General features: G+C 45.4%; 57 protein-coding genes, 5 tRNA genes and 1 CRISPR repeat array (1 of these 63 running past the window's edge). Of the genes, 30 read left to right on the forward strand and 32 right to left on the reverse strand.

The window, feature by feature from the left end:
• A protein-coding gene (locus MC24_RS03750) for a nitroreductase family protein (RefSeq protein WP_038052672.1) crosses the window boundary here: on the reverse strand, positions 1–427 show its 5' portion. 194 nt of this gene lie to the left of the window's left edge; only the first 427 of its 621 coding nucleotides appear in the window; its start codon is at positions 425–427; its stop codon lies off the left edge, out of view.
• Positions 428–453: 26 nt separating this feature from the next.
• Between MC24_RS03750 and MC24_RS03755 the strand changes: the two genes are divergently transcribed.
• From MC24_RS03755 to MC24_RS03805, 11 genes are all read left to right on the forward strand, one after another.
• A complete protein-coding gene (locus tag MC24_RS03755) occupies positions 454–840 on the forward strand; it encodes a hypothetical protein (RefSeq protein ID WP_038052674.1) in 387 nt (128 codons plus the stop codon).
• A 5-nt stretch (positions 841–845) separates the two neighbouring features.
• Positions 846–1,568, forward strand: coding sequence for a GGDEF domain-containing protein (locus tag MC24_RS03760; RefSeq protein WP_038052806.1), 723 nt, complete (start codon positions 846–848; stop codon positions 1,566–1,568).
• 33 nt (positions 1,569–1,601) lie between these two features.
• Positions 1,602–1,676 (forward strand) — tRNA-Val (locus tag MC24_RS03765).
• 12 nt (positions 1,677–1,688) lie between these two features.
• Positions 1,689–1,764 (forward strand) — tRNA-Phe (locus tag MC24_RS03770).
• A 188-nt stretch (positions 1,765–1,952) separates the two neighbouring features.
• A tRNA-Ala gene (locus MC24_RS03775) sits at positions 1,953–2,028 on the forward strand.
• A 6-nt stretch (positions 2,029–2,034) separates the two neighbouring features.
• Positions 2,035–2,109, forward strand: a tRNA-Arg gene (locus MC24_RS03780).
• A 21-nt stretch (positions 2,110–2,130) separates the two neighbouring features.
• A tRNA-Lys gene (locus MC24_RS03785) sits at positions 2,131–2,206 on the forward strand.
• Between the two features lie 207 nt (positions 2,207–2,413).
• The gene (gene infC / locus MC24_RS03790) at positions 2,414–2,866 is read left to right on the forward strand and encodes a translation initiation factor IF-3 (RefSeq protein ID WP_443080237.1); all 453 of its coding nucleotides are present in this window, start codon (positions 2,414–2,416) and stop codon (positions 2,864–2,866) included.
• A 14-nt stretch (positions 2,867–2,880) separates the two neighbouring features.
• On the forward strand, positions 2,881–3,078 hold the full coding sequence (rpmI, locus tag MC24_RS03795; RefSeq protein WP_038034634.1) for a 50S ribosomal protein L35: 198 nt from the start codon (positions 2,881–2,883) through the stop codon (positions 3,076–3,078).
• A gap of 13 nt (positions 3,079–3,091) precedes the next feature.
• Entirely contained in the window at positions 3,092–3,448 is a 357-nt protein-coding gene (gene rplT / locus MC24_RS03800; protein ID WP_038052677.1) for a 50S ribosomal protein L20, read from the forward strand.
• Between the two features lie 10 nt (positions 3,449–3,458).
• Positions 3,459–4,202, forward strand: a complete 744-nt coding sequence (locus MC24_RS03805) for an Mrp/NBP35 family ATP-binding protein (RefSeq protein ID WP_012311025.1) — start codon at positions 3,459–3,461, stop codon at positions 4,200–4,202.
• On the opposite strand, the gene MC24_RS03810 is transcribed toward MC24_RS03805, so the two are convergent.
• Genes MC24_RS03810 through MC24_RS03820 form a run of 3 tightly spaced genes read right to left on the reverse strand, consistent with a single transcriptional unit; the run spans position 4,168 to position 9,535 of the window.
• Entirely contained in the window at positions 4,168–7,779 is a 3,612-nt protein-coding gene (locus MC24_RS03810) for a diguanylate cyclase (protein ID WP_038052680.1), read from the reverse strand. The two genes, MC24_RS03805 and MC24_RS03810, sit on opposite strands and share 35 nt — an antisense overlap.
• Complete coding sequence (locus tag MC24_RS03815; protein ID WP_038052684.1) at positions 7,736–8,737, reverse strand: DHH family phosphoesterase; 1,002 nt, start codon at positions 8,735–8,737, stop codon at positions 7,736–7,738. Before MC24_RS03815 ends, MC24_RS03810 begins: the two co-directional genes overlap by 44 nt.
• Positions 8,738–9,535 carry a purine nucleoside phosphorylase I, inosine and guanosine-specific gene (locus MC24_RS03820; RefSeq protein WP_038052687.1) on the reverse strand — a complete coding sequence of 266 codons (798 nt, stop codon included), beginning with the start codon at positions 9,533–9,535 and terminating at the stop codon, positions 8,738–8,740.
• Positions 9,536–9,584: 49 nt separating this feature from the next.
• Here MC24_RS03820 and MC24_RS03825 point away from each other — a divergent pair, with 49 nt between their 5' ends.
• Genes MC24_RS03825 through MC24_RS03855 form a run of 7 tightly spaced genes read left to right on the forward strand, consistent with a single transcriptional unit; the run spans position 9,585 to position 15,832 of the window.
• Positions 9,585–10,649 carry a lysine racemase gene (locus tag MC24_RS03825; protein ID WP_038052689.1) on the forward strand — a complete coding sequence of 355 codons (1,065 nt, stop codon included), beginning with the start codon at positions 9,585–9,587 and terminating at the stop codon, positions 10,647–10,649.
• A gap of 32 nt (positions 10,650–10,681) precedes the next feature.
• Positions 10,682–11,251 (forward strand): RNA polymerase sigma factor, encoded by a 570-nt coding sequence (locus tag MC24_RS03830; protein ID WP_011943712.1) that lies wholly within the window; start codon positions 10,682–10,684, stop codon positions 11,249–11,251.
• A complete protein-coding gene (locus tag MC24_RS03835) occupies positions 11,232–11,594 on the forward strand; it encodes a hypothetical protein (protein ID WP_148186790.1) in 363 nt (120 codons plus the stop codon). The genes MC24_RS03830 and MC24_RS03835 overlap by 20 nt, the downstream gene beginning before the upstream one ends.
• Positions 11,584–12,366, forward strand: a complete 783-nt coding sequence (locus tag MC24_RS03840) for a hypothetical protein (protein ID WP_038052698.1) — start codon at positions 11,584–11,586, stop codon at positions 12,364–12,366. The genes MC24_RS03835 and MC24_RS03840 overlap by 11 nt, the downstream gene beginning before the upstream one ends.
• Complete coding sequence (locus MC24_RS03845; RefSeq protein ID WP_011943709.1) at positions 12,363–14,018, forward strand: radical SAM protein; 1,656 nt, start codon at positions 12,363–12,365, stop codon at positions 14,016–14,018. The genes MC24_RS03840 and MC24_RS03845 overlap by 4 nt, the downstream gene beginning before the upstream one ends.
• A 20-nt stretch (positions 14,019–14,038) precedes the next feature.
• Positions 14,039–14,560 carry a transcription repressor NadR gene (locus MC24_RS03850; RefSeq protein ID WP_008194872.1) on the forward strand — a complete coding sequence of 174 codons (522 nt, stop codon included), beginning with the start codon at positions 14,039–14,041 and terminating at the stop codon, positions 14,558–14,560.
• A 3-nt stretch (positions 14,561–14,563) separates the two neighbouring features.
• Positions 14,564–15,832, forward strand: coding sequence for an MFS transporter (locus tag MC24_RS03855; RefSeq protein ID WP_011943708.1), 1,269 nt, complete (start codon positions 14,564–14,566; stop codon positions 15,830–15,832).
• On the opposite strand, the gene pyrH is transcribed toward MC24_RS03855, so the two are convergent.
• The 21 genes from pyrH to lepA all read right to left on the reverse strand — a co-directional run bounded on the left by pyrH (position 15,829) and on the right by lepA (position 33,284).
• Entirely contained in the window at positions 15,829–16,524 is a 696-nt protein-coding gene (gene pyrH / locus MC24_RS03860) for a UMP kinase (protein WP_038052701.1), read from the reverse strand. The genes MC24_RS03855 and pyrH overlap by 4 nt on opposite strands.
• A 61-nt stretch (positions 16,525–16,585) precedes the next feature.
• Positions 16,586–17,185: a translation elongation factor Ts gene (gene tsf / locus MC24_RS03865; protein WP_038052704.1), complete on the reverse strand. Its 600-nt coding sequence runs from the start codon at positions 17,183–17,185 to the stop codon at positions 16,586–16,588.
• Position 17,186: 1 nt separating this feature from the next.
• On the reverse strand, positions 17,187–18,551 hold the full coding sequence (locus tag MC24_RS03870) for an Rne/Rng family ribonuclease (protein ID WP_038052707.1): 1,365 nt from the start codon (positions 18,549–18,551) through the stop codon (positions 17,187–17,189).
• Positions 18,552–18,620: 69 nt separating this feature from the next.
• Positions 18,621–19,157, reverse strand: a complete 537-nt coding sequence (hpf, locus tag MC24_RS03875; protein ID WP_038052708.1) for a ribosome hibernation-promoting factor, HPF/YfiA family — start codon at positions 19,155–19,157, stop codon at positions 18,621–18,623.
• 13 nt (positions 19,158–19,170) lie between these two features.
• Positions 19,171–19,989 carry a DegV family protein gene (locus MC24_RS03880; protein WP_235280299.1) on the reverse strand — a complete coding sequence of 273 codons (819 nt, stop codon included), beginning with the start codon at positions 19,987–19,989 and terminating at the stop codon, positions 19,171–19,173.
• The gene (locus tag MC24_RS03885; protein ID WP_038052711.1) at positions 19,989–20,312 is read right to left on the reverse strand and encodes a F0F1 ATP synthase subunit epsilon; all 324 of its coding nucleotides are present in this window, start codon (positions 20,310–20,312) and stop codon (positions 19,989–19,991) included. The genes MC24_RS03880 and MC24_RS03885 overlap by 1 nt, the downstream gene beginning before the upstream one ends.
• A 5-nt stretch (positions 20,313–20,317) precedes the next feature.
• On the reverse strand, positions 20,318–21,724 hold the full coding sequence (atpD, locus tag MC24_RS03890; RefSeq protein ID WP_038052715.1) for a F0F1 ATP synthase subunit beta: 1,407 nt from the start codon (positions 21,722–21,724) through the stop codon (positions 20,318–20,320).
• 11 nt (positions 21,725–21,735) lie between these two features.
• Positions 21,736–22,557 (reverse strand): ATP synthase F1 subunit gamma, encoded by an 822-nt coding sequence (gene atpG / locus MC24_RS03895; protein WP_038052725.1) that lies wholly within the window; start codon positions 22,555–22,557, stop codon positions 21,736–21,738.
• 21 nt (positions 22,558–22,578) lie between these two features.
• Positions 22,579–24,090, reverse strand: coding sequence for a F0F1 ATP synthase subunit alpha (gene atpA, locus MC24_RS03900; RefSeq protein ID WP_038052727.1), 1,512 nt, complete (start codon positions 24,088–24,090; stop codon positions 22,579–22,581).
• On the reverse strand, positions 24,087–24,638 hold the full coding sequence (locus tag MC24_RS03905; protein ID WP_038052729.1) for a F0F1 ATP synthase subunit delta: 552 nt from the start codon (positions 24,636–24,638) through the stop codon (positions 24,087–24,089). The genes atpA and MC24_RS03905 overlap by 4 nt, the downstream gene beginning before the upstream one ends.
• A complete protein-coding gene (atpF, locus tag MC24_RS03910; protein WP_038052731.1) occupies positions 24,635–25,129 on the reverse strand; it encodes a F0F1 ATP synthase subunit B in 495 nt (164 codons plus the stop codon). The genes MC24_RS03905 and atpF overlap by 4 nt, the downstream gene beginning before the upstream one ends.
• 13 nt (positions 25,130–25,142) lie before the next feature.
• A complete protein-coding gene (locus tag MC24_RS03915; RefSeq protein ID WP_004082074.1) occupies positions 25,143–25,400 on the reverse strand; it encodes a F0F1 ATP synthase subunit C in 258 nt (85 codons plus the stop codon).
• A 13-nt stretch (positions 25,401–25,413) separates the two neighbouring features.
• Positions 25,414–26,256 carry a F0F1 ATP synthase subunit A gene (atpB, locus tag MC24_RS03920; protein WP_038052733.1) on the reverse strand — a complete coding sequence of 281 codons (843 nt, stop codon included), beginning with the start codon at positions 26,254–26,256 and terminating at the stop codon, positions 25,414–25,416.
• A complete protein-coding gene (locus MC24_RS03925) occupies positions 26,253–26,603 on the reverse strand; it encodes an ATP synthase subunit I (RefSeq protein WP_038052736.1) in 351 nt (116 codons plus the stop codon). The genes atpB and MC24_RS03925 overlap by 4 nt, the downstream gene beginning before the upstream one ends.
• Complete coding sequence (locus tag MC24_RS03930) at positions 26,539–26,826, reverse strand: AtpZ/AtpI family protein (protein ID WP_038052740.1); 288 nt, start codon at positions 26,824–26,826, stop codon at positions 26,539–26,541. Before MC24_RS03930 ends, MC24_RS03925 begins: the two co-directional genes overlap by 65 nt.
• Complete coding sequence (locus MC24_RS03935) at positions 26,826–27,293, reverse strand: chemotaxis protein CheX (RefSeq protein WP_038052742.1); 468 nt, start codon at positions 27,291–27,293, stop codon at positions 26,826–26,828. Before MC24_RS03935 ends, MC24_RS03930 begins: the two co-directional genes overlap by 1 nt.
• Before the next feature lie 13 nt (positions 27,294–27,306).
• Positions 27,307–29,988: a DNA polymerase I gene (gene polA / locus MC24_RS03940; RefSeq protein ID WP_038052745.1), complete on the reverse strand. Its 2,682-nt coding sequence runs from the start codon at positions 29,986–29,988 to the stop codon at positions 27,307–27,309.
• Positions 29,966–30,331: a carboxymuconolactone decarboxylase family protein gene (locus MC24_RS03945; RefSeq protein ID WP_012896379.1), complete on the reverse strand. Its 366-nt coding sequence runs from the start codon at positions 30,329–30,331 to the stop codon at positions 29,966–29,968. The genes polA and MC24_RS03945 overlap by 23 nt, the downstream gene beginning before the upstream one ends.
• Before the next feature lie 6 nt (positions 30,332–30,337).
• Complete coding sequence (locus tag MC24_RS03950; protein WP_038052749.1) at positions 30,338–31,006, reverse strand: glycerophosphodiester phosphodiesterase family protein; 669 nt, start codon at positions 31,004–31,006, stop codon at positions 30,338–30,340.
• Entirely contained in the window at positions 31,003–31,470 is a 468-nt protein-coding gene (locus tag MC24_RS03955; RefSeq protein ID WP_038052752.1) for a DUF3242 domain-containing protein, read from the reverse strand. Before MC24_RS03955 ends, MC24_RS03950 begins: the two co-directional genes overlap by 4 nt.
• Positions 31,467–33,284, reverse strand: coding sequence for a translation elongation factor 4 (lepA, locus tag MC24_RS03960; RefSeq protein ID WP_038052754.1), 1,818 nt, complete (start codon positions 33,282–33,284; stop codon positions 31,467–31,469). The genes MC24_RS03955 and lepA overlap by 4 nt, the downstream gene beginning before the upstream one ends.
• A gap of 97 nt (positions 33,285–33,381) precedes the next feature.
• On the opposite strand from lepA, the gene MC24_RS03965 reads away from it, so the two are divergent.
• The gene (locus MC24_RS03965; RefSeq protein ID WP_038052757.1) at positions 33,382–35,739 is read left to right on the forward strand and encodes a glycoside hydrolase family 2 protein; all 2,358 of its coding nucleotides are present in this window, start codon (positions 33,382–33,384) and stop codon (positions 35,737–35,739) included.
• A gap of 22 nt (positions 35,740–35,761) precedes the next feature.
• Here the strand turns inward: MC24_RS03965 and MC24_RS03970 are convergent, their stop codons facing one another.
• From MC24_RS03970 to MC24_RS04000, 7 genes are read right to left on the reverse strand one after another with little or no spacing between them, the layout of a single operon-like run.
• The gene (locus tag MC24_RS03970; protein ID WP_011943694.1) at positions 35,762–36,163 is read right to left on the reverse strand and encodes a UvrB/UvrC motif-containing protein; all 402 of its coding nucleotides are present in this window, start codon (positions 36,161–36,163) and stop codon (positions 35,762–35,764) included.
• Positions 36,160–36,720, reverse strand: coding sequence for an aminoacyl-tRNA hydrolase (gene pth, locus MC24_RS03975; RefSeq protein WP_011943693.1), 561 nt, complete (start codon positions 36,718–36,720; stop codon positions 36,160–36,162). Before pth ends, MC24_RS03970 begins: the two co-directional genes overlap by 4 nt.
• Before the next feature lie 3 nt (positions 36,721–36,723).
• The gene (locus MC24_RS03980; RefSeq protein ID WP_038052760.1) at positions 36,724–37,368 is read right to left on the reverse strand and encodes a 50S ribosomal protein L25; all 645 of its coding nucleotides are present in this window, start codon (positions 37,366–37,368) and stop codon (positions 36,724–36,726) included.
• A gap of 30 nt (positions 37,369–37,398) precedes the next feature.
• The gene (locus tag MC24_RS03985) at positions 37,399–38,346 is read right to left on the reverse strand and encodes a ribose-phosphate pyrophosphokinase (protein ID WP_038052762.1); all 948 of its coding nucleotides are present in this window, start codon (positions 38,344–38,346) and stop codon (positions 37,399–37,401) included.
• Position 38,347: 1 nt separating this feature from the next.
• Positions 38,348–39,685, reverse strand: a complete 1,338-nt coding sequence (glmU, locus tag MC24_RS03990; RefSeq protein ID WP_038052764.1) for a bifunctional UDP-N-acetylglucosamine diphosphorylase/glucosamine-1-phosphate N-acetyltransferase GlmU — start codon at positions 39,683–39,685, stop codon at positions 38,348–38,350.
• A gap of 11 nt (positions 39,686–39,696) precedes the next feature.
• Positions 39,697–39,999 (reverse strand): hypothetical protein, encoded by a 303-nt coding sequence (locus tag MC24_RS03995; protein ID WP_038052770.1) that lies wholly within the window; start codon positions 39,997–39,999, stop codon positions 39,697–39,699.
• Positions 39,996–40,781 carry a DUF72 domain-containing protein gene (locus tag MC24_RS04000; protein ID WP_038052773.1) on the reverse strand — a complete coding sequence of 262 codons (786 nt, stop codon included), beginning with the start codon at positions 40,779–40,781 and terminating at the stop codon, positions 39,996–39,998. Before MC24_RS04000 ends, MC24_RS03995 begins: the two co-directional genes overlap by 4 nt.
• 62 nt (positions 40,782–40,843) lie before the next feature.
• Here MC24_RS04000 and tsaE point away from each other — a divergent pair, with 62 nt between their 5' ends.
• The 11 genes from tsaE to MC24_RS04055 are packed head-to-tail and all read left to right on the forward strand — an operon-like array spanning position 40,844 to position 53,314.
• Positions 40,844–41,329 (forward strand): tRNA (adenosine(37)-N6)-threonylcarbamoyltransferase complex ATPase subunit type 1 TsaE, encoded by a 486-nt coding sequence (gene tsaE, locus MC24_RS04005; RefSeq protein WP_038052811.1) that lies wholly within the window; start codon positions 40,844–40,846, stop codon positions 41,327–41,329.
• The gene (gene lon, locus MC24_RS04010; protein WP_038052776.1) at positions 41,283–43,646 is read left to right on the forward strand and encodes an endopeptidase La; all 2,364 of its coding nucleotides are present in this window, start codon (positions 41,283–41,285) and stop codon (positions 43,644–43,646) included. The genes tsaE and lon overlap by 47 nt, the downstream gene beginning before the upstream one ends.
• Complete coding sequence (locus tag MC24_RS04015; RefSeq protein ID WP_038052781.1) at positions 43,643–44,029, forward strand: TM1634 family protein; 387 nt, start codon at positions 43,643–43,645, stop codon at positions 44,027–44,029. The genes lon and MC24_RS04015 overlap by 4 nt, the downstream gene beginning before the upstream one ends.
• Positions 44,022–45,179, forward strand: a complete 1,158-nt coding sequence (gene sbcD, locus MC24_RS04020; protein ID WP_156105042.1) for a metallophosphoesterase family protein — start codon at positions 44,022–44,024, stop codon at positions 45,177–45,179. The genes MC24_RS04015 and sbcD overlap by 8 nt, the downstream gene beginning before the upstream one ends.
• Positions 45,169–47,727, forward strand: a complete 2,559-nt coding sequence (locus MC24_RS04025; RefSeq protein ID WP_038052785.1) for an AAA family ATPase — start codon at positions 45,169–45,171, stop codon at positions 47,725–47,727. The genes sbcD and MC24_RS04025 overlap by 11 nt, the downstream gene beginning before the upstream one ends.
• Positions 47,720–48,340 (forward strand): hypothetical protein, encoded by a 621-nt coding sequence (locus tag MC24_RS04030; RefSeq protein ID WP_038052787.1) that lies wholly within the window; start codon positions 47,720–47,722, stop codon positions 48,338–48,340. Before MC24_RS04025 ends, MC24_RS04030 begins: the two co-directional genes overlap by 8 nt.
• A gap of 47 nt (positions 48,341–48,387) precedes the next feature.
• Positions 48,388–48,978 (forward strand): ABC transporter ATP-binding protein, encoded by a 591-nt coding sequence (locus tag MC24_RS04035; protein WP_268745467.1) that lies wholly within the window; start codon positions 48,388–48,390, stop codon positions 48,976–48,978.
• Positions 48,962–49,795 (forward strand): sulfide/dihydroorotate dehydrogenase-like FAD/NAD-binding protein, encoded by an 834-nt coding sequence (locus MC24_RS04040; RefSeq protein WP_038052791.1) that lies wholly within the window; start codon positions 48,962–48,964, stop codon positions 49,793–49,795. Before MC24_RS04035 ends, MC24_RS04040 begins: the two co-directional genes overlap by 17 nt.
• Positions 49,792–51,198 carry an NADPH-dependent glutamate synthase gene (gltA, locus tag MC24_RS04045; protein ID WP_038052793.1) on the forward strand — a complete coding sequence of 469 codons (1,407 nt, stop codon included), beginning with the start codon at positions 49,792–49,794 and terminating at the stop codon, positions 51,196–51,198. Before MC24_RS04040 ends, gltA begins: the two co-directional genes overlap by 4 nt.
• The gene (folA, locus tag MC24_RS04050; protein WP_038052795.1) at positions 51,186–51,695 is read left to right on the forward strand and encodes a dihydrofolate reductase; all 510 of its coding nucleotides are present in this window, start codon (positions 51,186–51,188) and stop codon (positions 51,693–51,695) included. The genes gltA and folA overlap by 13 nt, the downstream gene beginning before the upstream one ends.
• A gap of 35 nt (positions 51,696–51,730) precedes the next feature.
• Positions 51,731–53,314, forward strand: coding sequence for a bifunctional aspartate carbamoyltransferase catalytic subunit/aspartate carbamoyltransferase regulatory subunit (locus MC24_RS04055; RefSeq protein ID WP_038052797.1), 1,584 nt, complete (start codon positions 51,731–51,733; stop codon positions 53,312–53,314).
• Between the two features lie 89 nt (positions 53,315–53,403).
• Positions 53,404–54,899: direct repeats of the CRISPR family, unit length 30 nt; unit sequence GTTTCCATACCTCTAAGGAAGTATTGAAAC.
• Positions 54,900–54,915: the final 16 nt, after the last annotated feature.

Below are 54,915 nucleotides of genomic sequence, written 5' to 3' on the forward strand. Positions count from 1 at the left end.
ACAATATCGTCATCTCAACGATCTTTACGACCTCGGGTGGAAGCTCTTCCAGGTCGTTTTCGAGAAAGGAGGTGATGGGTCTTCTCTTTCTGGTGAAATTTCTGGTCCTGGGGTATCCGAAGACGATGATGTAAGGAACGTCCGGATGGGGTGAGCGAGCCATCCAGCACGTTCCAAAACCCTGTGCTGTGAGAAAAAGGACTATTTGTTCTCCCTGAAAACCGTATTCGACGAGTTCGTCAAAATGTTTTTCAGCTTTTGCGTAAATGTAACTTGGAAATGAGGAAAGATTCATTTTCCAGTCCAGTTTTTTCGTGATAAACTTTACTAAAAGATTTTCAATATCATCTCTTATTCTCTCCGGCACTTTCTTTTCCAAAAAATCCCGCACTGAGTGCCTGTTTTTGATTGATTCAAAGATGTCCATCTCTACCACCTCCGGGGGTGAGCGACGTGAGAAAATCACTGGCTTTTTTGATTGTTTCTGTTCTGCTTTCAATTTCTTTTGGATCTTTCCTGTATCTTGTGCCGCTCTCGGTGGATTTTCCCGAGGAACTCTACGAGAGCACGGGAACCAGGTCGTTCCTTGTGAAATATTTTACTCTTTTCGAAGACGAATTCCAAAAGGGAATCGTTTTTTCTGGATGGATCTTTTCACCGAGCGATCAAGCCACAGCCACCGTGGAAGTGAAGCTCGAGGGTGAAAAAGAGCAGCACAGCTTCTCTGTGGAAACGAAGCGGGAGGGTTTTTACCTCGTGATCCCTCCACACCTTCTGGTGTTTCCAAAGGATTTGAAGGTCTTCATTGGAAAATACGAAGTGGGGGGTGAGCCTCGTTGATAGAGATGATCACCCATTTAACGGCTGCTGCGCTCCTTTTCTTCTTCGTCGTTATCGTGAGAAAGTACACGAGGAACTTGGGGAGTTATTTTCTGGAACTCGGAGTTTCCATCATAACAGGGGGACTTTTGTTGGCGGAGATCAACGAGACATTTGGATATAACATCATACTTGTTGGGATAGTAGTTACCTTTTTTGGTGTAACAAGAATCTTCAAGAGATTAAAAGAAATAGCCATAAAAGACCACCTCACGGGGCTTTATACGAGGTACTACTTTTTTGAAGAGTGGCTCCCGAGGGAAATGGAAAGGCAAAAAAGAAAGAATGGAAAAGGCATCTCCTTTCTCATCATCGATCTAGACGATTTCAAAACCATCAACGATAAGTATTCTCACAGAATGGGCGACAAACTTTTGAAGTACGTTGCAAATGAGATCATCAAGAACATCAGGAAAACCGATTGTGCGGTCAGATTCGGTGGAGACGAAATTCTTATTGCTTTCCCGGATACCGACAAAAAAACTGTTGAAAACATTGTGAAAAGACTTGAGAAAAAATTAATTTTCAACCCTGTGGGACTCCCGGTAGAATTTTCTTATGGAATAGAGACCTGGAAACCCGGTGAAAATGTGGAAGGAATTGTTCAAAACGCAGATCTTCAGATGTACGCTCTGAAGAACCTGAAAAAGCAAAAGCGCGTTCTGACGGAAGAGCCAGAGGTTGACTAACTCAAAATTTTAAGGTAATATATTCAATGCGGTGGGAGCGTAGCTCAGGGGGAGAGCGCCTGCCTTACAAGCAGGAGGTCGTAGGTTCAAGTCCTGCCGCTCCCACCAGAGATGTTAGGTGGCCAGGTAGCTCAGTTGGTAGAGCACTGGACTGAAAATCCAGGTGTCGGCGGTTCGATTCCGCCCCTGGCCACCAGCTCGTACCGTTGAAACCTGGATTTTCAGCTCGGTCATTTTGACTGACCGGGCTTTTTGTTTTAAAGATCCAGATTTTCTTAAAAACAGGGGTTGAACATACTTCATGCTCATGCTATAATCTTCTTCGGCGCGTCTGAACTGGTCTTTTCAAAGGAAAAGGATTGTGTTATAATATAAAGACGAGGTGGGGCCGTAGCTCAGCTGGGAGAGCGCTACCATGGCACGGTAGAGGTCGTGGGTTCAAGTCCCATCGGCTCCACCAGCGGGGGCCCCCGTAGTTCAACGGATAGAACGGCGGATTCCTAATCCGCAAATGGAGGTTCGACTCCTCCCGGGGGCACCACTCCCGGAAGGAATATGTGGTGGGCCGTTAGCTCAATAGGTAGAGCACCTGATTCTTAATCAGGGGGTTGCAGGTTCGAGTCCTGCACGGCCCACCAGATTTCATTAAAAAAGTAAGTGGAGGCCAGCCCGGCTTCCCACCCTGGGGCAGAAGGCTACCAGGGTAAATATCCCTGAAAGATTCAGCTTCGAGGGGAAGCGGGCTTTTTGCCCGCTATTTTTTATAGTGTAAGGAGGCGATAGATATCGGTGTAAACACGGATCTTCCGAGAAACGAGCAGATAAAAGTTCCAAAAGTCAAAGTGGTGGACGAAAATGGGAAGATGATAGGTGTCATGCCAACCAGAAAAGCTCTGGAACTTGCAAGGGAGAAGGGGCTTGACCTTGTTCTCGTTGCTCCCAACGAGAATCCACCTGTTGCCAAAATTATGGACTACGGAAAGTACAAGTACCAGCTCACAAAGAAACAGAAAGAAAGCAAGAAAAAAACCGTTCAGTTGAAGCAAATGAAGTTCCGTCTGAATATCGATGAGCACGACTATCAAACCAAGGTGAAGCATATAAGGAGATTCCTGGAAGATGGTCACAAAGTCAGGGTGGTTGTGATGTTTATAGGAAGAGAAATGATGTTCGCAGAAAAGGGTAAAGAAATCTTGGAAAGAGTTATCAAAGACACTGAGGATCTGGCTACGGTGGAAAGTCCTCCCAAGATGGAAGGAAGAGACATGTGGATGGTGCTGAAACCCAAAAATTCGTGAAGGAGGTCCTGGATATGCCGAAGGTGAAAACAAACAGGAGTGCCGCAAAGAGATTCAGGATAACAAAGAACGGTAAGATAATGAGAAATCACGCTTACAGAAGTCATAAAACGGGAAAGAAAAGAAGAAATGCCCTCAGGGAACTGAGGAAGAAAGACGTTGTGTCCAGCGCTGACGAATACAGAGTTCTCAGACTTCTTGGGAAAAAGTGAGGAGGGATAAATCATGCGCGTAAAAAGAGCTGTACACGCGAAAAAGAAGAGAAAGAAATATTTGAAGGCTGCCAAGGGATACAGAGGAGCTCTCAGCAGAAGGTACAAGCTCGCCAAGCAGATGTATGTAAGATCGAAATGGTACTCCTATGTTGGAAGAAAACTGAAGAAGAGAGATATGAGAAAACTCTGGATCACAAGAATCAACATCGCTGCGAGAAACGAAGGACTCAAATACAGCGAGCTCATTCACGGTTTGAAGCTTGCCGGTGTTTCCATAAACAGAAAGATGCTCTCTGAACTCGCAGTGAACGATCCTGAAGCTTTCAAAGAATACGTGAAGATAGCGAAAGAAGCTCTCGCATCCTGAGGTGTTGAGAATGGAAAAAACGAAGAAGATAGCTGTGATGAGTGGTAAAGGTGGCGTTGGAAAAACTACTGTAGCGGTGAACCTTGCTGTTGCACTGGCGGCTGAGGGTTACCAGGTTGGTCTTCTCGATCTCGACCTCCACGGACCAAACGTTCAAAGGATGCTCGGTGTTTCTCTGCCACCTTCCGAAGGTGAAAAGATCGTTCCAGCAAAGTATGGAGATTCTTTGAAAGTCTTTTCATTAGCAATGATTCTCCAGGAAGGTGCTCCCGTCATATGGAGAGGTCCTCTCAAACACAAGGCGATTGAACAGCTCACAAGAGATGTAGAATGGGGTGACCTCGACTACCTGATCTGTGACCTTCCACCGGGAACAGGGGACGAAGCGCTTTCCACCTTTCAAATAATAAAACCTGACGCTGTGATAGTCGTTTCCACTCCTCAAAAAGTGGCTGGAGACGATGTGAGAAGAGCGATAAACTTTGTCAAAAGATTGAGTGGAAAGATACTCGGACTGGTGGAAAACATGTCCTATCTGGTCTGCCCAAACTGTGGTGAGAAGATATACGTTTTTGGAAAGGGAGAGACAGAAAAACTGGCAGAAGAATTTGGTATCCCTCTTCTTGCCAGGATACCCATGGATCCAGAGGTGGTTTCCCTCTCAGACGAAGGAAGGCCTGCGGTGGTTTATAAGAGAGGAACCACAATAGAAGAAGAATTCAAGAAGATCGTCGAGAAAGTACTTTCTCTGTGACCACAGAGTTCTTTCCAAGAGTTTTTGCCAGGTAGAGGGCCTCATCGGCCCTTTTTATTGTTTCAAAGGGGTCCTCGCCGTTTTTGTATTCTGCCACTCCAAAACTCAGAGTGATGTGATAGGTGTTCTCTGGATCTTCCATAACGGCCTTTCTCAGCTTCTCTGCTACAATCTTTGCCTCTTCCAGGGAAGTTCCCGGGAGAGCTATAATGAACTCTTCCCCTCCGTATCTTCCCACAAGATCGCTCTTTCTCAAAACGGACTTCATCTTTCTTCCCAGCCAGCCGAGAGTTTTGTCACCCGCAACGTGTCCAAATTGATCGTTTATCTTTTTGAAGTCATCGGCATCGCACATAATGATGGAAAGGGGAGATTTATACCTCGAAGATTTGTACGCCTCTTCCTCAAGACGTTCCATGAAGTACCACCTGGACAGAACTCCCGTGAGAGGATCCTTCATACTTCTGTCTCTGTAGAGACGTTCTCTGAGAATGGTGGTGAGAATGTTTCCAAATTGTTCGAGCGTTTCCACCAGCTCCCAGGCTGTCTTTTCGTCACATTCAAGGTTGGTCTCGACACCAACGATCATGTCGTGCTTCATATCGAGATGGAAGGACATGACCGTTCTGAAGGGTGAAATTTCGAGGAAGTCCTTCTCCATAGGTGGAGTGATTGGAGATGTTGAATATTCTTCCATCACCTTTTTCGTTGTTCTCTCAATTATTCGAATTGAAAAAACTTCGTATGGAATTACTTCTGAAAGCCTTGCCGAAGCAAACTCCATCATATCAGAAAATTCCTTTTCTGTTTCTATGAAACCCAGCAATAGATAAAACGGTGCTTTTTTCTCTTCAATTTGAGTTTTTTCTTCCACTTCCAGCTTGACCGAAACTTCTCTCAAGCCTATCAGGTTGTAAACAAAAATCGCCCTTCTGAGATAACGCTTGGCTTTGAAGTTTTCTCCAAGGGCACTGTAGAATTTGTAAAAGGTTTCATAAACCAGAGCGAGTGTGAGATTTGAAGAGTTTTCGACGTTTTCCCTTTCAAGTTCGAGCAGAAAATCTTCGAAGCCTTCTGGATCCAATTTTGCTAACCTTTCTGTAAAAACGTAAGCGATTTCTTCGTTGAAGAATTTCTGAGGAGTTTCAAGCCTTTCTTTCCAGATTTTCAAGAGCTCTGAATCGTCTTTTGCAAGAACCAGCCTCTTGAGAAAATCGAATCCGAATCTATCGAACTCGGGTTCATCCTTTTCCAGAAGACTTTTAGCGGATTCAACGTCTCCAGAAAACAGATAGTTAATGACCAGTCCTCTGAGTGCTCTTCTTTCTATTCCGTGTCTTTCTTCCAGTTCGAGTTCTGTTCTGAAGACTTCTTCTGCTTTTTGGAAATCTTTCTTGTGGATGTAGTAGAGCCCTTCGAGAAAGTAGGTGTAAGAAAGGATGGGCATGTCTTCAAAGAGCCTTGCCTGTTTTCTCAGTCTTTCAAGCTGGACGAGGAAGTTCGTTATTTTTCCCTCGTAGAGCAAGCTCCATGTCAAATTGCTTTCGTCCACGATGGAAAGTGATGGGTCTATTTTTCTTGAAAGCTCTAAAGAGTGATGGAAGTAGTAGTTGCTCATCGCTCTCGTTCTTGAAAGAACTCCCAAAGCTCTGTAACCCATCACTTGAAGGTCGAGGAAACCTTCCGAGGTGGCAATGTTCATCATCTCTTTCAGTGCTTCCCGATCTTCAGTTGAAGAAAAGAGATCGTAGAGAAGATGAGCCTTCAGATAAAGCCTTTCTCTTGTGGAGAAGTTTTTCTCTTTGAGCTCTCTTTTGATGGTGTTGAGAATTTCCTGAGGGGCTTTCTTTCCCGCTCTTATGTGAAAACGGGAAAGAACGACGAGATTGTATAGATCATAATAAGACAGCGAGCCTTTTTGCAAGATTGAGTTGATATCTGCTTCTCCGAGAGTTTTGAACCTTCGAAAGTGGAAGTTCTCCTTTTCTGTACCCAGAGGATCTATCCTGAAAACGAGCTTCATCTTCAAGCTTTCTATGGAATAATAGGGCTTTTCGAAAAACTCTTCCAGTCTTCTCAGGTATTCAATGAGCGATCTGGTCTTTTCATAATCCCAGAAGTGCTTTCTCACGTATCTCAGCACGTAGAAAAACTTTAATTTTGGGTCTTCCAGAGATAGAGCGTGTTTTATTGCGAGGTCGTCCGGGAGATTTTCGAACAGTTTTTCGTGGAGATTTTTCTTTTTGTTCTCTGAAAGCTTGTTGTAGTAGTATTTCCAGAATTCTCTAAGTGCGAATCTGTAGAGTCCTTCTTCTGTCGTTATCACACCAGAATCATATGCGGACATCAAAGTGTCATGGTAGTCTTTTCCGGTTATCTTTTCAAGAACCCTCAATTCGCTTCCGGTGAACTTCTGTCCCAGAACGCTCAGTTCTCTGATTTCTGCGGAATCCAGCTCTCGAAGAAGAGGTTTTAAGATTCCAACGATGTTTTCTCTGAGATTGGATTTGTTGAAGAATTTCAACAATTCTACCATGTATCCCGGTAATCCCTTGCTGAGACTGTGAATCAACTTAACTTGATCCTCGCTGATTTTTCCAATCGCTCTCTCAAGAAAGATACGAGTTTCCTCAACTGTGAAAGGAGAGAGCCTGTACACCTTGTGGAAGAATTGAAAAGCCTTTGTAGAAGTTGTTAGAACGATTATTTTGGTGATAGTGGAGAGTCCGGAAAACTCCTCGAGAAACGATAACAAGTCTGAACCTTCAAACAAGTCGTCGATCAAGATCACCTTTTTTTGACCGTCGTCGAGTTTGGTGAGAAGATCGAGTTCGTCTGAAGCATCGTACCATACACGGAGATCTTCAAGAGATGAGATCTGGTGAATCATATATCCTCTTTCTCTCAATTCATCGACCAGAACAGACGCGAGTTTCGTTTTTCCCACCCTCTGTTCACCTGTGATCAGAATGAAGAGAGGAAATTTTTGGGAAGTTTCTATGTCTCTTTTTATCAGTTCTTCTTCTTTCCTGTGAATGTAGGGAATTCTGATCTCTCTGGAGTCGAACGAGGGCTCTCTGGTCTCCAGATGAGGTTCTATTCCGTGGATTTTCAAAAAACGCCTGCACACTTCTTCGGTTGCCCGGGAAGATCTCTCTGGAGAAAAAACAACGCCCTTCACATCGTCCGGAATGTTCGAGATGAGTGCAGGGATCAAAAAAACTCCGTCGTTCACCAGTATGTCGTCCATCCCGAGCGCGGGAATAGTGACGCCCACTTTCGAGAGAAAGAGAAACAGCTTGAGAAGCTGCTTTGCGACCTGATCGCTCAGATTTTCGAGAGGTGCGAGGTTGTGGTAGTAGGGATAGAACAGCAGGAACTTCCCATCAGAGATTTTCAACCTTTCAGGCAGAAGAACGTTTGGCAGCCTGAGCCGTTTCAATTTCGCGTATTCGTTGAAGAAGAAAGATCTATCCACGGAGGCTTTTACGATTTTCAAAACTTGATCTTCACCGTCATCTTCTATGAGAAATTCATCCCCCCAGTACGTCTCTCTCAGAAATTTTTTCACTCTCATTTTCCACACCTTCTCTGAACTTCTTCAAGAGATGATTTATAACCCTGGGAATCACTTCTCCTATTTTCTCCCCCTCAAAAGATACACCTGCTGCTCTTGGATGACCTCCTCCTCCAAGCTCAAAGGCAACTTCGTTGACGTTGAACCAGTCTTTTGATCTCATGCTGACATGTATTTTACCGCGTGGAAACTCCATGAAGAGCACAGCCACTTCCACGCCTCTTATGGAACGAAGCTCACCGACGAATCCCGCACTGTCTTCATCGGTGCAGTTGTGTCTGAGATAGGTGTCGTAATCGATGTAGGAATATGCGATCTTTCCATTTTCAAGCAGCTGGAGTCTTTCAAGGACTTCAGCAAACAGTTTGAACTGTTCGAATCTCTTGTTCTCCAGGATCTCTTTGGCAACGAAATGTGCATCTGCTCCCATCTTCACCAGTTTGTAAGCGTCTTCGAACACTCTGACATCTGCGTTGGAGTGCCTGAAGAACCCTGTGTCGGTTGCGATCCCAAGGTAGTTCAAAGTGGCAAGGTTCGAATCGTACTCTACACCAAGCGCCATGTTGATTCTGAATATCATCTGAGCGGTGGCTGCGAAGGACGGATCCACCCAGTTCCAGTTCCCGAAATTCGTGTTCGTTGAGTGGTGATCGATCACAACAGAAGGAACCTTATCCAGGAGATTCTGAAACTTTCCGATTCTGTCGGAAGAGGAAGCATCGACCACCACAAGAAGCTCTGGATCAAAATTCAGATTCTCTTCTATTTTATCTATGTGAGGGAATTTCTCGAATACGTAAGGAATTTTGTAATCTACAGCAGCCTTCACTTCTTTTCCTAATTTTTCCAGTCCGAGTGTGAGGCTCAGAACGGAACTCACACAATCACCATCGGGCATTATGTGTCCTACAACGAGTATTTTATCGTGTCGGGAAAGCACTTTGACGATCTCGTCCACTTAGAACACCTCCACTGTAGTGGTGAGAGCTTTTTCTATTTTACCCTGTGCCATTTTCGTTGTTCTCACCACTTCTTCGTGTGACAGTCTTCCGTGGGTGATACCGGCTGCCATGTTCGTCACACAGGAGAATACAACCACCTTGAGCCCGCAATGTTTTGCAGCGATCACTTCCGGAACGGTTGACATTCCAACAAGATCGGCTCCGAGCTTTTCAAAGGCGCGTATTTCAGCTGGCGTCTCGTAACTTGGTCCAAGAACACCGATGTAAACCCCCTCCTTCAGTCTGAGTCTTTCCTGGATTTTCCTCGCCCATTCAGGATCAGCAACCGAGGACATATCAGGAAACCTCGGACCTATCCTTTCGTCGTTTGACCCTCTGAGAGGATTTCTGAACATGAAGTTTATTATGTCTCTCACCAGAATGATTTCTCCAGGTTTGAACTCCGGGTTTATCGCACCGGCAGCGTTTGTTACGACGACACCTCTCACTCCCACGTATTTTGCCACATACACGGGAAAAGCCACCGTTGCTGGATCGTGACCCTCATAAAGGTGAAACCTTCCTGCCATGATCATAACAGGCCTGTCGCTTATTCTTCCAAAAACAAGTTTCCCGCTGTGGCCTTCCACAGTAGGTTGTGGGAAGTGAGGAATATCTTTATAATCTATAGTAACAGGGTCTTCCACTTTTTCTATGAAAGACCCAAAACCGGATCCCAGGATGATCAAAATGTCCGGTGAAAGGTTCGTTCTTTCACTTATAAACGTCCTTGCTTCTTCGATCTTTTTCATCATAACTTGTGATCACCTCCACGTAACTATTCTACTATAAAGCGAGGTGTTGATGGTGTATCCCAGGCTTCTGATAAATCTAAAAGAGATAGAAGAAAACGCAAAAAAAGTAGTCGAAATGGCCTCCAGAAGAGGTATAGAAATAGTCGGTGTTACCAAGGTAACCCTTGGTGATCCCCGTTTTGCGGAAACGCTCAGAAAAGCGGGTATCAGAATACTGGGTGAGTCCAGGATAAAGAACGTTCTCAGAATGAAAAAAGCAGGAATAGAAGGACCGTTCATGCTCCTGAGACTTCCCATGATGAGTGAACTTGTTGAAGATGTGAGGCACTTCGATTACATCATGGTCTCCGATCCTGATGTGGCAAAGAAAGTGGATGAGCTCTCCAGAGAGATAAAGAGAAACGTGAAGATCATATATATGATAGATGTGGGAGATCTCAGAGAAGGTGTTTGGTTTGAGAAGGCCGTTGAAGAAATTGCTCAATGCAAAGGAGCCAACGTTGTGGGAATAGGCACCAATTTTGGATGCTACGGTGGTATCATACCAACGAGAGAAAAGTTCGAAATCCTGCTCGATATAAAGGAAAAGCTGGAAAAAAATTACGGGTTCAACATAGAGATAGTCTCCGGTGGAAACACTCCGGCGCTCTACGCGCTGGAGAATGACGAAATTCCTGAGGGAATAAACCAGCTCAGGATAGGAGAGGCCATTGTTCTGGGAAGGGACATAACGAACAATCGAGTCATAGACTGGCTTTCTCAGGACACCTTTCTGATCGAGGCTGAAGTGATAGAGGTGAAGGAGAAACAATCCGTTCCTCTTGGAAAGAAGGGACTCGATGTCTTTGGAAGGAAGATTGAGTTCGTGGACAGGGGCATAAGGAAGAGAGCGATCTGCGCTCTTGGAGAGCAAGATATAGACAGCAGAGGTCTCATTCCCGTGGACAAAGGAGTTGAGGTACTGCACGCTTCGAGCGATCATATCGTCCTCGATGTTACGGATTTTGGAGATGTGAAAGTCGGTGACGTGTTCAGGTTCAGAATGACTTACTCCTGTCTTTTGAAGGCTATGACTTCTCCATTCGTGGAGAAGGTGTATGAACCCTCAATTTGAGGGGAAAGTCTTAATACGAGGAGGAAGCGGTTTTGAACGAAAAAAAACTCGTTGAAGCCCTCAAAAGGAAAGAAGACTGGGCATACGAGATTCTATACAGAGAATTCGCTCCAAAAATAGGAAGTATAGCAAAGAGCTTTTTGAACACCGACGATGTGGATGATGTTGTTCAGGATGTTTTTTTGAGGATTTTCAAAGGGATAAAGAAATTCAGAGGCGATTCAAAACTCTCCACGTGGATCTACAGGATAGCCGTGAATGTCTGTAAGGACTATCTTCAGAAGTACAAGAAGAGAAACGAGTTTTTGACGGATTTCCAGGAGAAAGACAACGAAGAGGAAATCTACATCCAGCCGGAAGCGAAAGAGGATGTGTTCGATGAAGTGCTTCGATCGATCACTGCTGAGAGGGTTCAAAAGGCTCTGGAAAAGCTTTCACCGGAGGACAGGTTGCTCATAAAACTGAGAGATATAGACGGGTTGAGCTATGAAGAAATAGCGTCCGTTTTGCAAAAACCTGTTGGAACTGTGAAAAGCCGTCTTCACTACGCAAGAAAGAGGCTGGGAAACTTGCTGAAAGAGGGTGGAACTGTTGAAAGATGACAGATTGAACAGGATTCTTGACGGTGAAGAACCCATAGAGGGGCTTCCTGAGGAACTCCTCAGAGATTACCGAATCTACAGAGAAGCTATCACTCTCTTCAGAATACGATGCGAGTACGTTCCAAGTGAACGTCTGATGAGGAAGATCATGAAAAAAAGGCGGAAGAAACTTGTTCTTTCAACAGTTTTCGCTGGGATCGCAGTTTCCCTGCTGCTTCTTTCTGTAGTCCTCGACATTTTCCCGGTTTCTCCGTCTCGAAAAGTTGTTCAAAAACAAAATCCTGTTGTTAAAGAGTTAATAGATTACATAAAAACAGTGGAAGTAGTGAGCGATGGATGGTGATAGTGTGAAAAAATACGTTCTGGTAGTTTTGTTTTTCCTCGCAGCCACGATTTTTGCACTACCTGAAATCGTGGAAAAATGGATGTACGCAAACTATTACGCGAAGAGGATAATGGTTGAAATTGGTTTGAAAAGCCGTTTCAGATACGAAGAGGTGTACAAGTGGGGAGCAGACAAGATGGTTCTGGTACACGAACCCGTCAGTGTGAACTGGGTGAGACTGGGTCAGAGCTGTTACATGGGATCCGGTACCACCTTGAAGAGATCTCCCATGCTCATTCTCGATCTTGAGGATCTTGCCTTCAAAGAGATTCTGCAGGGAAGAGATCTGAAAATTGAAGAAACAAACGAAGGGTACGAGATATACATTCATGACACGGGAGAATACCGCGTGCTTCTCTCATCCGATGGGTTTCCAAAAGAGATCGAAAGAAACTACATGGACACGAAGAGCAAGCTGATTTACGAAGAAGTGAAACCACTTTCTGCCGATAAGAATGAAATTTTGAAAGACTACACTCTTGTGGACTCTGGAGTGGAATTTCCAAAAGAACTGGTTGACATCCTGAGTAACTTTCGTTTCCTCATAATCAGAGAAGGAACATCGGGGCTCGAGATAGAAGGTATCTACAAAAACGGTCAGAAGGTAGAGATATTCATAGGAAACGACCTTCCAAAGGGTGGTTTGCAAATCAGCATCAACGGGCTCAAGATAGCCATCGTTGCCGATGAAAAAACTCTTGAGGAGATAAAGGTGATTCTTGGACAATGAGAGCGCTCATAGTGGACGGTTACATAGACGAACCTGCCGCTTTCGGTGTCCCACCTTATGTGAGTCCGTACATCAGGTACCTCGCAGGTGCACTTGTGGTTCATGATGTAGAAGTCGATTATGTCACCATAGACAGGATGAGAAAGGAATCACTCTGGGAAATTGCGAACGAATACGACTTTCTTTTTGTTTTTGGTGGAATCACCGTGCCAGGTCGATACAAGGGCGGAACACCTCTCACCCTTTCAGAGCTTCAGAGGATTCTCAGCATCACAAGAAGGCCCACCAAAATAGTGGGAGGCCCAATAGTTGGGGGATATTCACTCAGAGGGGGATCTGTGGCAAGACGATTTGACATACAGGCGGATTATCTGGTGAGTGGAGATATGGAGGCTTTTGTAGTCTCCTATTTTCGAGGTGTACCCGATCCAGAGGCAAAAAGCGATTATGAGCTGATCGATGCGGTGGCACCTTATGGGGCCGTTGTCCTTGAGAAACATCCGAACTTTCCGCATGTCATATGCGAAATAGAAGTCTCGAGGGGTTGTGAAAGAAGAACGTTCTGTTCTTTTTGTACAGAGCCGCTTCTCCACGGAAGGTTGAAATCTCGAGATGTACAGGCCATACTGAAAGAGATAGAGTCCCTCTACAGAGCTGGATGCAGAGCATTTCGCTTCGGAAGGGCTGCAAATATCTTGGCGTTTGGATCTGACAGAAACGGAGGGAAGCCTTCCCCAGAGATCTTGGAAGAGCTGTACTCGGGTACCAGAGAAGTAGCTCCTCATCTGGAAGTTCTCCACACAGACAACGCCAACCCATCCTACCTTGTTACATACGAAAAGGAATGTAGAAAGATAGTTGAAACCATTGTCAGATACAACACACCAGGTGATGTGTTCTCCTTTGGAGTGGAGTCCTTCGACGAAAATGTTCTGAAGAAGAACAACGTTCAGGGTTCGCCGGAAGAGTTTTTGAAAGCCATCGCTGTTGTGAATGAGATAGGTGGAGTGCGGGTAGATGGAATACCAAAACTCCTTCCCGGTGTGAATCTGATCTTCGGTCTTCCGGGGGAAACGGAAGAAACCCTCAAAAAGAATTATTCATATCTGAAGCGCATTCTCGATGAAGGTTATCTTCTGAGAAGGATAAACATCAGAAAACTTCTCGCCTATCCGGGAACTCCGGTATACGAGTATCTGAAGAATAAAAAGCACAGAATCAAAAGCCATCTTCATGAACAATGGAAAAGAAAAATAAGAGAAGAGATAGATCGTGAAATGCTGAAGAGAGTCTTCCCTGCCGGCACTGTTCTAAAAAAGGTGATAGTTGAGTACAGAGAAGGAAAAACCTCTTTTGGAAGACAGCTGGGGAGTTATCCAATACTCGTCGGCATTCCGGGAAATCACAGCGGTGTGCTGGACGTGGTTGTAGTTTCCCATGGCGAACGATCGGTGACTGCCCTGCCTTACCCTTCCTTCATAAACTCCATGTCACTGGAAGAACTCACAGCGATCCCAGGGATTGGAAGTGCCCTCGCCAGAAAGATCATCTTGAATCGTCCCTTCAGAAGCTGGGAAGATCTCAAGAAAGTAGTTCCCGCCGAGACAGTGAACTTTCTCAGAAAGCTTGGCATTTCTTTACAGCAGGTGTAAAATATACTCGGGTGAGGGATATGAAGACCGTTAGACAGGAAAGATTGAAGTCTATCGTAAGGATTCTCGAGAGATCAAAAGAACCCGTCAGTGGAGCTCAGCTGGCAGAAGAACTCAGTGTGAGTCGGCAGGTAATTGTCCAGGATATCGCCTACTTGAGAAGTCTTGGTTACAACATCGTGGCCACGCCAAGGGGATACGTGCTTGCGGGTGGAAAATCCGGAGTCTCGAGGCTTGTAGCTGTGAAGCACGCGCCAGAAGAGATAAAAGAAGAATTACTCTGTGTGGTGAGAAACGGTGGAAGAATAGTCGATGTGATTGTGGAACATCCGGTTTACGGTGAAATAAGAGGTATCATCGATGTTTCCTCCGAGGAAGAGGTCTTGAAATTTGTAAACTTGATGGAGATGGCAAAGACAGAACCTCTCTTAACTCTCTCTGGAGGAGTTCATCTTCACACCATAGAGGCACCGGATGAAGAAACAATGGAAAGAATCATGAGAGAGCTGAAGAAAAAAGGTTTCCTGATAGAGGAGGGATAAAAGATGAGAATAGACGAAATAGTTGAAAAATACGTGGACAGAAAAACTCAGAGAAGGTTTCTCATCCTCACTTCTATCGCCTGGATGTTCGACGCTGCCGGTGTTATGCTTCTTTCTTTTGTGCTTCCTTACGTGATAAAGGAATGGAATCTCACCTCTACTCAGGGAGCTACCATAGCGAGTGCTACCTTCCTTGGAATGCTTTTTGGAGCGCTTTCTGTGGGGTTCGTGGCTGACCTTCTTGGAAGGAAAGTTTCCAATCTGTTCTTTTTCATCGTAACGATCACCTTCACTTTTCTGTCCGGCTTTTCCTCATCGTTCGAAACTCTTTTAGTTCTGAGAGGCCTTTCGGGTTTTGGGTATGGAGGCTTGATGCCTTCGTTCAACGCGTATCTTGCAGAATTCACGAGTATCAGACTCAGGGGAAGGTATCTTGTGCTTCTGGAGTCGAGCTGGGCGGTTGGGAGTATACTGATAGGACTCTTCGCAGTGAATGTTCTCCCGAACTGGAGATGGGTCTTCTGGATCTTCTCCATCGGGTACCTTTTTGTTCCGGTGTTTCTTAGGATGCCCGAAACTCCAAAGTACGCGTTTTTGAAGGGTGGAAAAGAAGCGCTGGAAAGGTCTCTGGGTAAAAGAGTGGAGGAAGAGGTGGAGCTTCCAAAAAAAGAGAAAGTTCCCATCCTGGCTCTTTTGAAGAGGGAACATTTGAAAGACACAGTTGTGATCTGGATAGCGTGGTTCGTTGTGAGCTTCGTGTATTACGCTCTGTTCACCTGGGCTCCCAGGATCTTCTCCTCGCTGGGTGTGAGTGTTGTCAAATCTTCCTGGTTCACATTCTACATGATGGTGGCACAGCTTCCCGGGTACCTTTCGGCAGCCTACTTCATAGAAAAATGGGGAAGAAAGGCTTCTCTTGGTGTTTACTTCATAGGAACAGGACTTGTCGCTCTGCTGTGGGCCAACGTGAGAGGAGATGCTTCGCTTCTTGCAGCTGCTTTGGTCCTTTCTTTCTTCTGTCTTGGAGTGTGGGGACTGGTCTATGCCTACACACCGGAGCTGTATCCCACGCCGCTCAGGGGGACTGGAAACGGAGCAGCGGGAGTATGGGCAAGGATAGCGGGTATAATAGCTCCTTACTACACAGGCTTCATGATGGAGAAAGGAAAAAGCATCGCGGAAACCCTCGCATGGATCTCCGCGATGGCAATGTTTGCCGGTGTGATCGTTCTGATGTTTGGAAGAGAAACAAAGGGGAAATACGTGGATTAATCTGGAACAACGGTGCTTCCCACGTCTTCTCCCTTCAGCGCTTTCAGAAGAGTTCCTGGTTCGAAGAAATTGATCACTTTCACTGTGATCCCAAGCTTCTTACACAGTGCGAAGGCTTCGGCGTCCATGACCTTGAGCCCCATTTTCATCGCTTCTGAGAACGTGAGATGAGGGATCTTCTTAGCATCGGGAAATTTCTTTGGGTCTTTATCGTACACACCATCCACTTTTGTGGCTTTCACCACCAGTTTTGCTTTCATCTCCTGGGCTCTCAGAACGGCTGCCGTGTCCGTTGTGAAAAATGGATTGCTCGTACCTCCAGCGAAGATCAGAATGCTGTTTTCTCTTAGGGCAGATTCTATAGAATCGTAGTTCACCCTTTCCACATCCGGAAGATTCACTATCTGTGAATAAATTCGAGCTTTCAATCCGGATCTTTCGAAGATGTCTTTCAAATATATGGAATTCATCACCGTCCCGAGAAGACCGATCTGATCGGCCCTTGCCATGGTGAGATTCTTCAGCTCGACACCCCTGAAAAGATTTCCCGCTCCTACAACGATGCCTATTTTGAAACCTTCCTCGATGGCGCTTTTAATCTCTTTGACTATGTAGTCCACTCTTTCTGGATCGAAGCCTCTGCCTCCTTCTCCCGAGAGTGCTTCCCCACTCAGCTTCACCAGTACTCTCATGATCCATACCTCCAAAAAAAGGGTGAGCATTTCGCTCACCCTCTTTTATATGTATTGTTGGTCAATTTTCGTAACCTTCTCCTATTTCGTATCTTGTGAACCTCGAAACCCTGATATTCTCCCCTGTTTTCGCTATGAGTTCGTTTATGAGATCTTTTACCTTTTTTGTATCGTCGAATATGTAGGTCTGTTCGTAGAGACACACCTGTTCAAAGAATTTCTCGAGCTTTCCTTCTACGATCTTTTCCACGATGTTTTCAGGTTTATCTTTTATCTGAGCTCTGTAGATTTCTTTCTCTTTTTCTATGACTTCCGCCGGGACGTCCTCTCTTCTGACGTACAGAGGCTTCATTGCGGCAACCTGTTTTGCGAGATTGTAAGCGAGTTCCTTGAACTCATCGGTTCTGGCCACGAAGTCCGTTTCACAGTTCATTTCGAGCAGGACACCTATTCTTCCGTTGAAGTGAACGTACGCAACAATGATTCCTTCTTTGGTGATTCTTCCAGCTTTCTTTTCAGCTGTCGCGGCACCCTTTTTTCTAAGAATTTCCACCGCTTTTTCCATATCACCGTTGGATTCCTCAAGGGCTTTTTTACAGTCCAGAATACCTGCACCTGTCATTTCTCTGAGCTTCTTGATTAGGTCCATGGATATTTCCATTTCACTTTCCTCCTTTCTTAGTCTTCGCCCTGATCTCGTAAGAATTTGGATCGTGCCAGCCATAATCCAGGTTTAGTTTTACTTTGAATTCCTTTTGAAGCTTTTCTAAATCTTCCTTTTTGAAGTATCCTGACATGTTTGGGTGAACTTTCAATGTTACTTCCTCAAAATTCTTCAATTTTTTCAAATCTTCTCTGATCCTCTTGAGCAGGATCTTTTGAGAAAGCACCTTCCCTGTTCCCGAACACACAGGACACCGGGTGAAAAGAAGTGTATCCAGAGGTCTTGTCGTTCTTTTTCTTGTTATTTCCAGAAGCCCAAGGTTCGTGAATCCAAAGATTTCAATTCTTGTTCCGTCTCTTTTTGCAACCTCTTTGAATCGTGAGAGAAGCTTTTCGTAACTCTTCGGATCTTTCTGCTTTATGAAATCTATCACCACGATTCCTCCAATGTTTCTGAGTATCAACTGACGAACGATTTCTTCGATGGCTTCCATGTTCGTTTTCAAAGCGAGTTCCTCCTGGTTTTCGGCGTCTGTGTAGCTTTCCGAGTTTACATCTATGACGGTGAGCGCTTCTGTTCGATCTATGACGATGTTTCCGCCACTTTTCAGTGGAACAGTGCGAGAAAGAAGTTTTTTCAAGCGTTCGTAAACAGAAAACTTTTCAAACAGGTCGCCTTCTACGTACTCGAGTTCCGGTTTTTTCGGAAGATTTTGAAGATATTTCTGTAAGGTCTCAAGAAACGATCTGTCGTTGTAAATCAATCTGTCTATCTTCGAATTCACCTTTTCTTTGATGATCTGTTCTACAGGATCTTCTTCGTGTAGCAATTTCGGTTTTCTCGACCTTCTGAACTTTTGAAGTACCTGGTTCCATTTTTCCAATGCCCTTTCGAAATTCTTTATGATCTCCTCTTCGTCCACACCTTCCGCTGCTGTCCTCATTATTACACCGACACCGTATTTCTTCCTCAGAGAAAAAGCTGTAGTTCTCAATCTGCGTCTTTCTGAAGCATCTTCTATCTTTCTTGAGACACCTATCACCTTTTTAAAAGGAAATATGACAACGAATCTGTCGGCTATCCCTATCTGGGTTGTTACCTGAGGTCCTTTTTTCCCCGAGGCATCCTTTTTCACCTGTACGAGTATTTTCTGACCTTCTTTCACTTCTTGCCCTTTCAGAACAACTTCTTTGTAGACCTCGTTTATCTCATTGAGTTTCAAAAAGGCGTTCCTGCCCTTTCCAATCTTCACAAAAGCTGCTTCGAGTCCTGGTACGATTTTTTCGATCCTTCCAAGGTAAATTTTCCCTGCGATCGTTTCTATCTCATCGAAAAAGATCTCTTCGAGTTCTCCATCGTTCATTACAGCGTAGGACAGACTGTCTGATTGAACATTCAGAAGAAATTCTCTTATATCCTTGACACCTCCGATTTACTCTGCCATCTCAATGAGGTGGATCTCTCCATTTTCGTCCTTATAGAGAAGATTTATTTCACCAGTATTGACGTTTCTGAAAACGAGGAATCGGTGGTTCAACTCATCCATCTGCATGACTGCTTCATCGAGATCGAGGTTGAGAAGAGAAACTCTTTTTATCGAAGAAATCTTATCGGATGGAGAAAATTCACCGTGTTCTTCAAGAGGTGTTTCAGTGGGTATAGACTTTCTATGGGAGTGGTTCTTCAGCCTTTCTTTCAGTTTTTTCACCTGTTTTTCCAGAGCATCCGAGGCGAAGTCTATCGCGGTGTAAATGTCCGGATGCCTTTCTTCCACATTGATGATGTTCCCTTTCAGATTCATATTGAACTTAACCACGTATTGATTCTTTCCATCTTTTTCTATTCTCACGTCAAAGGAGACGAGTTCATCATCGTAGATCACTCTGTCAACTTTATCGAGCCTTTTTTCCAGATAGTTCTTGATGGCTTCGGAAATCTCTACACCCTTTCCCGTTATCCTGTACTCCATAAAAGCACCTCCCTTACAGTATGAATACACCTGCTCCGAACATCTTGGGACCAGAATGAACAGCGAGGGTGGGAGGCAACCTCACGATGTCCACCCTTTCGATGTGTTCGTCTTTCAGTTTTTCTTCTATTTCAAGAATGATCTCTTTCATTTCTTCTCCAGCATAGGCAAGCCCCAGCATTTTTCTTCCGTCCGTTTTCAGATCCTGAACGATTTTCTCTACAACATTCTTTAAGCCACGTTTTTTCGCCACCACTTTGAGTTCTCCATCTTCAATGCTCAGAATGGGGTGTATCTTTACGAGATTTCCGAGCATTCCTGTTATCGTCTTTACCCTTCCGCTCTTCATGAGATAATCGAATTCCAGCACTGAGAATCGGATCTTTATTCTTTCGTTTACCTCCTGAACGACTTTTTCAAGATCTTCTCTGCCGTCTTTCACTGCTTCCATGAGTTTTAAAAGAACGTACCCCGCTCCTATGGAAAGCTGCTTAGTATCAATCACTCTGAACGTCACCGACGGGAACTCTTCTTTTAGACGTTCAGTTACACTCTTCATCACATTATAAAAAGCGCTCAGCTTCGAAGATAGATGAACGCAGTATATACGGGTACAACCTTCAGAGATTATATCACGAAGCACCCTCTCCATTTCAAGCGGAGAAGGAACGGATGTTCTGAAGTTTTTTGCCTTTCCAAAGAGACTGTAAAAAATTTCTCTATCGATGTCTGCACCGTCTGTGTACTCTTTATCGTCGATGTAGACCTTTATACCGATCGTTTTTACAGGAAACGGAAGTTCCCAGTCACCAACTGTAACGGCGCTGTCTATTACGAAGACTGGAAGAATCTTCTCACCCTTTCCACTCTTTCCCTCGCTTCTATGAATCTATCAGGGGAGATGTCTTCTTCTCTTCCGGCTTCTTCCGTGATTATGATCACATCTTTTCCATCGCAGAGCAGAAAACCACCCGCAACTTTCAGGCGGTATTCATCATCACCCGATTTTATCTTTACATCGCACACAGAGAGCTGTGCTACTATGGGAGCCCTCCTGGGGAGAATTCCCATGGATCCTTCCAGCGTTCTGAAAGAAATGAAATCGCTTTCTCTGTCGTACACGATCCCATAGGGTGTAACGATTTTTACCTTCACATTTTTCAACTCCTCATTTCTTTCGCTCTTTCTTTAACTTCGTCGATATTCCCAGCCATGAGGAACGCTTGTTCAGGTATATCATCGAGTTTTCCGTCGAGAATCTCCTTGAATCCCCTAATTGTTTCTTCGATGGGTACATATCTTCCAGGACGCCCTGTGAACCTTTCTGCAACGTGGAACGGCTGGCTGAGGAACCTTTGAATTCTTCTGGCACGGTGAACCACGAGCTTGTCTTCTGGAGAGAGTTCCTCTACACCGAGTATGGCAATGATGTCCTGAAGGTCTTTGTATCTCTGAAGAACTTCCTGAACCCCTCTTGCCACTTCGTAGTGTTCTCTTCCAACGATCGCTGGATCCAGAATTTTCGAGGAGGAATCGAGAGGATCAACCGCTGGATAAAGTCCAAGTTCTGCTATTCTTCGAGATAGAACCACCGTGGCATCCAGGTGGGCGAAGGTGGTTGCCGGTGCCGGGTCGGTTATGTCGTCTGCAGGAACGTATATGGCCTGAACGGATGTGATGGAGCCTCTCCTCGTTGAAGTGATTCTCTCCTGAAGTTCTCCCATATCGGTTGCGAGTGTGGGCTGGTATCCCACAGCAGACGGCATCCTTCCAAGAAGTGCCGAGACTTCACTTCCAGCTTGGACAAACCTGAATATGTTGTCTATGAAGAGAAGAACGTCTCTTCCTTCTACGTCTCTGAAGTACTCGGCGATGGTGAGGGCAGTGAGAGCCACTCTGAACCTTGCTCCCGGGGGTTCGTTCATCTGACCGAAAACAAGCACGGTGTTTCCAAGAACTCCGCTTTCCTGCATTTCGAGCCAGAGTTCGTTACCTTCTCTTGTTCTCTCCCCGACACCTGCGAACACTGAAAATCCCTTGTGTTCTATTGCGATATTTCTGATGAGTTCCATAACGAGCACAGTCTTTCCAACACCCGCTCCTCCGAAGAAACCGATCTTTCCACCCTTTGGGAACGGAGCGAGAAGATCGATCACCTTTATACCGGTCTCGAGGATTTCTATCTCCGTGGCCTGTTCTACAAGCTCAGGGGCTGGCCTGTGAATGGGCCACCTTTCTTCGGTTTTTATTTCTCCCGCTTCGTCGACAGGTTCACCTATCACGTTCAGGATCCTTCCAAGGACTTCTTTCCCTACAGGTGCTGTTATAGGAGCTCCTGTATCCACCACTTCCAGACCTTTGGTTAAACCATCCGTTGAATCCATAGCGACCGTTCTAACAACTCCGTCGCCGATGAGCTGTTCCACCTCAAGCACTACCTTCTGTCCTGTTTGTGGATTTACAACCTCGAGGGCGTTGTATATATCCGGAAGTTCCTCTTCAGGAAATCTCACGTCCACAACAGGTCCCATAATACTCACAATGAATCCTTTTGAACCCTTTGCCATACCATATCACCTCATTTTTCTATTTCCTTCAGAGCTTCCGCTCCCGTAACGATTTCTATGAGCTCTTGGGTGATCGAAGCCTGACGTGCTTTGTTGTAGGCCAGCGTCAGCTCCCTGATCACTTCCTGGGCGTTGTCTGTAGCGTTCTTCATAGCGTTCTGTCTTGCGTAGTATTCTCCTATCTTCGTCTGGAACATGAGTTCCATGAGCGTGGCCGAAAGATAGTAATGAAAGATCAGCGGTGCAATCTGCTCCAGGTGCGGTTCGTATTCGAAGTCCTCTCTCTTCTTTTCCTCCTTTTTGATGGGAAGAAGTTCGTGCACTTCCGGCTTCTGTACAAGAACGTTTTTGAAGCGGCTGAAAATCACTCTGACCCTTGCGGGTTCTCCATCGAGGAAGCTGAGAATATCTTCCACGATCGTAGAACCGTTTCTGAAGTCGGGTATTTCGTAGAATCTGTCGTACATTTTCAACACTTTTCTGTCCTTGAAATGGTTTATGGCTTTGAGGCCCACGAGTATGAGTTGTGGATCCCTGGATTCGGAGATCACTCTTTCTGCCTCTCTCAAGATTTCACTGTTGAAGGAACCACACAGTCCCATATCGCTTGTTATCACCACGATCAGGTCTCTGTTCCCTTCTTCAAAAAAGATCGGATCGAGAGATTCTGCTGGAATAAGAGACCACAATCTTTTCACTTCATCGTAGAAGGGCTTGAATTTTTGATACTCTGCTTCTATTTTCCTCACCTTCGCGCGCGCCACCATCTCCATAGCGCGCGTGATCTTCATCAGTGATTGTGTTGCGTTTATCTTTCTTTTTATCTGTAACATTCGACCTCTACTCATTACACATCACACCCTGAAAGTGGTTTTGAATTCTTCAATGGCTTTCTTGAGTTTTTCTTCCGTTTCCGAAGTCAGTTCTTTTTTCGTCTTTATGTCGTCGAGGATATCCTGGTGCTTTTCGTGCATAAATCTGAGAAATTCCTTCTCGAATCTTCTGACTTCCTCCACTGGGAGATCATCGAGGTATCCCCTGACACCTACGAAGAGAACGACGACCTGCTCTTCAACGGGCATAGGACTGTACTGTTCCTGTTTCAGAAGTTCCATGAGCCTCTGTCCTCTTATGATCTGGGCTCTGGTAGCTGGATCCAGTTCTGTGGCAAACTGAGCGAACGTTTCGAGTTCTCTGTACTGTGCAAGATCAATTCTCAACATACCGGCGACCTGTTTCATTGCTTTGATCTGTGCAGATCCTCCAACCCTGGAAACAGACAGACCAACGTTGATAGCAGGTCTCTGACCGGCGTAGAACAATCCGGGCTCGAGGTATATCTGACCGTCAGTGATGGATATCACGTTCGTCGGAATGTAGGCGGATATATCGTTCGCCTGAGTTTCAACGATGGGTAGAGCCGTGAGGGATCCTCCACCGAGTTTGTCGTTCAGTCTGACGGCCCTCTCAAGGAGTCTGGAGTGTAGATAGAAGATGTCCCCAGGATAAGCCTCTCTTCCCGGGGGCCTTCTCATGAGAAGTGAGAGCTGTCTGTAGGCGACGGCGTGTTTCGAAAGATCGTCATAGACCACGAGGGCATCCCTTCCGGAATATGCGAAGTACTCTCCCATGGCACAGCCCGCGTACGGTGCTATGTACTGGAGAGATGCTGGATCGGAAGCGGAGGCCACAACCACCGTTGTGTACTCCATGGCTCCGTACTGTCTGAGTTTATCGATGATCCTTGCAATAGCGGACTTTTTCTGACCTATCGCCACGTAAATGCAGTACACACCCTGCCCTTTCTGGTTGATGATGGTGTCTATAGCGATGGCCGTTTTTCCCGTCTGCCTATCTCCTATGATCAGCTCTCTCTGGCCCCTTCCAATGGGGATCATGGAGTCGATCGCCTTTATCCCTGTCTGAAGAGGTGTATCGACGGGTTTCCTGTAGATGACACCGGGGGCTTTTATTTCTATCGGTCTGAAGTTCTTTGCGTTTATTGGGCCCTTTCCATCGAGCGGTTCTCCAAGAGGATTGACGACCCTACCGAGGAGCTCTTCTCCAACCGGCACTTCTATGATCCTTTTCAATCTTCTGACGGTGTGCCCTTCTTTTATATCTTTGTATTCACCGAGTATGATGATACCAACGTTGTCCTCTTCCAGGTTGAAGGCGACTCCTTTGACTCCAGTTTCGACGAATTCCACGAGCTCACTCACCATCACCTTGTTCAACCCGTACACACGGGCTATGCCGTCTCCAACCTGGATGACCTTACCTGTGTCCTCGAGATCGATCTTCTCCTCAAAACTTTTTATCTTCTCTTCGAGAACCTTCGTGATTTCACCAGGATTTATTCTCAACTCATCTCACCCCTTTTGAGGGCTTCTCGGGCGATTTTCTTCAACCTGCCCTGAACCGTCGTATCCAGTCTGAATCCTTCGAATTCAACGAGAGCACCCGCTATGAGAGATTCGTCGATGGAAATATCGAAAACAGGATCTCTGAGAACGTACTTTCTCACGAACTTTCTGAGGAGAGAAAGTTCTTCATCTTCTGGGCTGTGGGCTATCGATAGATTTGCCGGAACTTTCTGCTCCGACAGGATCTTCTCGTACTCAAACAGTTCCCTGATGTTTCTCAACAGCTTTTGCCTTTTTCTCTCAAACACGAGCGTTAAAAATCGTTCCTGAAACTCATCCATTTCCTGGCCGAAACTTTTCATTATCTCTTTTATGAGAGAAATCTTCTTTTCTGGTTTCAAGATGGGATCGTCAAACAGTTCCCTGCTTGATTCGTAAATCTGGCACACAAGATCCAGGAATCTCAGGTATTCCTCTTCTTTTTCTTTTTCTATTGCAACGTTTAAAAGTGCTCTGGCGTATCTTCCCGCCACCGCAGAGAACCTCATGACTTTTCTATCTCCTCTTTGAGGATTTTGACGAGGTACTCTCTTTTTGCTTTTTCATCCTGAAACACCTTCTGTAGGAGCTTGGTAGCGAGTATTACGGAAAGTTCTGCGGCTCTTTCCTGAATCTGTTCCAGAGCTTTCTTGTATTCAACTTCTATCTGTGCTTTTGCAGATTCCACGATGTTCTGCGCCTCTTTCTTTGCCTTCTCACGCGCTTCTTCAACGATCGCTTCGGCTTCTTTCCTGGCACTTTCTACGATTTCATCCGCTCTCTGCCTTGCTTCGGAGAGAAATCTCTCAGCATCGGATCTCATCTTCTCGGCTTCTTCTTTCAGTTGTTCGGCACTTTTGAGATCCTCTTCCACCTTTTTCCTTCTCTTCTCCGCCATCTCAATGAACGGCGTGTAGAGGAATTTGTTCAAAAAGTACACCATGAGCACAAAGAGCATCAGCATTGTTGCTGAGGTCCAGTTTATCTCCAGAAAGCCCAAAGTTCTCCCCTCCTCACACCACGAGGAGGATCATGAAGGCTATGAGAAGAGAGTATATACCTGTTGTTTCGGCAACGGCGTCAGCGAGGAGCATCCTCGTGGTGATGGTACCGACCATCTCGGGTTGTCTTGCCATGGCGTCCATCGCGTGGGCTCCTATGTTACCTTCTCCTATTCCGGGACCGATAGCTCCTATTCCCATACAGAGTCCTGCTCCGAGATATTTCCCAAGAAGCGCCAGTCCCTGAGCGAGATCTCCAAGATTTTCCATCTTTGACCCCTCCTTACGAAAGTTGTGAACTGATGTATGCAACCGCAAGCATACTGAACACGAACGCCTGAACCAGACCAACGAAGATACCGAAGAATCCCCAGAAGATTATGGGAGCGAAGAAGTACTTCGTCATGTAAGATAGGATGTAAACGAGTATTGCACCACCTCCTATGTTACCAAACAACCTCAGAGAATGGGAAATGGGTTTTGCCAGTTCACCGATGAGGTTTATTGGGAACATAACTGGATTTGGGTAGAACCAGGCTTTCAGCCATTCTTTGAATCCCTTGGACTTTATGGCAAAGATATGGCTGATGATGAGGACCATAACGGCGTAGGTGAGATCGGTGTTCAAATCTCCTGTTGGTGCCGGCCAAGTGTCGTTGAAGAGAACTATCTTCTGAACAGCTCCGGTTTCATCGGCGACCACGCTCATGCCTGGCACCGCTCCACCTATTATGTTCGAGACGGCGATGAAGAGGAACAGTGTTGTTGCTACTACAAAAGTGGGTTTCACAAATCTCTTATCCGGGATCGATTCGTCAACGATTTCGTAAAACATCTCGAGGATCGATTCAATAAAAGCCTGCTTTCTGTTTGGAATCATTTCGAACTTTCTCAATTTGTACGCGAGCACTATCAGAAAGATAGCTATAGCTGCCCCAATGATAATAGTCATGGGATTGATCCTGAAGCCGTTTATGTCCACGATCCATCTTTTGCCAAGGCCACCGAATATCTCTTCCATGGGTGTCCTTTTCAGTTGTTGGATATTCAGGATGGCGACAAGAACGTAGAGAGAAATGAAGACAGCAAGAAACACTTTTTCTTTTTTTGAGAACGTGATCTTCAATCCGTCCACCTCCACGCTATGAAAGAGACTATCTTCAAATTCATCAGACCGAAGAAAACCCCCAGGAGAGTTTCAAAAGATACAAGGCCACCCACAAGAAGAAGCGCCGCACTGAAGGTGTATCTTCCCAGGTATCCGAAGACCCAGCCTTTCGTGGTTCCCTTGGAAGCCATCTTTTCTATGTCGTTTTTCAAAGAGAAGAGATTCAATACGGCTCCAGCACTTCCAAGGAGTGGACCCCAGCTCTTTTCGAAACCGCTTATCAAGCCAAAAACGAGTGCTTCAACCATTCCCATTATCATTATCGTCACTGCCATCTTTTTTGTTAACCTTTTCACTTTTATCATACCTCTCAGTTTCTTTCAAAAGGATTTTGAAACCGTTATAGAATCCTGAAACAACTCCTAAAATTATAAAAACAAACAGTAAAATTCCGTTTTTGAAGGTCCATTTATCCAGATAGTACCCGATCAAGGCACCGACAGCGATGTTCGAAATGAGAGTCGTTATGAACATGACAACCATGTTGTACTTTCCAAAGTCCCTGAAAAGATTTCTCGAAATAGACATCACGCTCCGCTCTTCACCGAAAGGTGAAGATCGAAATCTTCTTCTGAAAATACAGAGATCGGAAGTTTCAAAACGGCGCCAAAACTCTTTATTTTGAGGTCCCTTCCACTCACCACGGTTGGCGGAGTGATATCCACATGTTTTCCAAGCTGCTCGAGTTTTACCGCCAGTTTCCCAGCTGTCATGTTTCCGAGTTCTCCTATCGCACTCAGGGCAAGTTCATCGAGTTGGTTGTACTCCATTCCACCCATCATAGCAGAAACCACTTTCAGTGCCGTCTCTGACGAGAAAGAATAGATGAGGCTACCTTCTATTCCGCCTGTTATTCCAATGACCGTCACCAACGAGTGGGGAATCTCTATGTGTGATACGACGCTGGGTTTTCCCGTTTTCGGTTCTATTCCCAGAACATCTCTGATGGTCTCATAAACCGATCTAATGAGGGAGTTCACGATTTTTGCATCCACGGACTATACCTCCTCACGACCATGTTTTGCCGATGGTTACATCCACTTCAAGCGGCACTGAAAGTTTCACCACGTTCATCATTCTGTCCTTCACCAGTTCGACGAGTGCGTCTTTTTCCTCGTCGGGTACTTCAAAAACCAGTTCATCGTGGACCTGTATGATCATTTTCGATTTCATTTTTCTTTTTTTCAGTTCTCTGTCTATTTCTATCATAGCCAATTTTATTATATCTGCTGCTGTGCCCTGTATGGGGGTGTTTATAGCAATTCGTTCTCCTTCGGACTGTATGTTTCTGTCCCTGGCCATGAGCTGTGGAATGTCCCTTTTTCTTCCGAACAGCGTTCTAACATAGCCTTTCTCTTTTGCTTCCGATACGACCTTCTGAATGTAGTCGCGCACCTTTGGATAGAGAACGAAGTAGTTGACAATCATCTTTTCTGCCTCTTTCACAGGTACTCCAAGCCTCACAGACAGACCATAAGGTGTTACACCGTATATGATAGAGAAGTTCACCATCTTACCAGCGCGGCGCATCTCTTCAGTTACCTCTTCGGGCTTCACGTTGAATATTCTGGAAGCCGTTAGAGTGTGGACGTCGATGCCTTCTTCGAACGCCCTCAAAAGATTCTCATCACCGCTGAGATGGGCGAGTATCCTCAGTTCTATCTGGGAGTAGTCGGCGCTGACGATCCACCAGTTTGGATCCTGAGGAACAATCGCTTTCCTGATTTCTTTGCCTTCTTCACTCTTCGTTGGGAGATTCTGAAGGTTGGGATCACTGCTGCTGAGTCTTCCGGTGGCAGTTCCCGTTTGATTGAAAGAAGCATGAATCCTTCCGGTTTTTGGGTTGACCATCTTTGGGAGGGCGTCTATGTAGGTTGATTTCAATTTCTGTATCTTTCTGTATTCGAGAATCAAAGGAATAATTTCATGTTCATTGGCAAGTTCCTCAAGAACTTCTATACGTGTTGAGTAATCTCCCGTTTTCGTCGTTTTACCACGTGGTTTTATACCGAGTTTTTCAAAGAGGATCCTTGAAACCTGCTTTGGTGAGTTTATGTTGAACGGTTCTCCGGCTATCCTGTATATTTCCTCTGCCAGTTCCTCGAGTTTCTTTCCGTACTCTTCTGAGAGTTTCTTCAGAAACTCTGTGTCCACATACACACCGTTCAGTTCCATCCGTGCAAGTACGTTCACAAGGGGCATTTCTATCTTGTAGAACACGTTCTCCAGATCCGTCTCGTGAAGTTTCAAACTCAGCATCTTGTAAAGCCTGTAGGTGATGTCCGCGTCTTCACAGGAGTAGTTCGCTGCTTTTTCCACAGGAACATCGACAAAACTGAAACCAAACAGCGGTGATGAGAAGGACATGAGTTCCTGGTAAGAGGTCATTTTGTATCCAAGAAACTTCAGTGCGAGATCGTCCAGATTGAACTTCTTTTCGTTCGGTTCAAGAAGATAAGCCGCTATCATCGTGTCAAAGTGTGGAGGGACAGGTTCAACACCCTTCACCATCAAAACTTTGTAATCGAATTTCAGATTTTGACCAACGATCTTTGCTCCAGGATCTTCCAGTATTTCTTTTAGCTTTTTCAAGACCTCTTTTTCATCCAGGTTCTGGGCGTTTCTGTGATGGAGTGGTATGTAGTACGCTTCCTTCGGTTTGAATGACAAGGAAATACCAGCAATGTCGCATTCGAAGGGATCGAGGGAAGACGTTTCAAGATCTATGGCAAACGAAGGGGTTTCTTTCAGCTTCTCTACGAGTTTTTCAAATTCCACCGGATCTTTCACTATTCTGTATCCAACAGGTTCGGACTCTTCGTACAGTTGGAGTTCCTTCATGATGGATGCGAATTCCAGTTCTTTCAAGAGTGACAGGAGTTTCTCTCTGTCGTGGCCCTGGTAGCGAAGTTCTTCCCAGTTTATTTCGATGGGAACGTTTGTTTCCAGAATCGCCAGCTTTTTGCTGAGAATGGCACTTTCTCTGTCCCGAAGCATGGTTTTTCTCGTCTTTTGAGGAAGTTCGTGAATATGATTCAGGATGTCTTCGAGGTCTCTGTATTTCTCGAGGAGCTGAACGGCCGTTTTTTCACCTATCCCGGTCACACCGGGGATGTTGTCTATTTCGTCTCCGGTTAGAGCCAGAAGATCGGGAATCTGATGGGGTTCAACACCGTATTTTTCCTTCACCTTCTGTGCATCGTAAAGTTCCAGGTCGGAGATCCCTTTTACGATTCGCCACACCTTGATCTTTTCGTTCACAAGCTGAAGCATATCTTTGTCACCAGTCACTATGAATATCTCGTCGAAAAGCGAAAGCCCCTTCACAGCCAGAGTGGCAATTATATCGTCTGCTTCGTATCCCTCTATCTCCAGCACCTTCATTCCAAGTGCTTCAACAAGTCTTTTTATGTACGGAAGTTGCTGGATCAGGAGATCCGGAGTCTTTGGTCTTTGAGCCTTGTAAGTCTCGAGGAGCTTGTGCCTGAAGGTAGCAGCTCTTTTGTCGAAAGCCACAGCAGCGTAGTCTTTCCCGACGATGATATGGTCTTTGATGAATCTCACCAGCATCCTCGCCACACCGTACGTGGCGTTTGTGGGAATGCCGGCGGAGGTGGAAAGCGATCTATCGAGCGCATAATACGCTCTGTAAGCCAGAGCGGTTCCATCAAAGAGAAATAGCCTCGCCATTTTTCTCCATCTCCCTCAGCTCTTCAAGGAAGCCAACAGCTCTTCTCAGGTGTGGTATCACGATGGAGCCACCAACCACAAGAGCGATGTCAAGGGCTTCGAATATCTCCTCGTCGCTCGCTCCCTCCTGAACACACCTCACGAGGTGGTACCTTATACAATCATCGCACCTGAGCACCGTGGATGCTACGAGCCCCATCAGTTCTTTGGTTTTCACATCGAGTTTTCCAGACCTGTAAACAGCGGAGTCGAGGTTGAAAAATCTCTTCGTGTTTAGAGTTCCACGGGATATCACTTTCTCGTTCAGCTCTCTTCTTGTTTCTACAAACTTTTTGTACTCCACGGTTTTTCACCTCAACTTCACGAAGAGTTCCACTTCGTCTGTGATAACCCCATCTATTTCTCCGCGTATCTTTCGATAGATCTCCGAATCGTTCAGCGTCCAGACGAGGACCAAGATTCCTTTTTTTCTGAAACTCCTCAAAACCTCCACCGCGTATTCTAACTCAAACGCCTGGTATGGAATGTGGAGTGAATAAGGACGTTCTTTTTCAACTCTCTCGACAAAGTTTTCGATACTTCCGTAGTTTTCTTCATCTATCAGATAGCCGTATTTTGTCCCCTTGAATTTCTCATCGAGAAGGTCCAGATCGAAAGAGGAGAATATCAGATTCTTCCTTTTTTTCGAAATTTCCAGAACGGCATCTGCCACTTCTCTTTCTTTTATCTCAACGTTAATGATTTTATCATCCGTGATGTTTTCGAACACTTCCCTAAGGGTGGTCATTTTCCCATCTGTTAATTCTTTCAGTTCTGACACGGTGGCATCTCTTATCTTCACGTCCAGACCGAACAGTCTTTTCAAATCTTCATCGTGTGAGACGACAACTTCCCCATCTTTCGACAACCTCGCGTCCAGTTCCACCCCATCTGCTCCCGCTTCTATCGCCTTCATAAGTGCTTCGAGAGTGTTTTCAAGGTATTTTGCGGAGTATCCTCTGTGACCCAGAACGATCACCGTTTCATCTCCTCGTAGACTCTGTAAACGTGCTTCACGAATTCTTCTACACCGTTCTTTCCCTCGACAACGAAGAGCCAGTTTTTTCTCCACCAAGCAATGATCTTCTTTCCATCCGATACTGTGGAGAATTTTCCCATGTTGGGCAGGTCCAGAACACTTCTTATAGACACAAACCCAGCTCTGCTGTTCAGCTTCTTCCAAATCTTCTTCGCTTCTTCGCCTTTGTAGACGTAGAGGAAAACAGGGCCGTAATCTGTCTCAAAAACCGCAACTTTGCCCTTCATTTCTACACCTTCATAGCTGTCTATCTCTTTCACATCTGACAATATGTGATCTCTGGTCTCCAGGACAAAGATGGCTGTATCCAGGGAGTAAGCCTCCGGTGGTACCACTACTTTTAAGACGGTGCAGGAAGGAAGCGTCAGGAACACAACAGCAAAGAAGAACAGAGTACGCTTCACTTTTCTTCCTCCTCTCCTATTTTCAGAAGAGCCAGGAACGCTTCCTGCGGTATGGTAACCTGTCCGATTTCCCTGAGTTTCTTTTTGCCTTCTTTTTGTTTTTCGAGAAGTTTCATTTTCCTCGTCACATCTCCACCGTAACATTTCGCCAGAACGTCTTTTCTGAGCGCTTTTATGTCCGCTCTTGCTATTATTCTGCCGTCAGCCTTAGCCTGAATGGGAATTTGGAACTGGTGGCGTGGAATCAGATCTTTCAGTTTATCCACCATCTTTCGGGCTATCTGGTACGCTTTCGAGCGATGTGCTATGAACGACAATGCATCGACGGGTTCTTTGTTTACGAGTATGGTAACCTTCACCAGGTCGCTTTTTCTGTACTCTTTGAACTCGTAATCCATGGAAGCGTAGCCTCTGCTCACTGCTTTCATCTTGTCGAAGAAATCGTATATTATCTCGGCAAGCGGAGCATAGAATCTGAGGATGACCCGGTTTTTTCCAGCGTTCTCGGTTATTCTGAGTTCTCCTCTCTTCTCATTTTGAACGAGATTTATTATCGCTCCAATGTATTCACTCGGTGTGATGATCGAAAGATCAACGTACGGTTCGTACGCCTCCAGTATTTCACCTTCATCGGGAAATTTGGAAGGATCTGTGATCTCTATTTCCTCGCCGTTTCTGAGTTTCACCTTGTATCTGACGTTCGGTGCGGTGAGAATGACGGCAAGGTCGAATTCTCTCTCTATTCTTTCTCGCACCACTTCCATATGAAGTGGCCCCAGAAAACCACATCGAAAGCCAAAGCCCATAGCCGGAGATATCGTGGGCTCGAAATACAGTGCAGAATCGTTGAGTTTCAACTTTTCGAGTGCCTTTCTAAGTTCTTCGTAGTATTCGGGAAGTCCTGGAAACATCCCGGCGAAAACCATCGGTTTTATCTCTCTGTATCCTGGAAGAGCTTCATCAACTGGATCATTCGCCGATGTGATCGTGTCCCCCACTCGCGCGTCCGACACCTCTTTTATTCCTGCGATGATGTATCCCACTTCACCTGCGCTGAGTGAATCCACTGGTTTCATCTCTGGCAAAAACACTCCTACTTCCTGGACTTCGTAAACCTTCCTGTTGGAGAAGGTCATTATTTTATCACCGGGTTTTACCTGTCCATCGAAGAGACGAACATGCACGATCACGCCTTTGTAGTTGTCGTATTTTGCGTCGAATATGAGCGCCTTGAGTTTACCGTTGATATCTCCCTTCGGAGGAGGAACCCTTTTGACGATGGCTTCGAGGAGTTCTTTCACACCCGTTCCTTCCTTGGCACTGACGAGCAGGATCTCATCTTCACTCGCGCCGAGAAGGTCCTTTATTTCGAGAGCGGTTTCTTCAATGTTTGCATTCGGAAGATCTATCTTGTTGATCACCGGAATTATCTCCAGATCATGCTCTATGGCAAGATAGGTGTGGGCAACTGTCTGAGCTTCCACTCCCTGTGTCGCATCGACAAGCAAGATGGCACCTTCACAGGCCGCCATGCTTCTTCCCACTTCGTAAGAAAAATCCACATGTCCCGGTGTATCTATGATGTTTATCTCGTAGATGTTCCCATCTTCTGCTGTGTACATGACCTTCACCGGCTGGGCTTTTATGGTGATTCCTCTTTCTCTTTCTATATCCATCATATCCAGGTACTGCTCTCTCATTTTTCTTTTGTCCACCGTGTTTGTGATTTCAAGAATCCTGTCCACCAGAGTCGTCTTTCCATGATCGATATGCGCTATTATACATATGTTTCTGATCAGGTCGGGTCTGTACACTCCTCGATCACCTCCGGAAAAATTAACCTCTCTTTTGAATTTTACCATTTCGTTTTTTCATAAAGGGTGTGATATACATTCATGAGGAGGTGATAACGTGAAGAGAATCGACCTGAACGGTTTTTGGAACGTCAGGGATAATGAAGGGAGATTTTCACTTGATGGAACTGTGCCAGGAGTTGTTCAGGCAGACCTGGTCAGAGAAGGTCTCCTTCCACACCCGTACGTTGGGATGAACGAAGATCTCTTCAAAGAAATAGAAGACAGAGAGTGGATCTACGAAAGGGAGTTCGAGTTCAAAGAAGATTTAAAAGAAGGGGAACGTGTCGATCTTGTTTTTGAGGGTGTTGATACGTTGTCAGATGTCTATCTGAACGGTGTTTACCTTGGAAGCACTGAAAACATGTTCATTGAGTATCGCTTCGATGTCACGAACATATTGAGAGAAAAGAATCACCTGGAGGTGTACATAAAATCTCCCATCAGAGTTCCAAAAGCTCTCGAGCAGAACTACGGAGTTCTCGGCGGACCAGAAGATCCCATTAGAGGCTACATAAGAAAAGCCCAGTACTCGTACGGATGGGACTGGGGCGCCAGAATCGTCACAAGTGGTATATGGAAACCCGTTTACCTCGAAGTGTACAGAGCACGTCTTCAGGATTCAACGGCTTATCTGCTGAAACTTGAGGGTAAAGATGCCCTTGTGAGGGTGAACGGTTTCGTATACGGGGAAGGGAATCTCAGTGTAGAAGTCTTTGTGAACGGTGAGAAGACAGGGGAATTTCCCGTTTTCGAAAAGAACGGAGAAAGACTCTTCGATGGAGTGTTCCACCTGGAAGATGTGAGGCTCTGGTATCCGTGGAACGTGGGGGAACCGTACCTGTACGATTTCGTCTTCGTGTTGAAAGACTCAAACGGAGAGATCTACAGGGAAGAAAAGAAAATCGGTTTGAGAAGAGTCAGAATCATTCAGGAGCCCGATGAAGAAGGAAAGACTTTCATATTCGAAATCAACGGTGAGAGAGTCTTCGCGAAGGGTGCCAACTGGATTCCCTCGGACAACATCCTCACGTGGTTAACAGACGAAGATTACGAAAAGCTCATCAAAATGGCGAGGAGTGCCAACATGAACATGCTCAGAGTCTGGGGAGGAGGTATTTACGAGAGAGAGATCTTCTACAGACTCTGTGATGAACTCGGTATCATGGTATGGCAGGATTTCATGTACGCGTGTCTTGAATATCCGGATCATCTTCCGTGGTTCAGAAAACTCGCAAACGAAGAAGCAAGAAAAATTGTGAGAAAACTCAGATACCATCCTTCCATTGTTCTCTGGTGCGGAAACAACGAAAACAACTGGGGATTCGATGAATGGGGAAATATGTTCAGAAAAGTGGATGGTATAAATCTCGGAAACAGGCTTTATCTTTTCGATTTTCCAAAGATCTGTACTGAAGAAGACCCATCCACTCCCTACTGGCCGTCCAGCCCTTACGGCGGCGAAAAGGCGAACAGCGAAAAAGAAGGAGACAGACACGTCTGGTATGTGTGGAGTGGATGGCTGAACTACGAGAACTACGAAAAAGACACCGGAAGGTTCATCAGTGAGTTTGGATTTCAAGGTGCTCCCCATCCAGAGACGATAGAGTTTTTCTCAAAACCTGAGGAAAGAGAGATATTCCATCCTGTCATGCTGAAGCACAACAAACAGGTGGAAGGTCAGGAAAGGTTGATCAGGTTCATATTCGGGAATTTTGGGAAGTGTAAAGATTTCGACAGTTTTGTGTATCTGTCCCAGCTCAACCAGGCGGAGGCGATCAAGTTCGGTGTTGAACACTGGCGAAGCAGGAAGTACAAGACGGCTGGTACTCTCTTCTGGCAGCTCAACGACAGCTGGCCGGTTTTCAGCTGGTCCGCAGTCGATTACTTCAAGAGGCCCAAAGCTCTCTATTATTACGCGCGGAGATTCTTTGCGGAAGTTCTACCCGTTTTGAAGAAGAGAGAAAGCAAAATAGAACTTTTGGTGGTGAACGATCTGAGGGAGACGAAGGAGGTCTCTCTCAGGCTTGCGGCCTATGAGAGGACGGGAGAAAAAGTATTCGAGAAGACTTACAGAACTGTACTTCCAGCAGACGGTGTGTGTTCGGTTGATAGAATTGAATTGCCCGATGATCTTTTCTTCTTCGTCGAGGCGGAAATTGATGGGGTTAAATACAGAAACTACAGGGTTTTCAGAAAGTGGCGCGATCTGGAACTTCCAGATCCGGAGATTTCGCTTGAGGACATGGGAGATTTTATAGAATTGACAGCGAAAAGCCCCGCTTTTGGTGTCAAGATTCTCTCCGATGAAGTACCTGAGGACGATTTTCTGTTCCTGGAACCGGAAAAGAGTATCACGATAAAGAAACCAGATGGAATAAGAGGAGTGAAATCTCTGTATGATTATTTGAAATGATGAAAAGCCCCTTCGGGGGCTTTCATTTTACTGTTTTGTTTTTGATTTGAAGTATGAGTTGTTTCAAACGATTGGCCTTTCTGTAATCTTCGTTCTTTATCGCCTCATTTAACTTTCTTTCGAGGAAAGTGATTTTTCTTTCATTTTCAAAGTTTTCTTTCTCTTGATCTGACCAGATTTTTCCGAACATTTCCTCCAGGATTTTCAGGGGAGCCTCCACGAAAATCGTCATCTCTCCTTCGTAGGAAAGATGTCTGTTTCTTCTCCTTGAGTCCTCTGAGGGAGATGGGATGTTCTTGAAAGGAATACTCTCTTTCAGAACATCCATCAAGCATTTCTGACAGTATGCGATCTCCTTTTCTACACCGTCGAAATCCACTTTATATGACTTTGAAGTTTCCTGTCCACACTTCAAACATTTCATACTCTCACCTCTAAGGAGTTGTAGATAGACATTGCTTTTTCTGTTCCTTCGATGAGAATCACCTCAAGGGCTTCTTTCATCACTTCAAACACTTTGTTTAGTATAATCCACTCCTCGTCTGAGAATTCTCCCAGCACGAAATCTACAAGATCCATTCCTTCTGGTTTATCACCTATTCCTACCCTTATACGCTTTATCTCCTGTGTTCCGAGCGCCTGTATGATGGATTTCATACCGTTGTGTCCACCGTCGGAACCTTTCTTCCTGATGCGGATCCTTCCAAGTTTCAAACTCACGTCATCGTACACCACTATTATATCATCCGGGCTGGCGTTGAAGAATTTCAAAACGTGGGGCATCGCCAAACCGCTGAGGTTCATATAGGTCAATGGTTTCACCAACGCCACGTCGTTTCCGGCCAGCTTGATTCTGCTCCACGCGAAATATTTTTCAGTTTTCCAGTCTTTGCTTTTCAAAAAGTCCAGAAACAGAAAACCCACGTTATGCCGGGTGAAGGCATAACGTGGGCCTGGATTCCCCAGACCAACGACAACCATGCGTTATTCCTCTTCTTCTTCCTTTCTCTTTATAACTTCAGGTTCTGCGGTTTCTTCCGCTTCTGTAGTTTCTTCAATCACCACTTCTTTCGGAACGAGAACAGAAACAACCACTTCTTCATCTCCGAGAAGGCACTTAACACCTTCTGGAAGTTTCAGATCTCTTGCGTAAATCACGTCTCCAAGATCGAGAGAAGAAACGTCCACTTCTATTTCCTGCGGAACGTTGTCGGGATCGGTTTCAACAGGTATCTCTTCGTGGAACACCTCGAGGAAGCCACCCTTTTCAACACCAACTGGTTTTCCAACAACTTTGAGAGGCACATTGATCCTCATTCTATGGCCTTTTGTCGGTTCATAGAAGTCGAGGTGAACGACCGTTTCAGAGACCTTGTCCCTCTGAATCATCTTGAGAAACACGGTCTTTTCCGACACCGTGTTTCCCTGATCGTCTTTGATTATCAATTGAATGGGGGTTGCTTCGGAAATGGTGTGGAATACCTTCTCGAGGACCGATCTCTTGATTTTCACGGGTATAGGTTCAGTTGCTGGTCCATACACTACCGCTGGTACTTCTCCATTCCTTCTAAGACGCCTCGCTTCTCTTTTTCCCTTCACTTCTCTCACTCTTGCTTCCAGACTTACCATCTTTTCTCCCTCCCGTAGGTCTTCGCATTGTCATCTGAAGAGTGTGCTCACAGACAGATGTTTCCTTATTCGCATGATGGCTTCTCCTATGAGATTCGCTACCGAGATCACCTTAACCTTTTCTGGAAGATCTTCATGATATATCGTGTCGGTTATATACACGGTGTCTATCGAGGAATTTTCTATCCTCTCCAAGGCTCTATTGGAGAAGACGCCGTGTGTTGCACATGCTATGATCTTCTTTGCGCCTGCATTTTTCAGAGCCTCTGCACCCTTCACTATAGAGTGAGCAGTATCTATTATATCATCGAACATGATAACCACTTTATCCTTAACCTCTCCTATTATGTTGACCACTTCCGCAACGTTATCACTCGGCCTTCGTTTATCGAGAATCGCAAGAGAGGTTTTCAATCTTTCAGCCATTCTCCTTGCCCTTCTCACACCACCCACGTCAGGTGAAACAACCACAGTTTCTTCAGGAACGATGTTTTCTCTTTTGAGAAGTTCCTCTGCGAAGACGGGATAGCTCCAGAGATTGTCAACGGGAATGTCAAAGAACCCCTGTATCTGTTCCGCGTGGAGATCCACCGTCAGAACGCGGGTCGCTCCAGCCACAGTGATGAGGTTTGCAACCAACTTGGCACTGATGGGATCTCTTCCCTTTGCCTTCCTGTCCTGTCTTGCGTATCCGTAGTAAGGGATCACGACAGCGATGGTGTTGGCTGATGCTCGTTTGAACGCATCGATCATTATGAGAAGTTCCATGAGGTTTTCGTTCACCGGAGGTGAGGTGGGCTGAATGAGAAAGATATCGTGTCCCCTCACCGTTTCGTTTATACGGACGTTTATCTCTCCATCGGCGAATCTTCCAACCTCACAGTCACCGAGTTGAAGATTCAGGTAATTCGCTATCTTCTCGGCCAGAGGTCTGTTGGCGTTTCCAGAAAAAATTTTCATTTCGTTTGAGAAAGACATATCATTCCTCCTTTCTCTTCTTCAATGCCCAACCTTCTTTCACAACCTGCCTTGCTCTACCCAGACCAAGGGAATACGGTGGAACGTCCTCTGTTATCACCGATCCCGCTCCTATCAAAGCTCCTTTCCCAATACGAACGGGTGCCACCAGAGACGAGTTGCTTCCTATGAAGGCTCCATCTTCAATGAAAGTGGGATTCTTTTTCTTGCCATCGTAATTACAGGTGATTGTTCCTGCGCCTATGTTTACATTCTTTCCGACGAACGCGTCCCCTATGTAACTGAGGTGTTGAGCTTTTGTCCCCTCTCCAATTGTACTTTTTTTGATTTCAACAAAGTTTCCAATTTTTGAAGATTTCTTCAAAATCGTTCCTTCTCTCAACCTTGCAAACGGACCAACGGAGACATCGTCTTCTATCACACTCATGAAGCATTCAGATCTTGTGATCTTCACGTTGTTTCCTATCTCACAATCAACTATTCTTGTCATAGGTCCTATCTCGCAGTTTTCTCCCACACGAGTCCTGCCTTCTATGAAAGTCATAGGGTGAATGACGGTGTCCATGCCGATTTCGACAGAGTAGTGAATGTAAGTGGTGGCCGGATCTATGATGGTAACACCGTTCTCTAAGAGCTCTTCTATTTTCCTCATCCTGAGCTGTTCCTCGAGCCAAACAAGGGTTTTTCTGGTGTTCACTCCGGTTATTTCAAGCAGGTCATCAGTTTTTACAACCTTCACTTTTTCGGCAAGATTAACTGCATCTGTGAGGTAGTACTCCCCCTTTGCGTTCTCGTTTTTTATCTCCGGGAGTACTTTTAAAAGAAAATCACCGGAGAACACGTAAAATCCGGTGTTGATCGTGGTTACACCTTTCAGTTCCTCTGGCAAGTCTGCGTCTTCTATTATTCTGTATTTGCTTCCATCCTGTATAACTCTACCGTACCCGGATGGGTCTTCGAGATCAGCCACTAAGATGGTCACGTCTGCACCTTTTCTGTGCTCTTCGATCATTCTTCTCAAAGTGTTTTCACTTATGAGAGGAACGTCTCCGTAGAGAATCAAAACGTCATCTCCTGGTTCGATGAAATCTTTTGCACACATCACAGCGTGTGCGGTGCCCAACTGCTCTTCCTGAACGAAGACATCCACCCACTCTGGAAGATTTTTTCTAACCATTTCCGCTTCAAAACCGAGTACAACACCGACCTTCTGCGCTATTTTCCCGGCTGTTTCAACCACCCACTCTATCATGGGCTTTCCAGAGAGTGGGTGTAGCACTTTGGGAATCTTTGATTTCATCCTTGTACCTTTTCCCGCTGCGAGAACGAGGGCTCTCATGCTTTCACCTCTTAAAACCAGTTTCTCTCTTCAAGATCGAGCTCGCTCATTTCCCCTTTCAGAAAGAGTTCCATTTCCTCTCTGGTCAGATCTTCCTCCACAAAAACCCTTTTTTCTCTCGGATAATCCTCGAAAACACGGTGAATTATGGGTTTTTGAGAAATTTCCATGGCAAACAATATCATTCGGAGAGCTTCGTTTATTTCATCGTCTGAGTACTTCCTTCTGAGCTGGTGTATGTGTTTTCCAACGAGATCAAAGAGATCTTCCTGGGTTTCTTCGAGGACACTTAGAATCTCGTCCAGAACGCTCACACTCTCTCCTCCAGCATCTTCTTGAATTGCAAAGCGTTTATTGCTGCCTGACCTTTGTAACAGTTGTTGAAGAAAACGTAGGTTTCCTTCACTCTTCGGGAAAGTTCTACGACATCTTCAAAAAGAGTTTTCAATTCTTCTTCACTGTAGAAATAATCGTACCTTTCTTCACCTTCGGCTTCGAACCACCTTTCGTTCCTTCCATGGAATCTGAAGTAAGCGTAATCAGTCGTTGTGATGGGACGATAGGGGAACAATCCGGAAAGTTTCGGTTCGTCCACCACCACAAAGGTTATACCATGATTTCTCAAGAATTCGTATGTTTCTTTTTTATTCCAAGAGTAGTGTCTGAATTCCACAGCGAGTTCGTACGGGTAGCTTTCTCTCAATTTTTCAAGATATTCCATGTTTTTTCTGGAGAATTTGAAAGAGAATGGAAACTGTGCTAAAGTCATCTTTAGTCTTTGTTCTTCTATTAGAGGTTCTATTTGACGTGTAAAGTTTTCCATGTCCTCTTTAGGATCTTTTTCCTCTTTCCAGAGAACGTGCGTGACGCTTGCTGGTGTCTTTACGGTAAAATAGAAATCGGGAGGGGTCTTTCTCAACATCTGAACAAAAGAGCGCCACGATGGTTGTGTGTAATAGGTGAAGTTGAGTTCCACGATTCTGAATCCGAGTACCGCCCAGTAGTATTTCAGGAATTGGGAAGGTTTCAGGTGTTCAGGGTATACCACTCCTTTCCAGTCTTCAAAGGAAAAACCACTCGTTCCTACGTATACCATTCGATGTGTCTCCTTCCGGAGGGATTCAGTATGTATTGTACAACACTGTGGAGGAACAGAAAATGAAACATTTGCGATTTGAAAATTTGAGCGAAGAACAGTTGAAAAGGCTCGCAAAAATTCTCACCGAGAATCTTGAAGGTAGAGAGGTGGTTATACTCTCCGGAAATCTTGGAGCCGGAAAAACAACGTTTGTGAAGGGTATGATCAGAGCGATAGGCCTCGATGAAAAAATAGTGAAGAGCCCCACTTTTACCCTTATGAACGTTTATCCGGGTTTGAAGACAATATACCACCTCGATCTTTACAGACTTCAGGGTACAGACTTTCTCAACCTCGATGTTGAAGACATACTGGAGGACGAAGACGGAATCATGGTGGTAGAGTGGGGAGATCTGTTCGAAGAATTCTGGCCTGAAGACTCGATAAAGGTGAAGATAGAGATAGCGGACGAGAGTCACAGAAACGTGGAGATCCTCATACCTGAGGAGGTGAACTTTCTTGCCGAGAAAATCGAAAGATACCGAAAAGAGCTTCAAAATACTTGAGAAGTACGCCAATCAGCAGGAAAAAGAGCTGGAGATACCCGATGGCTTGCCGTGTATTCCCTTGAGAAACGGGATGGGTGTCTTTCCGAACACCGTTGTTCCCTTCTACGTGGGAAGGACGGGTTCCCTCATAGCGCTCGAAGAAGCTATGGAAAAGTACAACAGGCTTCTTTTTGTGGTAAATCAGAAAGATCCATCTGTTGAAACACCAGAGCCGGAAGACCTCTACAAGGTAGGAACGGTTGTGAAGGTTCTTCAGATAATGAAACTCCCAGATGACACGTTCAAGGTGCTCGTGGAAGGGCTGGAGAGAGCACAGATAGAAGTATTCATCTCGACTGATCCGTTCTTCCTCACGAAGATAAAGATACTGAAGGTGAAATACAGAAAAACAAAGAAACTCGAAGCACTCATGAGGAGTGTCAAAGACAAGGCAATCAGGTATTTCAACCTGACCCACAGGTTTCCTCAGGAGACACTCGTTACCCTGAAAGAAATGCAGGATCCGGACAAACTGGCAGACTTCGTTGCTTCGATTCTTCCCGTTCCTCTGGAGACGAAGCAGGAACTCCTCGAAACAGTCCATCCACTCGAACGTCTCGAGAAGATACTATCGATACTGGTGAAAGAAATCGAGATACTCGAGATAGAAGAAGAAATTGAGAAAAAGGTGAAGGATAGAATAGAGAAAACCCAGAGAGAATACGTACTCCGAGAAAAGCTAAGGGCTATAAAAGAGGAACTCGGAGCAGAAGAGGAACTGGAGATCAAAGAGTTCTACGAAAAGGTGGAAAAAGGAGATTACCCGGACTACGTTAAAGAAAAGGCCTACAAAGAAATTCAGAGGCTCGAGAAGATGTCACCCTACAGTGCCGAAGCGACGGTTGTCAGAACCTATCTTGACTGGCTTCTGAATCTTCCCTGGAACGTAACCACCGAGGATAGGCTCGATATAAAAGAAGCGAGGAAGATCTTGGACAAGAATCATTACGGACTCGAAGAGGTCAAGGAAAGAATACTGGAGTATCTTGTGGCCAGGAAGTTTTCGAAGAACCTCAAAGCTCCCATTCTCTGCCTTGTGGGACCTCCAGGGGTAGGGAAGACATCGCTCGGCAGAACCATAGCGGAGGCGATGGGAAGAAAGTTTGGAAGAATGTCCCTTGGAGGCCTCCGAGACGAGGCTGAGATAAAGGGGCACAGACGCACTTACGTGGGTGCGCTTCCTGGAAGGATAATACAGATCATAAGAAGGATGGGAACAAAGAATCCTGTTATTTTGCTCGATGAAGTGGACAAGATGGGGATCAGTTTTCAGGGCGATCCGGCATCTGCTTTGCTCGAAGTTCTCGATCCCGAACAGAACAAGGATTTCGTCGACCACTATCTCGAAGTACCCTTCGATCTCTCCCAGGTGCTGTTCATCACAACTGCGAACGTGCTCCACACCATTCCTCCCGCGTTGAGGGACAGGATGGAGATCATAGAGATACCCGGATATTCAGATCCAGAGAAGTATCACATAGCCAAGGATTACATAATACCGAAGATTGCCATGTCTTACAATCTATCAAAGGTGGAATTTTCTTCAGGAGCGATCAAAAAGATCATCAGAGAATACACAAAAGAGGCTGGTGTGAGAAATCTCGAACGAGTTATAGAAAAGGTGATAAGAAAGAGTCTTGTGAAGAATGAGAAGAAGTCTTTCAAAATAACCACTAAAGATGTTGAAGAGTTGCTCGGACCGCCTGTTTTCAAAGAAGAGGAAATCTTGGAAGAAGACACGATGGGGGCGGTCACAGGTCTTGCCTGGACTCCGATTGGTGGAAGTGTTCTCATCGTGGAGAGTTTGTTGCTCCCTGGAAAAGGCAATCTCATTTTAACGGGAAACATGGGTGATGTGATGAAAGAATCGGCCAGAATAGCCCTCAGTGTGGTCAGAAAGATGTGTGGAGAAGAATGCAGAGAAGTTTTCGAGAAGAACGACATCCACATCCACGTTCCGGAGGGAGCAGTTCCAAAAGATGGTCCTTCCGCTGGCATAACAATGACAGTGGCCTTGTACTCTGCCGTCGCCGGTAAAAAAGTCAAAAGGGATGTAGCCATGACGGGTGAGATCACGTTGAGGGGTAAAATACTTCCGGTAGGAGGTATAAGAGAGAAGCTGCTGGCGGCGAAGAGAGCCGGCATAAAAAAAGTGATCCTTCCTTCAAGAAACAGACCGGACGTGGAAAAGATACCGAAGGAATACCTGAACGGAATGGAGATCGTCTACTGTGACGAAATACAGGAAGTCCTCAGGGAGGCCATTGTGAGGTGAAGAGAGACGTATTCTACGTGATCATTTTAACGGTCTTCGCGGTTCTTTTCATGCTCACGTATTTCTCCTACAGGGACCTTGCTGTGAAGCTCACCCGTATGGAAAAAACGTTGAAGGCGTACGAGCTTTACATTTTCTCCGATTATGAGAATTTTGAAGACTACGTGAAGAAAGAGGGCTTGAAAATAGAAGGGATGGAGCTTCTGAAGGAAAAGAAGGCCAGGTCTCTCATTGCCGAGGGAAAAAATCTGTTCGAGACAGCCAACTACGGAGAAGCTCTTGTTTTCTTTGAGAAGGCCTTGAATCTTTCTGACAACGAGGAGATAAAGAAGATCGCCAGTTTTTATCTGGAAGAATGCAGAAAGAAACTGGCGGGTGATTGATTTGAAAGAACTCAGAATACTCCACACATCCGACTGGCATCTCGGTGTCACTTCGTGGACTAGTTCGCGCCCAGTAGATCGACGCGAAGAACTGAAAAGGTCGCTCGATAAAGTGATTGAAGAAGCCGAAAAGAGAGAGGTCGATCTGATTCTTTTAACGGGTGATCTTCTTCACTCGAGGAACAATCCTTCGGTTGTCGCTCTACATGATCTTCTGGATTACCTTAAAAGGATGATGAAAATAGCGCCCGTGGTTGTACTTCCAGGAAATCACGACTGGAAGGGTCTGAAGCTTTTCGGAAACTTCGTAACATCGATCTCGAGTGACATAACCTTTGTCATGTCTTTCGAACCTGTGGATGTAGAAGCTAAACTGGGCCAGAAGGTGAGAATTCTTCCCTTTCCATATCCTGACGAGTCAGAGGCTTTGAGAAAGAAAGAAGAAGACTTCAGGTTCTTCCTCGAATCCAGGCTCAGCAGACTTTACGAAGAAGCGCTGAAGAAAGAAGAATTCGCTATCTTCGTTGGTCACTTCACCGTCGAAGGGCTCGCGGGTTACGCCGGAATCGAGCAAGGAAGAGAAGTCATCATAAACAGAGCGTTGATTCCGTCGGTGGTTGATTATGCTGCGCTCGGGCACATTCATAGTTTTCGAGAGGTTCAGAAGCAACCTCTCACCATATACCCTGGTTCTCTCATAAGGATAGATTTCGGTGAAGAAGCGGACGAAAAGGGAGCGGTCTTTGTTGAGCTGAAAAGAGGAGACCCCCCCAGATATGAAAGGATAGACACCGAGCCTCTTCCATTGAAAACTCTCTACTACAAAAAGATAGACACCTCTGCTTTGAGAAGTATAAAGGATTTCTGCGGGAATTTTCCCGGTTATGTGAGGGTGATTTATGAAGAAGACTCCGGTATCCTTCCCGACCTGATGGGAGAGATAGATAATCTGGTGAAGATAGAAAGAAAGTCGAGGAGAGAGATAGAAGAGGTGCTTCGAGAGAACCCGGAAGAATTCAAAGAAGAGCTGGATAGACTGGATTATTTCGAGCTCTTCAAGGAATATTTGAAAAAGAGAGAGGAAAACCACGAAAAGCTGTTGAAAATTCTTGACGAGCTCCTCGATGAGGTGAAAAAGAGTGAGGCCTGAAAAACTCATAGTTAGAAACTTTCTCGGACTGAAAAACGTCGATATAGAATTCCAGAGCGGAATAACGGTTGTGGAAGGTCCGAACGGTGCCGGAAAGTCGTCTCTCTTTGAAGCCATTTCTTTCGCACTTTTCGGAAACGGGATAAGGTATTCCAACTCGTACGATTACGTGAACAAGAACGCCACCGATGGAACCGCCCGTCTCGTGTTTCAATTCGAACGCGGAGGGAAAAGATACGAGATCATAAGGGAAATAAATGCTACAGAAAGAAGGCACAACGCGAAACTCTCTGAGATACTGGAGAACGGCAAAAAAGCGGCCATAGCTATAAAACCCACCGGTGTTAAACAGGAAGTGGAAAAAATTCTGGGAATAGAGCACAGAACCTTCATAAGAACAGTCTTTCTTCCACAGGGAGAAATAGATAAACTTCTGACCTCCCCTCCATCGGAGATCACCGAGATCATCTCCGATGTTTTCCAAAGCAAAGAAACACTCGAAAAGCTTGAAAAACTCCTCAAAGAGAAGATGAAAAAGCTGGAGAACGAGATATCCTCCCTGCAAGCTCTCTACACTGCCAGCTGGAAGTATCTGGAAGAGAACGATCTGGAAGCTCTGAAAAGCGAGTTGAAAACCGTCTCGGAGAAAAAGAAAGAACTTCTCAAAAAAAGAGAGGAACTCCAAGTAGAAGAAGATCAACTCAAAAAGCTCCTCGAAAAATATCAGGAACTCGTGAAAAAGAAAGAGAGGCTCAGAGTGCTCTCTCTGAGAAAGAACGAATTGCAAAAAGAAGTGGTCCACGAACGGAAGGTGAAAAAAGCAAAGGAACTGGAACCGCTCTTTCGAGAAGTCTATCTCAGGCAGAGAGAATTTGAGAGACTCTCACAGGATTTGAACAGCTGGGAGAAGAGGTACAGAGAACTTGAAAGGAAGAAAGAAGCGATCTCAAAAGAAATTCCTGTTCACAGGGAAAAGCTCTCCAAACTAGAAGAGGTAATAGAAAAGCTCAACGAAGAGTTTGATCTTCTTGAAAGAATTCTGAAGTCCTCTCGACCACTTCTTGAGCAAAGAATAAGATTGAAAGAAAACCTCGCAAGGCTCGAGGAAGAGATCAGAAGACTCATCGAAGAAAAAGAGAAGAGAGAAAAAGAGTTGCTTTCGATCGAAAAGACAGAGAAAGAAACGAAATATGAACTGGAAAAACTGCTCGAAGAACTCTCAACTCTGAGGAAAGACCGTATGAGATGGCTGGCATATCAGATAGCTTCCAGCTTGAACGAAGGTGACATCTGTCCTGTATGCGGTGGAGAGTTCCATGGAGGGGTGGAAGCCGTTGAATTCAACGTTAACGAATTTGAAAGCCTTGAGCAAAGAAGAAACGAACTGGAAAGCGCTCTAAACGTTTTGGATGAGAGAAAGAAAAGCCTTTCCGGCATCATAGAAGATATTCTGATGAAAATCGAAGAAGAGAGGAAAAATCTGGAGAGTATTCAAAATCAGATCGAAAAAATCGACGAAGAATTACGCAGGTTGGGTTATTCGGAAGATCTGGAGGAAAAGCTGGATGAAAAGAGAAAAAAACTCAGAAAAATAGAAGAAGAAAGAAATTCTATTTCCCAAAAGATCACAGCGGCCGATGTTCAACTTTTGCAGATCGAAAACCAGCTGGAAGAAATAAAGGGAGAGATTGAAACTAAAAAGAAAACTCTGAAAGAACAGCGCGAAGAGATCGACCGGTTGAAAAGTGATTTCTTCGATCGTTTAAGGGAGATAGGGATCAGCTTTGAAGATTTCAGAATCCTCGTCAAAGAGGAAGTAAAGGACGTGGAAAAAGAGCTGGGAATTGTGGAGACAGAAATCAGACTTCTCGAGGAAAGCTTGAGAGAACTCGAATCGGACAACATACAAGATGTGAGCGAAGACTACAAAAGAGTTCGAGGTCAACTGGAGTTTCTTTCACAGGAAATATCGGATCTTGAGAGAAAAGAAGGACGTCTCAACCATCTCATCGAAGAGACACTCAGAAGAGAGCGAGAGTTGAAGAGTCTGGAAAAGAAACTGGAAGAATTGAACAGTGAATACAACAACCTGGACCTTCTGAGGAAATACCTGTTCGATAAAAGCAACTTCTCGAGATATTTCACGGGGAGAGTCCTTGAGGCGGTCCTGAAAAGAACGAGGGCTTATCTCGACATTCTGACGAATGGAAGGTTCGACATAGATTTTGACGACGAAAAAGGTGGTTTCATCATAAAAGATTGGGGCATCGAAAGACCAGCGAGGGGACTTTCCGGTGGAGAAAGAGCTCTCATTTCCATATCTCTTGCCATGTCCCTCGCGGAGGTGGCATCCGGCAGGCTGGACGCGTTCTTCATCGATGAAGGGTTTTCCAGTCTCGATACGGAGAACAAAGAGAAGATCGCTTCCGTTCTGAAAGAACTCGAAAGATTGAACAAAGTGATCGTTTTCATCACGCACGACAGGGAGTTCTCGGAGGCTTTCGACAGGAAACTGAGGATAATGGGAGGAGTTGTGGTGAATGAGTGACGAAAGGAGAAAGAAAGAGGAACTGATAGAGAGAATAGTGAAGGAAAAAGGAGAGGGAGCGTTTCCAAAACTGTTGGAGCTTCTGGAGGACGAAGACCCGGAAGTGAAAGAAATCGTCTCCGAAGTGTTCTACAGGCTCGGTGACCGGGCAAGGGAGTTCCTCTTCAACGAAATTCAAAAGAGAAGGGAAAGGGGTTTTGAGAAGAACGATATCACGAATCTCTACATAATCGATATACTCGGAGATCTCGGTGAAAAAAGAATGAAAAGCGTTCTATACGAACTCATGGAAAAGTATGACTCAGAAGAAGCGCTTCTCATCATATACGAAGCACTCGCTAAAATAGGAGAAGGAGAAGTTTTCCTGCCAGAGCTGGAATACCTGATGTTCGAGGATGCCTACAGAAAGGAACTTTGCGAGCAGGTGGCGATGGTACTCGCCAACATTCCAACGGAGAGATCTCTGAGAATCCTCTTGAAGGCCCTGAGGAGTGATGATTTCTCAGAAGACCAAAAGGAGTTCTTCAGAAGGGCAGTTGAGATGATTCTGTACAGAAAGCCGGAGCTTTCTAAGTATGTTACCGATGAAGAAAGAAAGGAGCTGGGATTATAGTTGTAGTTGCAGAAAGACTGAAAAAATCCTACGGGAAAAAGAAGGTTCTGGAGGGAGTTTCGTTTTCTCTCGAGAAAGGGAAATCTCTCGGTATTGTTGGACAGAATTCTGCGGGGAAGACCACTCTTTTGAAGATACTCGCCACCATTCTGAAACCGGACGAAGGGAGACTCTTTCTCTTCGAAAAAGACGCACTGAAAGACCTGTCGTACATTCGAAAGAGAATAGCCTTCGTTCCAGAGTTTCCCGCTCTGCTTGAAGAACTCACCGTTCGTGAGAATCTTCTTTTCTTCTCCAGACTCAGAGGGGTGGAAATGGAAAGCTTCATTGTCTCTGAGCTCATGCTGGAGCCTTTCATGGGAACCCTTGTTCGAAACGCTTCAAAGGGTGTGAAACAGAGAACAGCTCTCGCGGTGGCCCTCTCTGGAAACCCTGAACTTCTGATTCTCGACGAGCCGACCAGTGGTCTCGATGTTGAATCTGCCAGCATCGTCAGAAGTAAACTCAAACGACTCAAAGAAGAAGGAATCACGGTGATAATATCTTCTCACATAAGGGAGGACATTGAAGAACTCTGCGACGAAATTCTGGTGATCAACGGTGAGAATAGGGGGGACAGCTTTGAACGAGATCGTTAAGAAGGCGAAAATCGCAGAAGACGTGTTCGATTTCTGGATTCATTCACCCTCTGTTTCGAAAGAAGCAAGACCAGGTCAGTTCGTTGTGATCAGGCTCCATGAAAAGGGGGAGCGAATCCCTCTAACAGTGGCCGACACAAGGCCCGAGGAAGGATTGTTCAGGATGGTCGTAAAGGTCGTTGGGAAAACCACTCACGAGCTTTCTCTGAAGAAAGAAGGGGACACCATTCTCGATGTGGTGGGTCCCCTTGGAAATCCGAGTGATATCGAAAACTACGGGAACGTCCTGCTCGTGGGTGGAGGAGTGGGAATAGCGACGCTCTATCCCATAGCGAAAGCACTGAAAGAAGCGGGGAACAACATCACAACCGTTCTCGGTGCAAGAACGAAGGACTACTTGATCATGGTGGATGAATTCGAAGAAATATCTGATGTTCTGCTTGTGACGGATGACGGAAGCGCCGGAATGAAAGGTGTCGTAACGGACGCGATGGATAAACTCTTCAGAGAAAGAAAGTTCGATATATGCTGGGCTGTTGGTCCCACCATCATGATGAAATTCTGCACGCTGAAGGCGAGAGAATTCGGAGTTCCGATATGGGTCTCTCTAAACCCGATAATGGTGGACGGAACGGGGATGTGTGGTGCCTGCAGGGTTACCGTTTCTGGTCAGATCAAGTTCGCCTGTGTGGACGGCCCTGAGTTCAGAGGGGAAGAAGTGGACTGGGACGAGCTTCTGAAGAGGCTCGCACAGTACAGAGAGCAGGAAAAGATCTCATACGAAAGATTTCTAAAAACGGCAGGTGAACCAGAATGAAAAACAGAAAAACTCCGATGAAAGAGCAATCACCGGAATCGAGGAGAAAAAACTTCGAAGAAGTCGCACTCGGCTACACACTCGAAGAAGCAATGGCAGAAGCTCAGAGGTGTCTTCAGTGCCCCACACATCCGTGTGTCTCTGGCTGTCCTGTGGGAATCGACATTCCCGGATTCATAAGGAAACTCAAAGAAGGGAAACTCGAGGAATCTTACAGAATTCTCAAAACTTACAACAACCTTCCCGCGGTCTGTGGAAGGGTCTGTCCCCAGGAGGTCCAGTGTGAGTCGAGGTGTGTCGTGGGAAAGATGAAAGACAGCGAACCCGTTGCGATCGGAAGGCTGGAGCGATTCGTCGCGGACTGGGCAGCTGAGAACCTCGAAGAAGATGCGAAACCTCTGGCCGGATCGAAGAAAGAAAAGGTTGCCGTCGTTGGTTCAGGTCCCGCAGGACTGACAGCTGCAGCGGACCTCGCAAAGATGGGATACCAAGTTGACGTCTTTGAAGCTTTTCACAAACCTGGTGGTGTTCTCGTATATGGAATTCCAGAGTTTCGTCTTCCAAAGAGGATCGTCGAAAGAGAAGTCAACTACATAAAGAGACTCGGAGTCAACTTCTATCTCAACACGGTCGTTGGAAAAACTGTCAAGGTGAAAGAGCTTCTTTCGAAGTACGACGCTATCTTCATAGGTACCGGCGCGGGAACACCGAAGTTCATGGGGATTCCAGGAACGAATTTGAACGGAGTGTACTCCGCCAACGAGTTTCTCACAAGAGTCAATCTCATGAAAGCCTATCTCTTCCCTGAGTACGACACACCCATTCGTGTGGGAAAGAAAGTGGCTGTGATAGGAGCCGGAAACACGGCTATGGATGCGGCAAGGAGTGCACTCAGACTGGGAGCCGACAAGGTGTACATTGTCTATAGGAGAACAGAACACGAGATGCCCGCGAGAAGAGAGGAGTATCATCATGCATTGGAAGAAGGGATCGAGTTCCTGTGGCTCACCCTCCCGATACGATACATCGGGGACGCCAACGGAAACGTGAAAGCTATGGAATGTGTGAAGATGGAGCTTAGAGAAACAGACGGTTCGGGAAGACCACGGCCCGTTCCCATCGAGGGAAGCAATTTCGTTCTCGAAGTTGACATGGTGATAGAAGCCATAGGACAGGGTCCAAACAGGGTGCTTCTCTCTGAGTTCCCAGACTTGGAACTGAACGAGCGCGGGTACATCAAAGCAGACGAGGACACAGGGGCAACGAGTGTGAAAGGTGTCTTCGCAGGTGGGGACATCGTGACAGGTGCTGCGACGGTGATAAAAGCCATGGGAGCTGGAAAGAAAGCGGCGCAGTTCATTCACTCTTACCTCACAGGGGAATGGAACCCGTGGCAAAAGTGATTTTCGTTCTTGCGATTGACATCTCTGGAAAGATAGCCTCCTCTGTTGAAGGCTGGAACTCTCTCGAAGACAGAAAAAATTTCAGAGAGATCACCACAGAAATTGGAAACGTTGTGATGGGAAGGGTCACCTTCGAGGAAATAGGAAGACCTCTTCCAGAGAGGCTGAATGTTGTTTTGACGAGAAGGCCTATAACTTCTAACGATTCTTCACTCGTTTTTTTCAACGGTACACCTGGGGATGTGGTAAAATTCCTCGAAGGAAAAGGCTACGAAAGGGTGGCTGTCATAGGAGGAAAAACCGTGTTCACGGAATTTTTGAGAGAAAAACTGGTAGATGAGCTTTTCGTCACCGTCGAACCGTACGTGTTCGGAAGGGGAATACCTTTTTTCGATGAATTTGAAGGTCACTTTCCTTTGAAACTCTTAGAAATGAGGTGTTTGAACGAAAGAGGCACACTTTTTCTCAAATACTCTGTAAGAAAATCGCACCGTTAGGTGCGATATTTTTTTGTCTAAAGGGGGTATCGTGAATGAAACGGGATTTTCTCGGCAGAACCCTCGCAGTCATAGAAGATCTGAGTGTGGAGGAGCAGATGTTCCTCTATGAGAAAACCAGGGAGCTCAAACAAAGATGGTACAGCGGAGATGATGTATCGGATTTCAGGATAAAGAAAAGAAACGTTGGAATATACATTGTTTTCGTCGAACCCAGTACGAGGACGAAAGAATCCTTCATAAACGCTGCAAAGTTTCACTCAGGCCCGAACGTAAAGGTGAACGTTTTCGATTCGGAACATTCCTCTTTTAACAAACAGGAGAGCTACACGGACACCTTCTCCATGCTCACAAGCTACAGCGACTACTCCATATTCATCGTGAGAACAAGACTCGAAGGAGTCTGCAGGCTCTTGGAAAGAAGGATATCAGAGTTTGCGAACAGAAACGGTATAGAAATACCCTCTTTCATAAACGCGGGCGACGGGAAGCATGAGCATCCAACGCAGGAACTTCTGGATGAATACACCTTCCTCGAACAGAACAGTTTCGACAACTCTTTCATACACGTGGCACTCGTTGGTGACCTACTTCACGGCCGAACGGTTCACTCCAAGGTGAACGGCTTGAAGATATTCAAAAATGTGAAAGTGGATCTTGTGGCACCGGAAGAACTCATGATGCCCGATCACTACATCGAAAAGATGAAAAAGAACGGTTTCGAGGTCAGAATCTTCTCTTCGATCAGAGAGTATCTCGGCCAGAAAGATGTGGCCAGGATCTGGTACTTCACACGGCTTCAGCTTGAAAGAATGGGAGAGGACATCCTTGAGAAAGTCCATATTCTGAGAGAGGCGGTCACGTTCAAAAGAGAGTATCTGGACGCGTTGCCAGAAAGGGTGAAGTTCTACCATCCGCTTCCAAGACACAAGGTTTATCCGACGATACCGAATTTTCTGGACACACTCCCTCTGAACGGATGGGAGACACAGGCAAGAAACGGCTACTGGGTGAGAATCGTTCTTCTTTCTATGTTCGGTGGAGCACTGGAAGCGCCTTTCGATACTTCGAGAAAAGATGAAAAGCCAGAAGAAGACTTCATAATCCCCGCTCCCATCACGCATGGATCAAAGGGTGTTCAAAAGGAAGGAAAGAGAGGTATAAAACCCATCGAAAATGGAACGGTGATAGACCACGTAGCCAAAGGAAAGACACCGGAAGAAATCTACTCAACAATTGTGAAGATAAGAAAGATTTTGAAACTCTACGATGTGGACAGTGCGGATGGTATTTTCCGGTCAAGCGATGGAAGCTTCAAGGGTTACATCAGTCTGCCAGATCGCTATCTTTCCAAGAGAGAAATAAAGAAACTCGCGGCAATCTCTCCAAACACCACGGTCAACATCATAAAAAACAGCACCGTTGTTGAAAAATACAGAATAAAACTTCCACCTACGATCTATGGATTCGAGGAACTTCGGTGCAAGAACGAGAACTGTATCACCAATCCCGCACACGGTGAAAACGCCTCACCTTCTTTCGTGAGAGACGAAAAGGGACAGTTCATATGTGAATACTGTGAGACTCCACATTCTTTCGAAGAGATCTGGAGTATTTGAGAAATTCACAAGAAAAAGAAAGCAGGGGAATTTTCCCCTGCTTTTTTATTTTACCCCTGATAACCCACGCGAACTCACTTGATTAGTGAGTTTCCATACCTCTAAGGAAGTATTGAAACGGAGGTGAGAGTATGGATGAAAAAAGAATTGAAATGTTTCCATACCTCTAAGGAAGTATTGAAACGCGTTTCTTCTTGTCACTCTTTCATTGTCAAGATAGGTTTCCATACCTCTAAGGAAGTATTGAAACGCATCCGAACTGCCGCTGTTCAATCATTTTTGACGTGTTTCCATACCTCTAAGGAAGTATTGAAACGTCTAAGAGCTTGTGTTGTTCTTCTGTGAGTTTTGGTTTCCATACCTCTAAGGAAGTATTGAAACCACCCGTGCCCAGCTTGTCACATATGAAGCCCAACAGTTTCCATACCTCTAAGGAAGTATTGAAACTTTCAAGTTCTCTCTGCTTCTTGTACTGCTGATATGTTGGTTTCCATACCTCTAAGGAAGTATTGAAACAAGTATCTAACATCAACTCCCAGTGCATCCGCTATTTTTGTTTCCATACCTCTAAGGAAGTATTGAAACCTCCGATATTTCGGGTTCCATACTTTTGCCGTGAACAAGTTTCCATACCTCTAAGGAAGTATTGAAACCACGAGATTTGCAGATACAAGCGTGTAGTCCGCACCCTGTTTCCATACCTCTAAGGAAGTATTGAAACAGACAGGACAGAGCGAAATACTCTCAATCACCGCAAGGTTTCCATACCTCTAAGGAAGTATTGAAACTGGAATAACTTTCTGGAAGCGCTTGAGGAACTATCGTTTCCATACCTCTAAGGAAGTATTGAAACGCGTTCTTAGATATTGTGGCTGGGAGGTGTAAAATAGTTTCCATACCTCTAAGGAAGTATTGAAACATGGGCGTGGTGATTATGTAGGCGTCGCACAGCTGCGTTTCCATACCTCTAAGGAAGTATTGAAACTTGAACTCGACAAGCCAAGGAAACTACGCTTTTCGATGTTTCCATACCTCTAAGGAAGTATTGAAACGGTATGTCAGAGCAAAATGGAGGGATGAGGTATGGTGTTTCCATACCTCTAAGGAAGTATTGAAACAGCCTCCAGTGCTGTCAACCGGTGTGTATCAGTACAGTTTCCATACCTCTAAGGAAGTATTGAAACAGGGATTCGATATTGGAAAACTCGCACTCATTTCAGTTTCCATACCTCTAAGGAAGTATTGAAACCGAAGAGGCTGATGCAAAAAACGCGTAGAATTCGATCTGTTTCCATACCTCTAAGGAAGTATTGAAACAGGTCTCCGATTGAAAGCCACGGTTTCCCTGTAAACGTTTCCATACCTCTAAGGAAGTATTGAAACGATATCCGAGCGTTCCGAGTGCTTGATAAATTGCTTTTGTTTCCATACCTCTAAGGAAGTATTGAAACGATATCCGAGCGTTCCGAGTGCTTGATAAATTGCTTTTGTTTCCATACCTCTAAGGAAGTATTGAAACGAGCATTCGAGTGGATACCGTGGCTTGGCGACAAAAGTTTCCATACCTCTAAGGAAGTATTGAAACCCATTGAGTTCAGAGT

Source organism: Thermotoga sp. Mc24, from assembly GCF_000784835.1.
Lineage (GTDB): Bacteria > Thermotogota > Thermotogae > Thermotogales > Thermotogaceae > Thermotoga.

What these genes read in the sequence shown, in the direction of transcription:
- MC24_RS03925 (WP_038052736.1), bottom strand. Translation starts at nt 26,603, where the DNA reads ATGATAAAAGTGAAAAGGTTAACAAAAAAGATGGCAGTGACGATAATG.
- MC24_RS04030 (WP_038052787.1), top strand. Translation starts at nt 47,720, where the DNA reads ATGAGTGACGAAAGGAGAAAGAAAGAGGAACTGATAGAGAGAATAGTG.
- atpG (WP_038052725.1), bottom strand. Translation starts at nt 22,557, where the DNA reads ATGTTACAGATAAAAAGAAAGATAAACGCAACACAATCACTGATGAAG.
- tsaE (WP_038052811.1), top strand. Translation starts at nt 40,844, where the DNA reads ATGAAACATTTGCGATTTGAAAATTTGAGCGAAGAACAGTTGAAAAGG.
- tsf (WP_038052704.1), bottom strand. Translation starts at nt 17,185, where the DNA reads ATGGAAATATCCATGGACCTAATCAAGAAGCTCAGAGAAATGACAGGT.
- MC24_RS03970 (WP_011943694.1), bottom strand. Translation starts at nt 36,163, where the DNA reads ATGAAATGTTTGAAGTGTGGACAGGAAACTTCAAAGTCATATAAAGTG.
- MC24_RS03820 (WP_038052687.1), bottom strand. Translation starts at nt 9,535, where the DNA reads ATGATGAAAAAGATCGAAGAAGCAAGGACGTTTATAAGTGAAAGAACG.
- MC24_RS03980 (WP_038052760.1), bottom strand. Translation starts at nt 37,368, where the DNA reads ATGGTAAGTCTGGAAGCAAGAGTGAGAGAAGTGAAGGGAAAAAGAGAA.
- MC24_RS03805 (WP_012311025.1), top strand. Translation starts at nt 3,459, where the DNA reads ATGGAAAAAACGAAGAAGATAGCTGTGATGAGTGGTAAAGGTGGCGTT.
- MC24_RS04055 (WP_038052797.1), top strand. Translation starts at nt 51,731, where the DNA reads ATGAAACGGGATTTTCTCGGCAGAACCCTCGCAGTCATAGAAGATCTG.
- rplT (WP_038052677.1), top strand. Translation starts at nt 3,092, where the DNA reads ATGCGCGTAAAAAGAGCTGTACACGCGAAAAAGAAGAGAAAGAAATAT.
- rpmI (WP_038034634.1), top strand. Translation starts at nt 2,881, where the DNA reads ATGCCGAAGGTGAAAACAAACAGGAGTGCCGCAAAGAGATTCAGGATA.
- MC24_RS03845 (WP_011943709.1), top strand. Translation starts at nt 12,363, where the DNA reads ATGAGAGCGCTCATAGTGGACGGTTACATAGACGAACCTGCCGCTTTC.
- pth (WP_011943693.1), bottom strand. Translation starts at nt 36,720, where the DNA reads ATGGTTGTCGTTGGTCTGGGGAATCCAGGCCCACGTTATGCCTTCACC.
- polA (WP_038052745.1), bottom strand. Translation starts at nt 29,988, where the DNA reads ATGGCGAGGCTATTTCTCTTTGATGGAACCGCTCTGGCTTACAGAGCG.
- MC24_RS03870 (WP_038052707.1), bottom strand. Translation starts at nt 18,551, where the DNA reads ATGAACGATGGAGAACTCGAAGAGATCTTTTTCGATGAGATAGAAACG.
- MC24_RS03985 (WP_038052762.1), bottom strand. Translation starts at nt 38,346, where the DNA reads ATGTCTTTCTCAAACGAAATGAAAATTTTTTCTGGAAACGCCAACAGA.
- MC24_RS03840 (WP_038052698.1), top strand. Translation starts at nt 11,584, where the DNA reads ATGGATGGTGATAGTGTGAAAAAATACGTTCTGGTAGTTTTGTTTTTC.
- MC24_RS03915 (WP_004082074.1), bottom strand. Translation starts at nt 25,400, where the DNA reads ATGGAAAATCTTGGAGATCTCGCTCAGGGACTGGCGCTTCTTGGGAAA.
- hpf (WP_038052708.1), bottom strand. Translation starts at nt 19,157, where the DNA reads ATGGAGTACAGGATAACGGGAAAGGGTGTAGAGATTTCCGAAGCCATC.
- MC24_RS03825 (WP_038052689.1), top strand. Translation starts at nt 9,585, where the DNA reads ATGGTGTATCCCAGGCTTCTGATAAATCTAAAAGAGATAGAAGAAAAC.
- atpD (WP_038052715.1), bottom strand. Translation starts at nt 21,724, where the DNA reads ATGGCAAAGGGTTCAAAAGGATTCATTGTGAGTATTATGGGACCTGTT.
- MC24_RS03855 (WP_011943708.1), top strand. Translation starts at nt 14,564, where the DNA reads ATGAGAATAGACGAAATAGTTGAAAAATACGTGGACAGAAAAACTCAG.
- pyrH (WP_038052701.1), bottom strand. Translation starts at nt 16,524, where the DNA reads ATGAGAGTACTGGTGAAGCTGAGTGGGGAAGCACTCTCGGGAGAAGGA.
- MC24_RS03850 (WP_008194872.1), top strand. Translation starts at nt 14,039, where the DNA reads ATGAAGACCGTTAGACAGGAAAGATTGAAGTCTATCGTAAGGATTCTC.
- MC24_RS04000 (WP_038052773.1), bottom strand. Translation starts at nt 40,781, where the DNA reads ATGGTATACGTAGGAACGAGTGGTTTTTCCTTTGAAGACTGGAAAGGA.
- glmU (WP_038052764.1), bottom strand. Translation starts at nt 39,685, where the DNA reads ATGAGAGCCCTCGTTCTCGCAGCGGGAAAAGGTACAAGGATGAAATCA.
- MC24_RS03810 (WP_038052680.1), bottom strand. Translation starts at nt 7,779, where the DNA reads ATGAGAGTGAAAAAATTTCTGAGAGAGACGTACTGGGGGGATGAATTT.
- MC24_RS03905 (WP_038052729.1), bottom strand. Translation starts at nt 24,638, where the DNA reads ATGAGGTTCTCTGCGGTGGCGGGAAGATACGCCAGAGCACTTTTAAAC.
- gltA (WP_038052793.1), top strand. Translation starts at nt 49,792, where the DNA reads ATGAAAAACAGAAAAACTCCGATGAAAGAGCAATCACCGGAATCGAGG.
- MC24_RS03930 (WP_038052740.1), bottom strand. Translation starts at nt 26,826, where the DNA reads ATGTCTATTTCGAGAAATCTTTTCAGGGACTTTGGAAAGTACAACATG.
- MC24_RS03760 (WP_038052806.1), top strand. Translation starts at nt 846, where the DNA reads ATGATCACCCATTTAACGGCTGCTGCGCTCCTTTTCTTCTTCGTCGTT.